At 68.9% G+C, this 56343-nt stretch carries 52 protein-coding genes (1 of these 52 only partly in view); 27 read left to right on the forward strand and 25 right to left on the reverse strand.

The window, feature by feature from the left end; all coding sequences use genetic code 11:
* On the reverse strand, positions 1 to 398 hold a 398-nt coding region (locus CA234_RS12025; RefSeq protein ID WP_164521796.1), incomplete at its 3' end, for an alpha-L-fucosidase.
* A 157-nt stretch (positions 399 to 555) separates the two neighbouring features.
* On the opposite strand from CA234_RS12025, the gene galA reads away from it, so the two are divergent.
* On the forward strand, positions 556 to 3054 hold the full coding sequence (galA, locus tag CA234_RS12030; RefSeq protein ID WP_126001797.1) for a beta-galactosidase GalA: 2499 nt from the start codon (positions 556 to 558) through the stop codon (positions 3052 to 3054).
* Positions 3055 to 3355: 301 nt separating this feature from the next.
* Here the strand turns inward: galA and CA234_RS12035 are convergent, their stop codons facing one another.
* From CA234_RS12035 to CA234_RS12045, 3 genes are read right to left on the reverse strand one after another with little or no spacing between them, the layout of a single operon-like run.
* A complete protein-coding gene (locus CA234_RS12035; protein ID WP_126001798.1) occupies positions 3356 to 3970 on the reverse strand; it encodes an isochorismatase family protein in 615 nt (204 codons plus the stop codon).
* A 20-nt stretch (positions 3971 to 3990) separates the two neighbouring features.
* A complete protein-coding gene (locus CA234_RS12040) occupies positions 3991 to 5259 on the reverse strand; it encodes a sigma-54 dependent transcriptional regulator (protein WP_126001799.1) in 1269 nt (422 codons plus the stop codon).
* Positions 5256 to 6941 carry an ATP-binding protein gene (locus tag CA234_RS12045; protein WP_342449850.1) on the reverse strand — a complete coding sequence of 562 codons (1686 nt, stop codon included), beginning with the start codon at positions 6939 to 6941 and terminating at the stop codon, positions 5256 to 5258. Before CA234_RS12045 ends, CA234_RS12040 begins: the two co-directional genes overlap by 4 nt.
* A gap of 221 nt (positions 6942 to 7162) precedes the next feature.
* On the opposite strand from CA234_RS12045, the gene CA234_RS12050 reads away from it, so the two are divergent.
* Positions 7163 to 8515 carry a dicarboxylate/amino acid:cation symporter gene (locus CA234_RS12050; protein WP_241213475.1) on the forward strand — a complete coding sequence of 451 codons (1353 nt, stop codon included), beginning with the start codon at positions 7163 to 7165 and terminating at the stop codon, positions 8513 to 8515.
* A 12-nt stretch (positions 8516 to 8527) separates the two neighbouring features.
* On the forward strand, positions 8528 to 9973 hold the full coding sequence (locus CA234_RS12055; RefSeq protein WP_126001800.1) for an alginate export family protein: 1446 nt from the start codon (positions 8528 to 8530) through the stop codon (positions 9971 to 9973).
* Here the strand turns inward: CA234_RS12055 and CA234_RS12060 are convergent.
* The 5 genes from CA234_RS12060 to CA234_RS12080 form a co-directional block, all read right to left on the reverse strand.
* Positions 9925 to 11064, reverse strand: coding sequence for an ABC transporter permease (locus CA234_RS12060; protein ID WP_125972453.1), 1140 nt, complete (start codon positions 11062 to 11064; stop codon positions 9925 to 9927). The two genes, CA234_RS12055 and CA234_RS12060, sit on opposite strands and share 49 nt — an antisense overlap.
* Positions 11061 to 12188, reverse strand: coding sequence for an ABC transporter permease (locus tag CA234_RS12065; protein WP_126001801.1), 1128 nt, complete (start codon positions 12186 to 12188; stop codon positions 11061 to 11063). Before CA234_RS12065 ends, CA234_RS12060 begins: the two co-directional genes overlap by 4 nt.
* Positions 12185 to 13189: an efflux RND transporter periplasmic adaptor subunit gene (locus CA234_RS12070; protein ID WP_126001802.1), complete on the reverse strand. Its 1005-nt coding sequence runs from the start codon at positions 13187 to 13189 to the stop codon at positions 12185 to 12187. The genes CA234_RS12065 and CA234_RS12070 overlap by 4 nt, the downstream gene beginning before the upstream one ends.
* The gene (locus CA234_RS12075; RefSeq protein ID WP_125972459.1) at positions 13186 to 14670 is read right to left on the reverse strand and encodes a TolC family protein; all 1485 of its coding nucleotides are present in this window, start codon (positions 14668 to 14670) and stop codon (positions 13186 to 13188) included. Before CA234_RS12075 ends, CA234_RS12070 begins: the two co-directional genes overlap by 4 nt.
* 162 nt (positions 14671 to 14832) lie before the next feature.
* Entirely contained in the window at positions 14833 to 16020 is a 1188-nt protein-coding gene (locus CA234_RS12080) for an alpha/beta hydrolase-fold protein (protein ID WP_206431179.1), read from the reverse strand.
* A 290-nt stretch (positions 16021 to 16310) separates the two neighbouring features.
* Here CA234_RS12080 and CA234_RS12085 point away from each other — a divergent pair, with 290 nt between their 5' ends.
* Positions 16311 to 17024, forward strand: coding sequence for an acetylxylan esterase (locus CA234_RS12085; RefSeq protein ID WP_241213476.1), 714 nt, complete (start codon positions 16311 to 16313; stop codon positions 17022 to 17024).
* 8 nt (positions 17025 to 17032) lie between these two features.
* A complete protein-coding gene (locus CA234_RS12090) occupies positions 17033 to 18478 on the forward strand; it encodes a family 43 glycosylhydrolase (RefSeq protein WP_126001803.1) in 1446 nt (481 codons plus the stop codon).
* Positions 18479 to 18485: 7 nt separating this feature from the next.
* On the opposite strand, the gene CA234_RS12095 is transcribed toward CA234_RS12090, so the two are convergent.
* Positions 18486 to 18947 carry a hypothetical protein gene (locus CA234_RS12095; RefSeq protein WP_125972464.1) on the reverse strand — a complete coding sequence of 154 codons (462 nt, stop codon included), beginning with the start codon at positions 18945 to 18947 and terminating at the stop codon, positions 18486 to 18488.
* Positions 18944 to 19888 carry a sterol desaturase family protein gene (locus CA234_RS12100; RefSeq protein ID WP_125972466.1) on the reverse strand — a complete coding sequence of 315 codons (945 nt, stop codon included), beginning with the start codon at positions 19886 to 19888 and terminating at the stop codon, positions 18944 to 18946. The genes CA234_RS12095 and CA234_RS12100 overlap by 4 nt, the downstream gene beginning before the upstream one ends.
* Before the next feature lie 136 nt (positions 19889 to 20024).
* On the opposite strand from CA234_RS12100, the gene CA234_RS12105 reads away from it, so the two are divergent.
* Positions 20025 to 20921, forward strand: a complete 897-nt coding sequence (locus CA234_RS12105; RefSeq protein WP_125972468.1) for an MBL fold metallo-hydrolase — start codon at positions 20025 to 20027, stop codon at positions 20919 to 20921.
* A gap of 122 nt (positions 20922 to 21043) precedes the next feature.
* Here CA234_RS12105 and atzF read toward each other — a convergent pair whose 3' ends face one another.
* From atzF to CA234_RS12145, 8 genes are read right to left on the reverse strand one after another with little or no spacing between them, the layout of a single operon-like run.
* Positions 21044 to 22798: an allophanate hydrolase gene (gene atzF / locus CA234_RS12110; protein WP_126001804.1), complete on the reverse strand. Its 1755-nt coding sequence runs from the start codon at positions 22796 to 22798 to the stop codon at positions 21044 to 21046.
* Entirely contained in the window at positions 22795 to 26394 is a 3600-nt protein-coding gene (gene uca, locus CA234_RS12115) for an urea carboxylase (RefSeq protein ID WP_126001805.1), read from the reverse strand. The genes atzF and uca overlap by 4 nt, the downstream gene beginning before the upstream one ends.
* The gene (locus CA234_RS12120; RefSeq protein WP_125972474.1) at positions 26391 to 27026 is read right to left on the reverse strand and encodes an urea amidolyase associated protein UAAP2; all 636 of its coding nucleotides are present in this window, start codon (positions 27024 to 27026) and stop codon (positions 26391 to 26393) included. Before CA234_RS12120 ends, uca begins: the two co-directional genes overlap by 4 nt.
* A complete protein-coding gene (locus tag CA234_RS12125) occupies positions 27026 to 27844 on the reverse strand; it encodes an urea amidolyase associated protein UAAP1 (RefSeq protein WP_125972476.1) in 819 nt (272 codons plus the stop codon). Before CA234_RS12125 ends, CA234_RS12120 begins: the two co-directional genes overlap by 1 nt.
* Positions 27841 to 28320: a CopG family ribbon-helix-helix protein gene (locus CA234_RS12130; protein ID WP_125972478.1), complete on the reverse strand. Its 480-nt coding sequence runs from the start codon at positions 28318 to 28320 to the stop codon at positions 27841 to 27843. The genes CA234_RS12125 and CA234_RS12130 overlap by 4 nt, the downstream gene beginning before the upstream one ends.
* Positions 28317 to 29123 carry an ATP-binding cassette domain-containing protein gene (locus CA234_RS12135; RefSeq protein WP_126001806.1) on the reverse strand — a complete coding sequence of 269 codons (807 nt, stop codon included), beginning with the start codon at positions 29121 to 29123 and terminating at the stop codon, positions 28317 to 28319. Before CA234_RS12135 ends, CA234_RS12130 begins: the two co-directional genes overlap by 4 nt.
* Complete coding sequence (locus CA234_RS12140; RefSeq protein WP_125972482.1) at positions 29120 to 29935, reverse strand: ABC transporter permease subunit; 816 nt, start codon at positions 29933 to 29935, stop codon at positions 29120 to 29122. Before CA234_RS12140 ends, CA234_RS12135 begins: the two co-directional genes overlap by 4 nt.
* A 13-nt stretch (positions 29936 to 29948) precedes the next feature.
* Positions 29949 to 31028 carry a putative urea ABC transporter substrate-binding protein gene (locus CA234_RS12145; RefSeq protein ID WP_126001807.1) on the reverse strand — a complete coding sequence of 360 codons (1080 nt, stop codon included), beginning with the start codon at positions 31026 to 31028 and terminating at the stop codon, positions 29949 to 29951.
* 223 nt (positions 31029 to 31251) lie between these two features.
* Here CA234_RS12145 and CA234_RS12150 point away from each other — a divergent pair, with 223 nt between their 5' ends.
* From CA234_RS12150 to CA234_RS12180, 7 genes are all read left to right on the forward strand, one after another.
* A complete protein-coding gene (locus CA234_RS12150) occupies positions 31252 to 32814 on the forward strand; it encodes an ATP-binding protein (RefSeq protein ID WP_125972486.1) in 1563 nt (520 codons plus the stop codon).
* Positions 32804 to 33721 (forward strand): DNA-binding response regulator, encoded by a 918-nt coding sequence (locus CA234_RS12155; protein ID WP_125972488.1) that lies wholly within the window; start codon positions 32804 to 32806, stop codon positions 33719 to 33721. Before CA234_RS12150 ends, CA234_RS12155 begins: the two co-directional genes overlap by 11 nt.
* Positions 33718 to 35262: a sulfotransferase gene (locus CA234_RS12160; protein ID WP_126001808.1), complete on the forward strand. Its 1545-nt coding sequence runs from the start codon at positions 33718 to 33720 to the stop codon at positions 35260 to 35262. Before CA234_RS12155 ends, CA234_RS12160 begins: the two co-directional genes overlap by 4 nt.
* Positions 35263 to 35322: 60 nt before the next feature.
* Positions 35323 to 35697 carry a hypothetical protein gene (locus tag CA234_RS12165; RefSeq protein ID WP_125972492.1) on the forward strand — a complete coding sequence of 125 codons (375 nt, stop codon included), beginning with the start codon at positions 35323 to 35325 and terminating at the stop codon, positions 35695 to 35697.
* 206 nt (positions 35698 to 35903) lie between these two features.
* Positions 35904 to 36236: a UrcA family protein gene (locus CA234_RS12170; RefSeq protein WP_126001809.1), complete on the forward strand. Its 333-nt coding sequence runs from the start codon at positions 35904 to 35906 to the stop codon at positions 36234 to 36236.
* A 173-nt stretch (positions 36237 to 36409) separates the two neighbouring features.
* A complete protein-coding gene (locus CA234_RS12175) occupies positions 36410 to 37294 on the forward strand; it encodes a sterol desaturase family protein (protein ID WP_126001810.1) in 885 nt (294 codons plus the stop codon).
* A gap of 18 nt (positions 37295 to 37312) precedes the next feature.
* The gene (locus CA234_RS12180; protein ID WP_241213482.1) at positions 37313 to 38233 is read left to right on the forward strand and encodes a YncE family protein; all 921 of its coding nucleotides are present in this window, start codon (positions 37313 to 37315) and stop codon (positions 38231 to 38233) included.
* Positions 38234 to 38261: 28 nt separating this feature from the next.
* On the opposite strand, the gene CA234_RS12185 is transcribed toward CA234_RS12180, so the two are convergent.
* Positions 38262 to 38744, reverse strand: coding sequence for a cupin domain-containing protein (locus tag CA234_RS12185; RefSeq protein WP_206431180.1), 483 nt, complete (start codon positions 38742 to 38744; stop codon positions 38262 to 38264).
* Between the two features lie 65 nt (positions 38745 to 38809).
* Complete coding sequence (locus CA234_RS12190) at positions 38810 to 39703, reverse strand: LysR family transcriptional regulator (RefSeq protein ID WP_125972501.1); 894 nt, start codon at positions 39701 to 39703, stop codon at positions 38810 to 38812.
* A gap of 123 nt (positions 39704 to 39826) precedes the next feature.
* Between CA234_RS12190 and CA234_RS12195 the strand changes: the two genes are divergently transcribed.
* From CA234_RS12195 to CA234_RS12210, 4 genes are all read left to right on the forward strand, one after another.
* Complete coding sequence (locus tag CA234_RS12195) at positions 39827 to 40876, forward strand: NAD(P)-dependent alcohol dehydrogenase (protein WP_125972503.1); 1050 nt, start codon at positions 39827 to 39829, stop codon at positions 40874 to 40876.
* A 72-nt stretch (positions 40877 to 40948) separates the two neighbouring features.
* The gene (gene recO, locus CA234_RS12200; protein WP_125972505.1) at positions 40949 to 41680 is read left to right on the forward strand and encodes a DNA repair protein RecO; all 732 of its coding nucleotides are present in this window, start codon (positions 40949 to 40951) and stop codon (positions 41678 to 41680) included.
* A 58-nt stretch (positions 41681 to 41738) separates the two neighbouring features.
* On the forward strand, positions 41739 to 42791 hold the full coding sequence (gene leuB, locus CA234_RS12205; protein ID WP_126001811.1) for a 3-isopropylmalate dehydrogenase: 1053 nt from the start codon (positions 41739 to 41741) through the stop codon (positions 42789 to 42791).
* On the forward strand, positions 42788 to 43888 hold the full coding sequence (locus tag CA234_RS12210; protein ID WP_125972509.1) for a glycosyltransferase family 2 protein: 1101 nt from the start codon (positions 42788 to 42790) through the stop codon (positions 43886 to 43888). Before leuB ends, CA234_RS12210 begins: the two co-directional genes overlap by 4 nt.
* Before the next feature lie 124 nt (positions 43889 to 44012).
* Here CA234_RS12210 and CA234_RS12215 read toward each other — a convergent pair whose 3' ends face one another.
* Complete coding sequence (locus tag CA234_RS12215) at positions 44013 to 45128, reverse strand: NADH:flavin oxidoreductase (protein WP_125972511.1); 1116 nt, start codon at positions 45126 to 45128, stop codon at positions 44013 to 44015.
* Positions 45129 to 45212: 84 nt separating this feature from the next.
* Positions 45213 to 46517: a phospholipid carrier-dependent glycosyltransferase gene (locus CA234_RS12220; protein ID WP_126001812.1), complete on the reverse strand. Its 1305-nt coding sequence runs from the start codon at positions 46515 to 46517 to the stop codon at positions 45213 to 45215.
* Positions 46518 to 46635: 118 nt separating this feature from the next.
* Here CA234_RS12220 and CA234_RS12225 point away from each other — a divergent pair, with 118 nt between their 5' ends.
* From CA234_RS12225 to CA234_RS12235, 3 genes are read left to right on the forward strand one after another with little or no spacing between them, the layout of a single operon-like run.
* Positions 46636 to 47844 carry an aminotransferase class I/II-fold pyridoxal phosphate-dependent enzyme gene (locus CA234_RS12225; protein WP_125972515.1) on the forward strand — a complete coding sequence of 403 codons (1209 nt, stop codon included), beginning with the start codon at positions 46636 to 46638 and terminating at the stop codon, positions 47842 to 47844.
* Complete coding sequence (apaG, locus tag CA234_RS12230) at positions 47841 to 48245, forward strand: Co2+/Mg2+ efflux protein ApaG (protein ID WP_125972517.1); 405 nt, start codon at positions 47841 to 47843, stop codon at positions 48243 to 48245. Before CA234_RS12225 ends, apaG begins: the two co-directional genes overlap by 4 nt.
* A complete protein-coding gene (locus CA234_RS12235; protein WP_125972519.1) occupies positions 48242 to 49036 on the forward strand; it encodes a LysR family transcriptional regulator in 795 nt (264 codons plus the stop codon). Before apaG ends, CA234_RS12235 begins: the two co-directional genes overlap by 4 nt.
* Here the strand turns inward: CA234_RS12235 and CA234_RS12240 are convergent.
* Entirely contained in the window at positions 49033 to 49815 is a 783-nt protein-coding gene (locus tag CA234_RS12240) for an ABC transporter ATP-binding protein (RefSeq protein ID WP_125972521.1), read from the reverse strand. The genes CA234_RS12235 and CA234_RS12240 overlap by 4 nt on opposite strands.
* A complete protein-coding gene (locus CA234_RS12245; RefSeq protein WP_125972523.1) occupies positions 49806 to 50777 on the reverse strand; it encodes an iron ABC transporter permease in 972 nt (323 codons plus the stop codon). The genes CA234_RS12240 and CA234_RS12245 overlap by 10 nt, the downstream gene beginning before the upstream one ends.
* A 255-nt stretch (positions 50778 to 51032) precedes the next feature.
* On the opposite strand from CA234_RS12245, the gene CA234_RS12250 reads away from it, so the two are divergent.
* From CA234_RS12250 to CA234_RS12280, 7 genes are all read left to right on the forward strand, one after another.
* Positions 51033 to 51593 carry an AraC family transcriptional regulator gene (locus CA234_RS12250; RefSeq protein ID WP_125972525.1) on the forward strand — a complete coding sequence of 187 codons (561 nt, stop codon included), beginning with the start codon at positions 51033 to 51035 and terminating at the stop codon, positions 51591 to 51593.
* A 113-nt stretch (positions 51594 to 51706) separates the two neighbouring features.
* Complete coding sequence (locus CA234_RS12255; RefSeq protein ID WP_241213477.1) at positions 51707 to 52288, forward strand: M17 family peptidase N-terminal domain-containing protein; 582 nt, start codon at positions 51707 to 51709, stop codon at positions 52286 to 52288.
* A gap of 68 nt (positions 52289 to 52356) precedes the next feature.
* On the forward strand, positions 52357 to 53019 hold the full coding sequence (locus CA234_RS12260; protein ID WP_126001813.1) for a response regulator transcription factor: 663 nt from the start codon (positions 52357 to 52359) through the stop codon (positions 53017 to 53019).
* Between the two features lie 245 nt (positions 53020 to 53264).
* Positions 53265 to 53921 carry a hydrolase gene (locus CA234_RS12265; protein ID WP_126001814.1) on the forward strand — a complete coding sequence of 219 codons (657 nt, stop codon included), beginning with the start codon at positions 53265 to 53267 and terminating at the stop codon, positions 53919 to 53921.
* An 88-nt stretch (positions 53922 to 54009) separates the two neighbouring features.
* On the forward strand, positions 54010 to 54849 hold the full coding sequence (locus CA234_RS12270) for an alpha/beta hydrolase (protein ID WP_125972531.1): 840 nt from the start codon (positions 54010 to 54012) through the stop codon (positions 54847 to 54849).
* A 26-nt stretch (positions 54850 to 54875) separates the two neighbouring features.
* A complete protein-coding gene (locus CA234_RS12275; RefSeq protein ID WP_125972533.1) occupies positions 54876 to 55124 on the forward strand; it encodes a XapX domain-containing protein in 249 nt (82 codons plus the stop codon).
* Positions 55125 to 55213: 89 nt separating this feature from the next.
* Positions 55214 to 56343, forward strand: the 5' portion of a protein-coding gene (locus tag CA234_RS12280) for an amidohydrolase (RefSeq protein ID WP_125972574.1). Its footprint extends 724 nt past the window's final position; the window shows 1130 of its 1854 coding nt (coding positions 1-1130); its start codon is at positions 55214 to 55216; the stop codon falls past the right edge of the window.

Below are 56343 nucleotides of genomic sequence, written 5' to 3' on the forward strand. Positions count from 1 at the left end.
ATCGTCTCTTTATGGACATCGAGACCGACAAACTTGCTGATCGACATTGTCCTTCTCCTTCCTGACAAGCTGAGCTTACGCCCCACCTGCCTCGAAGCGCGAGGCGAATGACGGTCATTGGGTCTAAAGCGGGCGTACCAATCGCCCTGGCCGGCGACCGCCTGCGGGCCCCAATGCGCCCAGATGCCGAACTTGGCGTCGCGGAACCAGTCCGGCGTCTTGTAGGTGGAGAGCGAGGCGTCGGTCGGCTTGAACGGACCCGGCGCCGCGACCGGCGTGACGTCCGCGCCCGGCAGCTTCGCCGTCGCCGTCTGTTGCGCGCGGGCGGTGCCCGCCTTCACGGCCAGTGCGGTCGCGAACGATCCGGCCAGTATCTCGCGCTTGGTGAAGTTGGTCATCCGCTCCTCCTGTCGTGCCCGGGCACGTTTCGCGCGCCGCTGTTGCTGGCATATTTGCAAGCCGATTTTCATGTGGCAAGCGTCAATTTGTCGTAGTTTTTGTGCCGAAGCCGTTGTTTTGCGGCCTTGGCGGGCCGCCCGTTTGGGGGAGCTTATTATGACCGACACGCCAATCGATCCTTCGCGTCGCGCCGTGCTGGCGCTCGCCGCCGCAGCACCCCTGCTGCCCCAGGCGGTGCGCGCCGCGCCCCCCGCCGACCCGCTGCCCGCGCGCGACATAGGGCTGGGGCCGCGCGAGGTGCTGCCGTTCGATGCCGGCTGGCGGTTCAATTTCGGCCATGGCAGCGATCCGGCCAAGGATTTCGGCTTCGGCATGGGGCAGGGCGATTTCGCCAAGACCGGCGACTTCAAGCTCGCCAAGACCGACTATGACGATGCCGATTGGCGCGCGCTCGACCTGCCGCACGACTGGGCGGTGGAACTCCCCTTCGTCCGCGACGATCAGGGCGGCGATGCGAGCAACCGCGGGCATGGCTTCAAGCCGCTCGGCCGCCGCTATCCCGAGACCAGCATCGGCTGGTACCGCCGCCGCTTCGACGTGCCCGCCGGCGATCGCGGCCGCCGCATCTGGATCGAGTTCGACGGAGCGATGCGCGACGCGATCCTGTGGGTGAACGGGTGCTATATCGGCCGCCACAATGACGGCTACACCTCGTTCCGCTTCGACCTCACCGACTTCCTGCACTATGGCGGGGACAATGTGATCGTGGTGCGGGTCGACGCCTCGCTGGGCGACGGCTGGTTCTACGAAGGCGCGGGGATCTACCGCCATGTCTGGCTGACCAAGCACGACGCGCTCCACTTCGGCAAATGGGACAGCGTGGTGCGCGCGACCCCCGAGGGGGCGGGGGCGACGCTCGATCTCGCGACGGTGATCGCCAATGACGGCGACGCGGCGCAGCAGGCGGTGGTGGAATGGACCATCGCCGATGCGGCCGGGCAGGTGGTGGCGCGCGCCTCTGCGCCCGCCGTAACGGTGGACGCGGGCGGGACCGCCCAGAGCCAGACCCGCGCGACGCTGCCCCAGGCGCAGCGCTGGTCGACCGGAACGCCGGTCCTCTACACCGCCACCGCGCGGCTCGCGGCGGGCGGGGCGGTGCGCGACGCCGATCGCGTGACCTTCGGCGTCCGCAGCTTCCGCTTCGACGCCGATCGCGGCTTCTTCCTCAACGACAAGCCCATGAAGCTCCAGGGCACGTGCAACCACCAGGACCATGCCGGCGTGGGCGCGGCGCTGCCCGATGCGCTCCAGCGCTACCGGTTGAACATCCTCCGCGAGATGGGCTGCAACGCGGTGCGCACCACCCACAACATGCCCACGCCCGAATGGATCGCAGAGTGCGACCGGGCAGGCGTGCTGGTGATGTGCGAGACCCGCCAGATGAGCGCCAATCCGGAGGCGATGGCGCAACTGGAGGTGATGGTGAAGCGCTTCCGCAATGCGCCCTCGGTGATCCTCTGGTCGATCGGCAACGAAGAGTGGCTGCTCCAGGACAAGATGGCCGAACAGGGCAAGCCGATCGCCGCGACGATGGTCCGCCGCTGCCACGCGCTCGACCCCACAAGGCCGGTGTCGGCCGCGGTCAACGGCGACAACGAGCAAGGGGTGAGCGACCCGCTCGACATCATCGGCTTCAACTACAAGGTCCAATATCCCGAGGGCTTCCACGCCAAGCACCCGGCGCGGCCGGTCTATGGCTCGGAAACGTCGAGCGCGATCGCCACGCGCGGCGAATATGCCAGCGTTCCGGCGCGCAACCTGGTCAACAGCTATGACGGCGTGGTGCCCTGGGGGCAGACCCCCGAGGCGTGGTGGAAGCTCTATGGCGGCAAGCCCTGGTCGGCGGGCGGCTTCGCCTGGACCGGCTTCGACTATCGCGGCGAGCCGACTCCCTATGGCTGGCCCTCGATCAGCTCGCAGTTCGGCATCGTCGACATGTGCGGCTTCCCCAAGGACAGCTATTATTACTACCGCGCCTGGTGGCGGTCCGAGCCGTCGTTGCACGTCTTCCCGCACTGGAACTGGGAAGGCCGCGAAGGCGAGATGGTGTCGGTCTGGGTCTATTCCAATTGCGACAGCGTGGAGCTGGTGGTGAACGGCCGCAGCCTAGGCAGCCAGCAGGTGCCGCCGCTGGGCCATCTCGAATGGAAGGTGCCGTATCAGTCGGGATACATCGAGGCGCGCGGGCGCAAAGGCGGGCGAGTGCTCACCGCGCGGCGCGAGACCACCGGCCCCGGTCGCACGATCCGCCTGACCGCCGACCGCACCACCATCGCCGCCGATGGTTGCGACGTGGCGATGCTCAAGGCGGAGCTGCTCGATGCGCGCGGGCGTCCGGTCCCGACCGCGATGGACAAGCTGGCGTTCGCGATCGAGGGCCCGGCTGCGATCATCGGCGTCGGCAATGGCGATCCGAATTGCCTGGAAAGCGACAAGGCGCCGCGCCGCTCGCTGTTCAATGGGCTGGCGCAGGTGATCGTCCAGTCCACGGGGCGGCCGGGAACGATCAAGGTGGCGGCCGTTGCCGACGGTTCGCGCGCCGAGCCGCTGCTGCCCGGCAGGATCGTCTTGCAGGCGGCCGGTCACCCTATCTGAGCCACGCAGCAAGACCCGCCGGGCGGGATTGCCGGGCTCTTCGCCGCGGCGCCCGTTCGACGTAAAGCGGCTCTTGGGGACGGTAACAACGGGATGGTCGCGCGGGGGTAGTATCGCTATCGCAGCGGGCAGTTCATCGATACCGTCGGCACCACGCGGCGGGCGCCCGTGCACGTCGTCGGCGCGAGCCCGGGCGCGCGCCGAACCGTTCAGGCGAGAGTGTAGAAGCAGTTCTGAGACAAGCGTATATGGGTGCCGCCATGCCGCTGGCCCAGAGCCCCGCATCCCGGGAAGGCGAGGGCTATCCGGCCTGTGCGTTGGCGGGGGCTGGTTCGGACAGCCGGACGGGCTTGCCGGCAAAATCCTCAGCCAGCACCTGCGCGATCGGGCGGGCGATGCCGCGGGTGAGCGCGGCCGGCACTTCGACCGTGAAGCCGTGCGCCACCGCGCCGTCGATCGCCCAGCGTACGCAATAGTCCGCGGCGACCCCGATCACGGTCAGTTCCGTAATCCCCTCCGCCCGCAGCGCCGCGAAGAAGGCGTCGCGCGGCTGGGCCTCGTGGCTGCCGATCGCCTCGATCACCAGATCGGGTTCGGCCCACATGTCGAACACGCCCTTTTCGATCCGATAGACCGGGATGCCCGGTGCTACCGCCGCCATGTCGAGCACATTCTCCCAGCCCGGCGAGCCGCGCTCGCAGTGGAGCGGAAATTGCTCGGCCTCCGGCGAGCCGGCGAAGCGTTCGGCGGCGTGGGTGTCGAAGGTGAACAGCACGCCCGCGGTCTCCGCCGGATCGAGATCGGCGAGCCAGGCCCGCAGCGGCCCGATCAACGCCTCGGCGCCTGCAACCGACAGCGCCCCATCGGCGTGCATGAAATCGGCCTGGGTATCCACCACGATGACGAAACGCCGCAACTTCGGTCTCCTTGCTTGCCCTATTCGACCCCGCGGGCGCGCCGCAGATCGATGCCGAGCCGTTTGACCCGGTAATAGAAGGTCTTGCGCGGCAGGCCCAGCGCCGCGATCGCCGCGTTGATCTCGCCGTCCGCCGCCGCGATCGCATCGAGGATCGCGCTGCGCTCGAAGGCCTCCAGCCGTTCGGTGAGCGGCCGCGCTTCGGCGGGCGCGCTCTCGGCGGCCGGTTCGAGCCCGAGCACGAAGCGCTCCGCCGCACGCTCCAGCTCCCGCACATTGCCCGGCCAGTCGCGCTGGGCGGCGGCATGCGCGGCCTCGGAGAGCGGCGGGGCGGGGCGGCGGTGGCGCTGCGCCGCCTGCAGCGCGAGCTGGGCGAAGAGCAACGGCACGTCCTCGCGCCGCTCGGCCAGCGGCGGCAGCCGCAGCGGCACCCCCGCCAGCCGGTGGTACAGCCCCGGCGGCAGCGCCGCCGCGCCGCCCTCGCCGATTGCGGCGATGATCCGCACGTCGACGGGATCGGGATCGCGCTGCTCGGTGGCGACGGTGCGCGCCTCGGCGAACTGGGCGAGGCGATGGTGGAGCTCGGGCGGGGCGAGATCGAGATGATCGAGGAACAGCGTGCCACGGTCGGCGCGGGCGACCAGCCCGTCGCGGGCGAACAGCTCGCGGGCACCGATCCCCGGCGGCAGCGTCGCGCAGTCCACCGCCTGGAAGCGATGCCGCGCCCGCCTGCCGGCGCGGTGGACCAGACGGGCATAGAGTTCCTTGCCGGTGCCGGTCGCGCCTTCGAGCACGAGATCGAGCGCGGCATCGGCCAGGACCGGGATCATTTCGCGCAGCCGGCGGATCGCGGGCGCCTCGCCGAGCAGCGCGGTGTCGCTCTCGCTCGTCGCGGCGCGCAGCCGCCGGTTCTCCAGCGCGAGGGTGCGCGCTGTGCCGGCCCGTTGCAGCGCGGCCGCCAGTGCGTCGCCGGGGAAGGGCTTGGTGAGGAAGTCCCAGGCGCCCCCCTTGATGGCATCCACCGCCATGGTGACGTCGCCATGGCCGGTCATCAGGATCACCGGCAGCTCGGGGTCGACGGCGCGCAGCCGGTGGAAGAAGTCGATGCCCGACATCCCCGGCATCCGCACGTCGGTGACGACCACGCCGGGAAAGTCCCGGTCGATCGCCGCCAGCGCGCTCGGCGCATCGACGAAGGGGCGGACGTCGTGCCCTGCCAGTGTCAGCAGCTGGATCAGCGCCGTGCGAAAATCGACGTCGTCGTCGACCAGGGCGACGGCCACGCTCATGCCCGGCAGAGCTCCAGCTCAAAGCACGCGCCGCCTTCCTCGGGCAGCCAGCGCAGGCTGCCGCCCAGCTCGGTCATGATGTCGCTCGCGATCACCAGCCCGAGACCCAGCCCGTTGCTGCGGCTGGTGGCGAAGGGGGTGAACAGCCGCGCGGCGATGTCGGGCGCGATGCCGGGGCCATTGTCCTGGATGCGGACCCAGACCAGCCCATCGCCCAGCGTCACACGGATCGTGATCGTCGGGTCGGGGCGGCCGGCGAGGGCTTCGCTCGCGTTCTGCAGCAGGTTGACGAACACCTGCTCCAGCCGCACCCGCCCGCCCATCACCAGCAGGTGCGCACCGATCGTCGGCCGCTCCAGCCGCACGGCGCGCAACTGCTCCTTGAGGATCAGCAGCGCGCCGTCGAGCACCTCGGCCAGCGGCAGCGGGCGGACCTCGCCCGGCTGGCGGCGCGAGAAGCCGCGCAGCTGCGCCGTGACTGCGCCGATCCGGTCGCTCAGGCGTCGGATCGTCTCCAGATTGTCGCGCACCATGTCGGTCGCGCCTTGCGCGAGCAGCTGCACGCTGGTCTCGGCATAGGTGCGGATCGCGGCAACGGGCTGCGCGGTTTCATGCGCGACGCTGGCGGTGACCTGCCCGAGCGTGGCGAGGCGATTGGCCTGGCGCAGACCCTCGCGCAGATCGGCGGCGCGGGCCTCGAGTGCGGCGCGTTCCTCGATCTCGCGACGGAGCTCGGCGGTGCGCTCGGCAACCGCGACTTCGAGCTCGGAGGTGCGGCGCTGGCGCTGGGTCGCACGCTGGCGCAGGCCCCAGAGCAGCAGTGCCAGCGCCAGCACCGCCATCAGCGCGCCAAGCCCGGCGGTGCGCTGGGCGGTCGCGACCGCGGGGCCGACAGCACGGCGCAGCGCCAGCGTCCAGCCCGGCTGGCTGGTCGGCACGCGCGCCTCGATCAGGTCGCCGCGGGCGGGGGGGAGCAGTACCGGCGCGGAGCCTTCGGGCAGCGCCGCCTCGCGCCGCAGCGCTGCCAGCACCGCCGGCAGGATCGGCCGGGCAACCGCGAAGCGCAGGCCAGGATCGCTGGCGACGAGCACGAGCCCGGCGGGGTTCTCGACATAGGTGTCGCCACCCGCTTGTCGCCATGCCGCTTCGATCGCATCGAACTCCAGCTTGACGACGATCACGCCGTTTGCCGGCGTGCGGCGGGCGAGATAGAGTCCCGAATGACGGCTGACCGTGCCCAGCGCGAACTGGCTGGCCTCGCCGCGGCTGCTCGCCTCGCGGAAATAGCGGCGGAAGCGATAGTCGGAGCCGACGAAGCTCTGCGGCGTCCGCCAGTTGCTCGCCGCGCGGGTGCGGCCGTCCGCGCCGATCACATAGATGGCGGCGGCGCCAGTGGTGCGGGCAAGGCGTTCAAGCTTTGCGTTGAGCGCGCGCGGCGGCGCACCGGCAAGCGTGGCGGCGACGTCGCGGTCGTCGCCCAGCGCGAGGGGGAGGAGGCGGAAGCGGGCGATCTCGCTGTCGAGCAGGCTGGCGCGGAGCTGGGCGTTGGTGCGGGCGCCGGCGACCAGCGAGTCCTGCGTGCGGTTCCCCGCGATCCAGCCGGCGGCGAGCGCCACCGCCGCTCCAAGCAGCGCGGCGACCATCCAATAGCGCCAGCCGGAAAGCGATTCGCGATGCGTCACTCGGCCGCTATCCGCCAGCGCGCGACAATGTGCAAGTTTTTGCACTTCGCCTGGTCGGCATGTGTCGATTTTTGCGCATCGGCGGCGCCGAATGTGAGTTAGTGTGCTGATAAAGAGAGATATTATGGAGAAGCGCTTTTCGCTTTCTCCGCACGTTGCCGCCATCGAGTATCGCCCGATCGAGTCCTACCGGCACAACGGAGGCCGAAGGAGAGGAAGTGATGGTTCGTATCCCCGCCGATTTCCACGATGGCGCACATGCAGCGGCGCCGGCCAAGGCACTGCCCTGGTACCGGCACCTCTATGCGCAGGTGCTGGTCGCGATCGTTGCGGGCGTGCTGATCGGCCATTATGCCCCCGCCACCGGCGAGGCGCTCAAGCCGATCGGCGACGGGTTCATCAAGTTGGTGAAGATGATCATCGCACCGGTGATCTTCCTCACCATCGTCACGGGCATCGCCGGCATGCGCGATCTCAAGGCGGTGGGCCGGGTCGCGGCCAAGGCGTTCGGCTATTTCCTGTTCTTCTCGACGCTGGCGCTGGTCGTCGGCATGGTCGTCGCCAATGTCGTGCGGCCGGGCGAGGGGCTCAACATCGATCCGGCCTCGCTCGATGCGGGCAAGGTCGCCGACTATGCCGCCAAGGCGCATGACAGCACGCTGACCGGTTTCCTGCTCGGCATCATCCCCGATACCTTCCTCTCCGCGATCACCGGGGGCAACATCCTGCAGACGCTGTTCGTCGCGATCCTGTTCGGCATCGGCCTGGCGCTGGTCGGCGACCGCGGCGAGCGGATCACCCAGGCGCTGGAAGACATTTCGCTGGCGATGTTCAAGGTCGTCGCGATCCTGATGAAGGCGGCGCCCGTCGGCGCGTTCGGCGCGATGGCGTTCACCGTCGGCAAATACGGCGTCGGCACGCTCGCCAACCTGGCGATGCTGGTCGGCACCTTCTACTTCACCTCGGCGCTGTTCGTGATCGTCGTGCTCGGTGCGGTCTCGTGGATGGCGGGCTTCTCCATCTTCCGGCTGATCGCCTATCTCAAAGCCGAGCTGCTGCTGGTGCTCGGCACCTCCTCGTCGGAAAGCGCGCTGCCCTCGCTGATCGAGAAGATGGAGCGTGCCGGCTGCCCCAAGACGATCGTCGGCCTGGTCGTGCCGACCGGCTATTCGTTCAACCTCGACGGCACCAACATCTACATGACGCTGGCGGCGCTGTTCATCGCCCAGGCGACCAATGTCCACCTCTCGATCGAGCAGCAGCTGCTGCTTCTTGCCGTGGCGATGCTGTCGTCCAAGGGCGCGGCGGGGGTGACCGGCGCGGGGTTCATCACGCTGGCGGCGACGCTGTCGATCGTGCCCAGCGTGCCGGTGGCGGGCATGGCGCTGATCCTCGGCGTCGACCGGTTCATGTCCGAGTGCCGCAGCCTGACCAACTTTATCGGCAATGCGGTGGCGACCGTGGTCGTCTCGCGATGGGAAGGGCGGCTCGATCACGATGCGCTCGACGCCGCGCTGCACGGCCGCGCGCCGCGCGTCGACCAGTTGCCCGCCGACGCCGTCCCCGCCGAGTAAAGGGAGTCTCCGATGCGTAGCGTAACCCGCGTCTTGGGCGCCACCCCGGCGCTCGCCCTGGGCATGCCTGCCGAAGCGCAGGTCGTCGAAACCGCCGGCTACCCGGCCGCTGCCGCCGGCGACGGTGCCACCACCGGCGGCTACAACCTCTCCCGCTGGGCCGAGGACTGGCGCAAGCTGTGTGATCCCACCAGGCGCGACGATCCGATCGATGCGCTGAAATGCATCAAGCTCACCCCCAGCGGCGACGTGTACGTCACCCTCTCCGGCGAGGCGCGTCTGCGGATGAACCACACCACCAACCCCAATCTGCGCAACAGCCGCGCGCAGCGGCAGGACATCGTGCGGCTGGTCGGCGGTGCGGACGTGCACATCGGCGAGCATCTCCGCGTCTATGGCGAGATCGCGCATGGCGGCATCAGCGGCGTCGAACTCGGCGCGCCGGCCGCGACGCTGCGCAATGCCGTGACGGTGCAGCAGCTGTTCGTCGAGGCCAAGGGCGAGGTGGCGGGCATCGATCTCGGCGCGCGCTATGGCCGGCAGGAATTCACCGACGGGCCCAATCTGTTGGTCTCGCAGCGCGACAACAACACCATCCGCTACACCCTCAACGGTTTTCGCGGCTGGGCGCGGGGCAAAACGGTGCGGGTGGACGTGTTCGACCTCAAGCCCACGCAATATGGCGATCTCGGCACCGACGACGACGTGGTCGATCCCGCGCGGCGATTCTCGGGCGTGAGCCTTGGCTTCGTCGTGCCCAAGGCGTGGGTGGGTGGCGCCAAGCTCTATTTCGATCCCTTCTTCTGGCGTCGCCGCAACAATGTGGGCACCTGGGGCGGCCGCATCGGCCCGGGTACGCGCTTCTATCTCGGCACGCACCTTTGGGGCGAGGCGGGGCCGGTGACGATCGACTGGTCGATCAATCACCAATGGGGCTATTGGCGCGATCAGCAGATCGATGCCTGGCAGGGCTTCTTCGCGCAGAACGTCCGGCTCGGTTCGGGCAAGCGCGCGCCGCGGATCGGCTTCCATGCCGACTATGCCAGCGGCGGGGGCGGCTATGGCGACGGCAAGCTGCGCAACGCCTATGCGCCCTTCGGCAACAACATCTATTACAGCTACGGCCTGTTCCTGACGCCCAGCAATCTGGTTGCGCTGGCACCGACGCTCAACCTGTCGCCTACCGCGAAGCTGCGCCTGAACTTCGAGTATCAGCGGGCGTGGCGGGCCAATGTGTACGATGCCGTCTATCGCGCCAACGGCCAGCCTTTCCCCGGCACGCAGAACATCCGCGACTCCCGGACCGCCGATGTCGCGCGGGTGCAGGCGGTGTGGGCGATCACCCCGCGGCTGTCGCTCACCGGGCGCTACGAGCATCTCGCCGCCGGGCCGGCACTCACCAAGGCGGGCTATGCGAGCTCGGACTTCGTCGCCGGCTGGCTCAGCTTCCGCTTCTGACCGGACCCGGCGATCCGCCACCAGCCGAGCCCGCCATAGAGCAGCGCGAGCGCCAGCAGCGTGAGTACCCCGGGCGCCACGTCGCCGAGGCTGGCGTGCATCTGGTTGAGCGGGACGAACACATGCACGCCGCTGGTCGAGGGGATGAGCTGCGCCAGCGCGCGGACGAAGCCGGGCATCTGGTCGAGCGGCCAGGCGGTGCCCGAGAGGAAGAAGAAAGGTGCGGAGGTGGGCGCGAGGATCACCATCGCCCGCTCGGAGCGGTCGAAATAGCTGCCGAGCCAAAGGCCCAGCCCGGCGACTGCAGCGGCGAGCAACGGTGCGGCGAACAGCATCCCCGCGACATTCTCGTCGCGCGGGATGCCCTGCACCCAGAAGATGAAGCCGAACAGGAACAGGCAGGTCAGCAGCCCCACCGAGGTGAACGCCGCCCAGGTGCCGGCATATTCGCCATGCCCCATTCGCCACCGCCCCTCGCGCCGCCGCCCGCCGACGAAGGTCGCGACGCCGAACAACAAGGTCTGCTGGATGATGACGATCGCCACGGCGGGGAAGACATAGCCCTTGTAGCCTGCGGTCGGGTTGAACATCGGCTCGCGCACGATGGTCACCGGCGGCCCGGCGCGCACCGCCTGGCCCAGCATGTCGAGCTTTTCGACGGCGAGATCGCGCAGCACCTCCGTCACCGTCTCACCGATCGTGCTCGCCCGGAGCAGATACGAAGCGTTGACCCACACCGCGATCCCCGCTCCCGGCGCACCGGTGCGCAGCTGGCGCTGGAGACCGCGCGCGATCAGCACCACGCCGTCGGCCTTGCCCGCGTGGAGCCGCGCCTGCGCCTCGGCAACGCTCGGTGCATGATCGACGACGATCACCGCGCGCGTTGCTTCGAGGTCGCGGACGAGCTGGCGGCTGAGCGCGCTGGCATCCTCGTCGACCAGCACCACCGGCAGTTGCTGCGCGACTTCCTGGCTGTACGGCGCGGGATAGTAGAAGGCGTAGAGCACCACCGCGAGCAGCATCGTGCTGAGCAGGGTGCGCGAGCTCAGCACCGTCGCCCAGGTGGCGCGGAAGGCGGCGACGAAACTCATTGCGCCTGCCGCCGGATCAACACCCAGGCGAGCGTGCCCGGCACCAGGACATAGGCGAGCAGCGCCAGCATCGGCGGCAGAATGGTGGCGAGATCCTGTCCGCCCAGCTGCCCGGTCTGGAGCGCGAGATAATGGGTGAGGGGGAGCACCTCGCTCCAGAAGCGCGCAAAGCCGCTGCCGCCGTTGAGCGGCAGGGTGGCGCCCGCATAGGCCAGCGCCGAACCGGCATAGACCGCGCAGACCGACAGCGCCGTGGCGGTCTCGCGCGTCGCCGCCACCAGCAGCGCGGAGATCGCGGCGGTGCCGAGATAGAAGAGCGTCTGCGCCGCGACAATCGCCGCAATGCTGCCTTCGACCCGCCAGCCGCGCGCCAGCGTGACGAACAGCAGCCAGGCGATGCCCCACAGGCTCGCCGCCGCGACATAGGGCAGCAGCTTGCCGAACAGCGCGGGCACGATCGCGCCGCTGCGCGCTGCCCAGTCGCCGAGCGACCGGGCCTCCAGCTCGCGCCCCAGCGCCATGGCGGCGGTGACGGCCGTAACCAGATGCAGTACCGCCGGATAGATCAGCGTGCTGAGGAACCATTCGAAGCTGGACGCCGCGTTGTTGAGCGGCACCGCCTCCACCGCGAAGCGTCGCGTCGGATTGGGCGGCAGGGCATGGCCGGAAAGCTGGTCCACGACCAGCGACGCGGCGGCGGCCTGCACCGCGCTCGCCGCGCCGCTCGCTGCCTGCGAGCCCGAGGAGAGAAAGCTGGCATTGTAGAGGATGCGGATCACCGGCGTGCGGTGTCGGGCCAGCCCCGCGCCGAGATCCTTGGGCAGATGGACGAAGCCATTGGCATGGCCGCGCCGCACTTCCTCCACCGCTTGCTCCTCGGTGGCGCGCGTCGCGACGATGTGCACCAGCGGCGCTGCATCGATCGCGCGGAGGATGGCGCGGCTCGCCGAGCTGCGATCGTCGTCGACCACCACGATCGGCAGCCGTCGCATCGATCCCTGCCAGAACATCGCGCCGATCAGGAACAGCAGCAGCGCGGGGATCAGCGTCAGCCCGGCCAGGTCCCAGCGGTCGCGCGCCAGATGGCGCAGCTCCGCCCGCAAGGCGCGGCCGAACGCGCTCATTGCGGCCAGTCGAACAGCACGCTCATGCCGGGGCGCAGGCCGGGGATCGCCGCGGCCGGGCGCAGCTTCACCTCGAAGGCGCGGACGTCATAGCCCGAGGCTTGCCGCGTCGCGCGCCACGTCGCGAAGTCGCCGCGCGGGGCGATCTGGTAGACCGCGAAATCGCCGTCGCGGCCGAGCGCGGGGATATGGCCGCGCAGCCGCTTGCCCATCGCGATCCCCTTGAAGCGATCCTCGCGCACCGTGAGCGCCACCCAGGCATGGTCGATGTCGAGCACCTGATAGGCGGGGATTACCGGGCTGACGACTTCGCCGGGCTGCACCAGCTTGCGCGACACCTCGCCGTCGATCGGCGAGACGAGCTGCGTCTCGCGGCCGAGTGCGGTGGCGGTCTGCAGCGCCGCCTCGGCGATGCGCACCTGCGCATTGGCCGCCTGCTTGTTCTGCGGGCGGGCACCGGCGAGCGCCTTGAGATACTGCTGGCGGGCGGCTTCGGCCTGCTTGGCGCTGGTCTCGCGCGCCGCCGCCGCCTCGTCGCGCCGCTGCGCCGCGACGACACCCTGCGCGTAGAGGTTGGCGGTGCGTCGGCTGGTCACCGCGGCGAGATCGGCCGCCGCCTGCGCCGCCTGCCAGGTCGAGCGCAGCGAGGCGATGTCTTCCTGCCGCGCGCCTTCGTTAGTTTCCGAGGCGATCGCGCGGGCGGCGTCCACCGCGCCCTGCGCCTGCGCCTTGCCGCCGGCGATCTCCGGGCTCGACAGCGTAGCGAGCAGCGTGCCGGCGCGGACCCGCTGGCCCTCCTCGGCCACCAGCGTCTCGACGCGGGCGAGTGCCTTGGTGGCCACGTTCACCTCATCGGCATCGACCATGCCCTGCAGCTGCTCCGGCGCAGGACGGTTGGCGAGCCACAGTCCGCCGACGATCAGCACCACCAACGCAATGCCCAGCACGATCGCAAGAATGGGCGGCTTGCGGCGCGGCGGGGCTGTGGTCTCGTCGGTCATTGCTGGTCCTCCACGTGCCGGTCGGCACGCGCCATCAAGGTGCTGTATTCATCGACGCGGTGGCTGGCGGCGAGCAGCGCCATCAGCCCCAGGTCATATTCATAGGCGGCGACGAGCCGTTGGGTGCGTACCGTGGCAAGCGCCGCCTCGGCATCGATCAGCGCCGACGACGCGACCTCGCCCTCGCGGAAGGAGAGCTGCTGCACGCGCAGATTCTCCTGCGCGGCGGCGAGGTTGGCGTCGAGCAGCAGGAAGGAGCGGCGCGCCGCCTCTGCGATGTTCCAGGCGCGGACGATCTCGCCGGCCACGTCGCGGCGTGCTTGCGCGGCGGCATCGGCGGCGGCGGCGTGGTTCTCGCGCGCGGCCGAGAGCGCCTTCTGCCGATCGAAATTGGAGAGCAACGTCATGCGCAGCGAGATGCCGGCGATCCAGTCGGGCTCGGTCGGCAGCGCGTTGTTGCGGTTGGCGTTGTAGCTGCCGAAGGCAAAGGCCTGGGGGCGGTAGCGCGAGCGTGCGAGATCCACCCCGGCCTGCGCTGCGCTCTTCGCGGCATCGGCGCCCTGCGCGCGCGGAGACTGGTCGATGCCGTCGAGGAAGCGCTGGAGCGGCGGCAGCGGCTCCGAATGGACGAACAGCGGGGTCGAGGCGGTGACGCCCATGGGCTGGTCGAGCAGTCGCGCCAGCATATCGGTGGCGATCGCCTCCTCGCTGCGGGCATGCTCATGGGCGCGCTGGGCGGTGTTGCGCGCGACCTCCACCTCCAGCACCCGGGCATGGGCGAGCACGCCTTGCGCCTCCAGCTTGCGCGCGTCGGAGAGGTGACGATCGAAGGCTTCGAGCTGTTCGCGGGTGGAGACGGTCAGCTGGCTCGCGACCTTCTGGCCGAAATAGGCGCGCACCAGATTGACCCGCGACAGGTCCTGCCCGCCGGCCTGCTTGGCGCGGGCGATGCCTACGGCTGCATCGGCACCCTTCTGCACTGCGGGAATCGCGCCGCCGGTGTAGAGCGGCATCGCCGCGGTGATCGCCGGGCGGAACACGGTGTCGCGGGTCTGGAACTCCAGCGTGTTGGGGATCGCACCGAACAGCCGGGGCAGGGCCGCGCCGATCCGCTGGGTCACCTGCGCCACGATCTGGGCGCTTTCGCCCGAGAACTGGCCGCCGATCTGGTCGAGGAAGCCGTTGGCGGCATTGAGCGCGTCGGTCTTGGGTTCGGACAGGTCGACCGAGAGCGTCTTCTGATACTCGATCACGCTCGCCGAGGTGGTGACCACCGGGCGGCGCAGCGTGCGGGTGGCAGCGGCGATGTCCTCGCTGGCGCGGACGGCATGGTCCTCGCCGCTGAGCGCCGGCGAGGCCTTGTCGAGCCGGGCGAGCGCCGCCTGGAAGCTGAGCGAGGGCGGGGGCGCCTCCTGCGCGACGGCGGCGCCGGTCGAGGCAAGCAGCAGGGCGAGCGCGGCCGGGCCGCTCCGACGGCGCACGACATGTAGATCCTGCCGCTTCGCGCTGCGCACCCTGCTTCGCCCCTGTCTTGCCCGGCGCGCCGCCGCGATTTGCCCCCGCGACGGCACTGTCTGCGATTGCGCATATTTGCAGCGAAATGCGCGCGCAATCGAATTTCTCGAGGGCCCGGGCGGAAATGGTCAGTCGCGGAACAGCAGCGGCGCCATCTCGTGCAGGCTGCGCCGCCAGGTCTGGAACTCATGGCCCGTGCCCGGCGAGACATAGAAGGCGCTGGGGATGCCTGCCGCCTTGATCGCCTCGGCATTCGCACGCGGATCGACCTTGGGGCCACCCGGCGGACCCGAGCGACCGCCTTCCAGCTCGCGGCTGCCGAAGCTGACGAAGGTGAGCTTCACCTTGTCTCGATAGCCCGGCGTGGCGTTGACGTCCTCCAGCGAGATGGTGCCGCCGCTCAGCAGGCCGATATAGGCGAAGCGGTCGAGATTCTTGAGCGCGATCAGCTTGGTCTCGAACCCGCCCATCGACAGGCCGGCCATTGCCCGGTGCTTCTGGTCGGCCAGCGTGCGGTAGTGCGCGTCGACATAGGGGACCAACTCGTTCAACAGCACCGTCTGGAACGGCTTGATGTCGAAGCTGGCGAGACCGCCGGGCTGGCCCGGCCGCACGTCGTTGGTCATGCCATAGGTCATGACGATCAGGAATGGCCGCGTCTTGCCCGCGGCGAGCAGGTTGTCGAGGATGAGGTTGGCGTGGCCCTGGTTGCTCCACGCCGTCTCGTCCTCGCCCCAGCCATGCTGGAGGTAGAGCACGGGATAGCGGGTGCTGGCGTTCTTCTCGTAGCCGGGGGGCGTGTAGACAAAGGCGCGGCGCTGGGTGCCGGTGCTGGGGGAGGGGAACAGGATCTGCTCGACCCGGCCATGCGGCACGTCCTTGAGCGCATAGAAATCGGCGTCGTGCGCGGGGATCTCGATGCCGCTTTCCCAACGGGTGGAGCCGTAGAAGTTGCGCGTGCCGGGGTCGTTGAAGGTGCCGCCGTCGATCGTGAGGTGATAGTAGTGGAAGCCTTCGTCGAGCGGGCCTTCGGTGGTCCCGGTCCAACTGCCGTCCGCCGCCTTGGCGAGCGTGGTGCCGCCGCGTCCGCCCAGGCCGAGGCTGACCTTTACCGCGGTGGCGTCGGGAGCCATGACGCGGAAGCGGACATAGCCCTGCGAGTTGACCTGCGGAAATTGCTGCCCCGGCTGGTTGAGCGTCGAGGGCTTGAAGTCCTCCACAATGGCGGTCTGTGCAGCGGCGGTCGGCGCGGTCTGCGCCTGGGCGGGGTGCACGGCGAGCATGGCCGCGGCCATGGCGGCATAAGCGATCTTCACGGCGGTTCCTCCCCTAAGTGCTGCCGGCGTCATGAGCCGAAAGCCTCGGATGTTAGCGCGCACATTAGGACAGTTTAGCCGGAGAAAATCAAGCGGGTCCGACGCGATATCGGTCTCTTGCAGGACATCGCTATAGCATTGGAAAGACGAGTGTAAGTCGTTCGGCGGCGGGTGCGGCAGGCGAGGCAATCGTTTCGCCAGTTGACGGCGCAGTGTGCCGCCGCCTAGCCATGCTGTTACCGATAACAAAGGCGGCCGCTTCGAGTCGCCGGGGAGAGGAGACAATGGCGATGGGCAGGCCCCGTTCGGCTGCGCGGTGGTGCGCGCTGGCATTGGCGTTGACCGCACCGGCAGCTCTGCACGCGCAGACCGCCGGCATGGTGGAAGAAAAGCTGCCGCCGCCCACCGGGCTCGCGCCCTATTTCACGCCGGCCTCTGCCGATCCGATCGCGCCCGATGCCGATGGCTTCCTTCGCCGCTGGCTGCTGCTCGAGCCGGTGGTGAAGCCCAACCGCACCAACACCGGCTTCACCCCCACCTATGTCCGCGCGGCGATCGCGCCTGCCACCTATCCCGGCACGTTCGACGGCGTGCCGCGCGACGGCGACAGCGCGCCCGGTGCCTTGCGCTGGCACGCGCTCGATTCCAGCCTGTTCGACGTGAAGCTCTTCTACCTCGCGCAGGGGCTCGGCAAGCCGACCTATGGCGTGATCTTCTGGGCGGTAACGGTGGTGAACGCCCCGCGCGAGATGCGCGGCGTGCGGCTGGCGATGGGCTCCAACTCGGCGTCTCGCTGGTGGCTGAACGGCAGCGAGGTGGCCGGGCTCTATGGCGACCGGCGGATGGTGATGGACGACGTGGTGTCGCGGCCGATCACGCTGCGCAAGGGCCGCAACGTGCTGCGGGGCGCGGTGATCAACGGCCCCGGCCTCAGCGATTTCTGCGCCCGCTTCGTCGACGAGGCCGGCAAGCCGATCCGCGACATCACCATCGACGTGCAGTGAGGAACGCCATGAAGTTCGCAAGCCCTTCGCTCGCCGCGCTGTTCTTGCTCGCGCAGCCCCAGGCCGCCTCCGCCCAGCTGGCGGGCGAGCCGTTCATCCACGATCCTTCCACGATCACGTACTCGGACGGCCGCTGGTGGACCTTCGGCACGCGCGGCGGCGGGCTTGTCTCCGAGGATGGCTGGACTTGGGCGAGCGGCGGCGAGCGGCCCGGCGGCGGCGTCGCGCCCGACGTGATCAAGATCGACGACCGCTTCTACGTCGCCTATGCGGTCGGCGGCGGCGGCATGAACGGCGGCCATGCCAGCAACGTCAAGGTGATGTGGACCAAGTCGCTCGACCCCAAGTCGCCCGACTTCGGCTATCACGATGTCGGCATCGTCGCCTCGACCAACGGGCTGGAGCCGGCCGATGCGATCGACCCCGCCTTCCTCTTCGCCGAGGGGCGGCTGTGGCTAAGCTACGGCACCTATTTCGGCTATATCCGGATGCTCGAACTCGATCCCAAGACCGGGGACAAGATGCCGGGCAGCCAGCCGGTCGACGTCGCGATCGACATGGAGGCCACCGCGCTACTGCACCGCGACGGCTGGTACTATCTGCTCGGCACCCATGGCACCTGTTGCGACGGGCCGAACTCCTCGTACAACATCCGCGTCGGCCGGTCGCGCAGCCCGACCGGGCCGTTCGTCGACAATATGGGCGTGCCGCTGCTCCAGGGCGGCGGCAAGCTGGTCGTGGCGGGGCGCGCGCGGCAATATGGCCCGGGGCATTTCGGGCTGCTCGACCTGGGCGACGGGGTCGAGAAATTCTCGATGCACTATGAATCCGATCTGGATCGCGGCGGGCGCAGCGTGCTCGGCATCCTGCCGCTGCTGTGGAAGGACGGCTGGCCGGTGGCGGGCGAGAACCTGCCCGCCGGCACCTACGAGATCCAGTCCGAACGCGGCGGCGGGGCGCTGGAGCTCGCGGTCGATTTCGTGCGCATGCCGTTCGACGTGCGCCGCAGCTTCTTCGCCAAGCCCGGCGACCCGACCGGTCCTATCCAGAACCAGACGCTCGCCGAGAACCGCGTCAGCTGGCCCGAAGGCGCGATCGAGGTGGACCTGGGCGATTACATGATGCGCGCGCACCAGCTCTGGACGATCGCGCCAGCGGAAGGGGCGGGCGGGGCGTTCGGCGCGCCCTATTACAAGATCCTCATCGCCGGCACCGAGCGTGCGCTGGCGGTGGGCCCTGAGGGCAGCGTGCAAGCGGTACCTGCCTTCACCGGCGCGGCCGAGCAGCTGTGGCGGATCGACCAGCTGACCGACGGCAGCTACCGTATCCAGCCCAAGGCACAGGCGGATGCCAAGCACCCCAGGGCGTTGGTCGCGATCGGGCGAAGCACGCCCGCGCTGATGCCGTTCGATGGTGCAAGCGATATCGGCCGCTGGACGTTCCAGCGGCCTTGAGGGCGCGTCAGGCCGGCACCGCCTCGGCGGTGTCGGTTCCGAGCAGCCGCTCGCGGAACAGCTTGTGGGCGTTGCGCTGCTCGATGACGCGACCGGCGAGATACAGCGCCGCGAAGATGCCGGCGAAGATATAGCCGGGAGTGCGCATCGGCTGTGCGGCATAGGCCAGCGCGGCGAAGGGCGCGGGGGCGATGAAGCACCAGAGCAGCGGATGGCTGGTCAGGTCGTAGCGAAGCGCCGGGCCCTTCTCCGTCGCGACGAACTGCAGCGTGCCGTGCTCAAACGAGGCGAGCTTGTCCTGCGAGTCCGGATTGTCCTTGTGGAACGCGAGTGTGTCGGGGCCACGCTCCACCGTGGTGCCGCGCTCCTCGAACACGGGCTCCAACGCGTTGAAGGAGGTGGGGCGAGCGGGCAGCGCCAGCGTACCGCGGACGTGCCAGATCCAGTCGATCGCGCGCAGCCAGCTCATTCGGCGGCCACCGCTTCGGGCAGGCGCGGTGCGCGCAACTGCTTGACCCAACGGGCGACCGGCCGGAACGGGTAGAGCATCTGCTCCTTGATCCCCAGCCGACGGCAATCGTCGAGCCCGACATGCGCGGCCTCGGAGTCACGGCAGGTGCCGAAGATCCGGTCGATGAAGATGAAGGTGTTGGCGTAGTTGGTCCGGCTGCTGTCGTAATCGGGCGAGTGGTGCAGGCTGTGATGCTCGACCGTGTTGAACAGGAAGGACCACCAGCGCGGCGTGTTGAAGCGGATGTTCGCATGGGTATAGGCGCCGATCGCCATGCCGATGCCCCCGGCGAGCAGGGCTGCGCGCGGCAGGAAGTCGAAGAAGCCGCCCAGGCTGAGGCCGATCAGGAACAGCTCGATCGGGTTGCCGACGGAGCCCTTCAGCGCGTTGAGCTGGGTGATGTGGTGATGCGGCGCATGGGTGAGCCACAGCGGCCCCCAGTTGTGCATGCCGCGATGCATCCAATACTGGCCGAAATCGAAGATCAGCAGGATCGCGAGCGCCTGGAACAGGATCGGGATCTGCCCGGCCCAGGCGGTCTTGAGGTGGAAATACTGCTTGATCGCGTCGATGATCGCGTCGTCCCCGAACTGCTTGCCGGCATATTTGATCAGCGTGTAGCTCATGCCCACGTAGAAGAGGTCGCTGGCGAGCTCCTTCCAGGTCAGCCGCCAGTGGCGGTGGCGCTCGCTGATCCGCTCCATGCCGAGCAGGCAGAGCTTGAAGACGATGCCGATCCCGACCGCGACGGACGCCTTGGCGATCGAGTCCGGCGCCAGCGTCCAGAACAGGATCATCGCCAGCAGCACCGCCGGCTGGAACCAGGTGAAGATGAAGCGCTTGACCGGGCCGCCCTGCACGCCGGTCGGTTCGAAGTTGGTCGGTACAGCTGCATCCATAGTCGCGCCCGGTCCTCGCCCGTGTTTCCGATGATGGGAAGATGACCGAAACGGGGGCTGCACGCCGTAAGTCGTTTGACGTAGCGGGGGATTTGGCGGCTTGTCCGGGGGCGATGCGTGGCCCAGCATGGGGCATATGACCCACCTTCGACGCCGCTTTTCGCTTGGCCTGGGCGCCTTTCTGCTGCTCGGCGCGGCGGACCCGAAGCCGCTGGCGTTCGCGCCCTGGATCAACGGAGCGGCGGCGCGTGAGCCCGCAACGCAGGTACAGGCGATCGATCGCGACACCTTCGTGATCCGCCAATCGGTGAAGACCAATTTCGAGGCGCCGTTCCTGTACCTGCTCTTCGGCCGCGATCGGGCGCTGCTGCTCGATACCGGCGCGGGCGGGCTCAAGATCCGGCCGACGGTGGATCGGCTCATCGCCGGCTGGCGGGCCAGGCACGGCGGGCGCCCAATCCGGCTGGTCGTCGCGCATTCGCACGGCCATGGCGACCATCATGCCGGCGATGACGAGTTTCGCGATCGGCCGGACACGGACGTCGTGGGGCTCAAGCCCGCGGAGGTGGCGGCATTCTTCCACTTCACCGACTGGCCGCGCGATGTGGCCCGCTATGACCTGGGCGGGCGGGTGCTCGACGTGCTGGCGACGCCGGGGCACCAGCCGGCGCACATCATGGTCTATGATGCGCGGACGCGGCTGCTGTTCTCGGGCGACATGCTCTATCCGGGGCGGCTGTACGTGCCGCTGAACCATTTCGATGATTTCCGCGCGAGTGCCGAGCGGCTGGCGGCGTTCGCCAGGACGCACCCGATCCGGGCGCTGCTCGGGGCGCATATCGAGATGACGACCACGCCGGGGAAGGACTATGGGATGCAGGCGCCGACCCATCCCGACGAGCATCCGCTCCCGCTGGCACCCTCGGCGATCGAGGAGCTCCGCGCGGCGGCGGAGAAGGCCGGGCCGGTGCCGGTGGTGGACCGGCACGCGGACTTCATCGTGTATCCGGTGCCCGCGCGGCCGAACGACTGACTCTTCCCATCTGTCATTCCGGCGAAAGCCGGAATCCATTCGCTTCTCGGTCGCAGCTCCTGCCAATACGGAGCGCCAATGGATCCCGGCTTCCGTCGGGATGACAGCTTTGAGGCACAGGCTCAGCCCCGTGCGATATAGGCCCGCCAGCCACCCAGCGACGTGATGTCCTCGGCGCCGGTCATCGCGCGTGGCTCGGCGACGAAGCCCTTGACCATGCTGCCATCGGCCAGCGTCACGGTACCGATCGCCAGCGGTGGCGGCACTTCGGCGACGAAGCTGCCGAACGCGGCCATGTCGAGCTCGTACACTTCCAGCGCGATCGCGGCGCCGTCTTCGCTATGGACCAGCGCGGGCTTGGGCGGCACGCTCTCGGCCATGGCGTAGAGCTTGTAGGTCGGCGCCGTCGTGGTGGCGGTGACGAACTTCGCTTCGCGCGAGGTGAGCTGCCAGTGCAGCGGCATGTCTTCGAGATGGGCGCCTACGACCGCGAGCTTCACCGTTTCCATCCGTCCCTCCAGGTCCAGCGGCGGCGGGGATGCCGGCGCGGGGAAAAATGCGTTCGCCGCGTCGATCAGCGCGCGATCGGTGCCCGCCGGGCCCATCAGCGTCACGCCGAAGCCGACGCCGCTGGCATAGCTGCCGGCCGGCACGGCAATCGCCGCCATGTCGAGCAGGTTCACGAAATTGGTGTAGGCGCCGAGGCTCGCATTGAGCGCGATGGGTGCTTCGAGCATCTCCGCCACGCGGTAGCTGGTCGGCGCGGTGGGGAGGGCGAGCAGGTCGACCTGGTCCCACATCGCCGCCGTGATGCGGGCGAGGTCGGCGAGGCGATAGGCGCCGTTGAACGCATCGACCGCGTTGTAGCTGAAGCCGCCCTCGACGATCTCGCGCACCACCGGGTGGATGGCGTCGGGGTTGTCGAGCAACAGGTCCTGCAGCGCGGCGGTGCGCTCGGCGACCCACGGGCCATCGTAGAGCAGGCGGGCGGCTTCATCGAGCGGGGCGAGGTCGATCTCGACCAGCTCGGCATCGAGGCCGGCGAGCGCCTGGCGGTAGAGATATTCGGACTCGATGTCGCCGAACCAGCGGCATCGCTCGGCGCGCGGCACGCCGATGCGGCGATGCGCGCGGGGCACATCGGGCAGCGCGCGGGAGAGCGAGTCCGTCGCGTCGAAGCCGGCGGCAACCGTGTCGACCAGCGCGGCGTCCTCGGTGGTGCCGGCGAACACGGTGATGCAGTCGAGCGTGCGGCAGGCGGGAACTAGGCCGGTGCTGCTCCAGCGGCCCTTGCTCGGCTTGAGGCCGACGAGATGGTTGAACGCGGCGGGTACGCGGCCCGAACCCGCGGTGTCGGTGCCGAGCGCGAAGGCGACCAGCCCGGCGGCGACCGCAACGGCCGAGCCCGAGCTGGAGCCGCCGCTTACCCAGGTGCGGTTATAGGCGTTGCGCGGGATGCCGTACGGGCTGCGCGTGCCGTTGAGGCCGGTGGCGAACTGGTCGAGATTGGCCTTGCCCACCGGGATTGCCCCGGCCGCCACCAGCTTTGCGACCACGGTTGCCGATTGCTCCGGCTCATAGGCAAAGGCGGGGCAGGCAGCGGTGGTGGCGAGCCCCGCGAGATCGATGTTGTCCTTCACCGCGAAAGGCACGCCGGCCAGTGGCAATGTCTCGCCAGCGGCGACGCGCGCATCTACCGCAGCGGCCATCGCACGCAGCGCATCGGGCTCGAACCGTGCAATCCACACCGCCGGTTGGATCGCATCGTACGCATCGAGCCGCACCAGCACGTCCCCGATCACCGCGACCGCACTGCGCCTGCCCGCCTGCACCTCGGCGGCAATGCCTGCGACGGAGAGCCGGTCGAGCGCCGTCATGCCCGCACCAGCGCCAGCACCGGCGAGCCAGGCGTAACGGTCTGGCGTTCGGCGACATAGAGCGCGGCGACCGTGCCCGCCGCCGGGCTGGTCACCGGGAACTCCATCTTCATCGCCTCCAGCACGGCGATGGTCTCGCCCGCATCGATCGGGTCGCCGACCTCCTTGAGCAGCTTCCACACGCTGCCGCCGAACGGCGCTTCCACCAGCTCGGCGCCTTCGGGCACCGTCACCGCCTCATCGGCGCTGTCATCCGCGCTTTCGGTGAGGCTGGCGACGCGGTCGAACTCGCCCTTACGTTCCCAATCGGCGCGCTCGGCGGCGAAGGCGGCGTTGCGCTGCTTCTCGAATGCAGCGATCGAGCGCGCGTTCTCGGCGAGGAATTCGCGGTACTCGGAGAGCCGGAACTCGGTTTCCTCGATCTTGATCTCGCGGCGCCCGAGCGGGAAGTCGCGCCGCCATTCGGTCAACTCTTCATGGCTGACGGGGAAGAAGCGGATCTGGTCGAAGAAGCGCAGCAGCCAGGGCTTGCCCTCGGCAAAGGCGCCGGTCTGGCGATAGGTGTTCCACACCTGGATGGTGCGGCCGAACAGCTGGTAGCCGCCCGGGCCCTCCATGCCATAGATGCACATATAGGCGCCGCCGATGCCGACCACGTTGGGCGGCGTCCAGGTGCGGGCCGGGTTGTACTTGGTGGTGACCAGCCGGTGGCGCGGATCGATCGGGGTGGCGACCGGCGCGCCGAGATACACGTCGCCCAGGCCATAGACGAGGTAGCTCGCGTCGAAGATGATCCGGTGGACCTCCTCGGCGCTCGCCAGCCCGTTGGCGCGGCGGATGAACTCGATATTGTCCGGGCACCAGGGGGCGTCGTCGCGGACCACGCGCATGTAGCGCTGGATCGTCTCGTGGATCGCGGGATCGTTCCAGCTGAGCGGCAGGTGGACGATGCGCGAGGGGATGACGAAATCCTCGAGATCGCCGAGCGCGTCTTCGATCGCCGTCAGCCGCTCGATCAGCGCCGCCTCCTTCAGGCGGATGCCGTCGATATGCACCTGGAAGGAGCGGATGCCCGGCACGATATCGAGAATGCCCGGCAGCGCGAGTTCGGCCAGCGCGGTGGTCGCGGCATGGACGCGCAGGCGCAGCTCGAGGTCGAGCGTGATCGGGCCATATTCGACCAGCAGGTTGCGATCGCCCTGGCGGCGGAACAGCACGCGCGGGCGGCGGCCCTTGGCGGGCAGGTCGACCAGGATCGCGTCGCGCCCGCCGCCCTTGGCGGGGCTCAGCGCTGTGGCGGCGCGGCCTTCGATCCAGGCCTCTTCGGCTGCTGCGGCGGCATCGGCCTCGTCGAGGCTGACCTGCTCGAACTGGATGCGGTCGCCCGGCGCGAGCTGGCCGATCTTCCACAGGTCCGCCGCGATCACCACGAACGGGCAGACGAAGCCGCCGAGCGAGGGGCCGTCGGGGCCGAGGATGATCGGCATGTCGCCGGTGAAATCCAGCGCGCCGATCGCATAGGGGTTATCGTGGATGTTCGACGGGTGGAGCCCCGCCTCGCCGCCGTCCTTGCGCGCCCAGTGCGGCTTGGGGCCGACCAGCCGCACCCCGGTGCGGTTGCTGTTGTAATGGACCTTCCACTCGGCGGAGAGGATCGTATCGACATCCTCCGGCGCGAAGAAATCGGGCGCGCCGTGCGGGCCGTAGAGGACGCGGATCGTCCAGTCGGGGCCGAGCTGCTCCCGCGGAACCGCGCGCGGACCGGGGATCACCGCCGGCGCATGATCGGTGAGGTGCAGCGTGTCGCCGACACGAAGCACGCGCCCGCCATGGCCGCCGAACTCGCCGAGATCGAAGGTGCTGGCGCTGCCGAGATAGCTCGGCACGTCGAGCCCGCCGGCGAACAGGATATAGCCGCGCATGCCGCCGCCGGTGACGCGGCCCAGCGCCAGAATCTGGCCTTCGGCGATGGCGATCGGCTTGTTGCGCGGTACCGGGGCGTCATCGAGCGTCGCGGCGAAGTCGGCGCCAGTCAGGACGATGCGGGTCGCGGTGTTGAACTGAAGCGTCGGACCGGTGGCGGTCATCTCCAGCCCGGGCGCGGTGCTGTCGTTGCCGAGCAGCATGTTGCCGAGGCGGAAGGCGCGCGCGTCCATCGGGCCCGAAGGCGGCACGCCGATATCCCACAGCCCGACGCGGCCGGGATAATCCTGCACGCTGGTCGCGGTGCCGGCCGAGCGGACGACGATGCTCTGCGGGCGATGGACGACGGTTTCGAGCGAGCGCGTCGAGACGTCGCCGGTGACGAAGTCTTCGCTGCGGGCCACGTCGCGCAGCCAGCGGACATTGGTCTCGATGCCGGCGAAGCGGGTATGGTCGAGCGCCGCCTGCATCGCCGCGACGGCGGACTCGCGGTCCTCGCCGTGGACGATCAGCTTGGCGAGCATCGGGTCGTAGAAGGAGGAAACCGCGCTACCCGACTCCACCCAGCTCTCGACGCGGACGCCTTCCGGGAAGGCCACTTCGGTGAGCGTGCCCGAGGCGGGGCGGAAGTCGACCGCCGGGTCCTCGGCATAGAGCCGGGCCTGGATCGACCAGCCCTTGGGGGCAGGGACGGTGGTGTCGAGGAAGCTGTAGTCGCCGCCCGCACCGCGGACCATCCACTCGACCAGGTCGACCCCGGTCACTTCCTCGGTGACGCCGTGCTCGACCTGGAGGCGGGTGTTCACTTCGAGGAAGAACCAGTCCTCGCGCGCCGGATCGTAGAGGAACTCGACCGTGCCGGCGGAGCGATAATTGGCCGCCTGGCCCAGCCGCACCGCCGCCTCGATCAGGGCGGCGCGGACGCGTTCGGGAAGGTGCGGGGCGGGGGCCTCTTCCACGACCTTCTGGTTGCGGCGCTGGAGCGAGCAATCGCGCTCGCCGAGGGCGACGACGCGGCCCTGGCCGTCGCCGAAGATCTGCACCTCGACATGGCGCGCGCGCGGCACGAAGCGTTCGAGGAACAGCCCGGCATCGCCGAAATTGCCGGCGCCCAGCCGGGCGACCGCGGCATAGCCGTCGCGCACCGCCTGTTCGTCGGTGCACACGCGCATGCCGATGCCGCCGCCGCCGGCGGTCGCCTTGAGCATCACCGGATAGCCGATGCGCTCCGCCGCCTCGAGCGCGGCCTCGACGCTGTCGAGCAGCCCGGTACCGGGAGCGAGGGGGACGTTCTCCGCCTCGGCGAGCGCGCGGGCGCTGTGCTTGAGGCCGAAGGCGCGGATGCTGTCCGGGGTCGGGCCGATGAAGGCGATCCCGGCGGCTTCGCAGGCCTCGGCGAAAGCGGCGTTCTCGGAGAGGAAGCCATAGCCGGGGTGGATCGCGTCGGCGCCGGTTTCCTTGGCGGCTGCGAGGATGCGGGCGACGTCGAGATAGCTTTCCGCCGCCGGGCCCGGGCCGATCCGCACCGCGATGTCGGCGAGCGCGACGTGGCGCGAGGCCTCGTCGGCATCGGAGAAGACTGCGACCGAGCGGATGCCCATTGTCTTGAGCGTGCGGATGATCCGGCAGGCGATCGCCCCGCGATTGGCGATCAGGACGGTCTGGACGCTCATGCGGTGACGATCATGCGGACGGGGGTGGGGTTGAAGCCGTTGCAGGGATTGTTGATCTGCGGGCAATTCGAAACGACCACGGTCACATCCATTTCTGCGCGCAAGTCCACGGTCAGGCCGGGCGCCGAGATGCCGTCGACGATGCCCAGCGCACCATCGGCCTCGACCGGCACGTTCATGAAGAAATTGACGTTCGATACGATGTCGCGCTTGCCCCGGCCGTCGCGGAGATTGGCTTCGAGGAAATTGTCGACACAGGCGTGCTGCGCCTTGGTGAAATGGCCGTAGCGCAGCGTGTTGGACTCGCAGGAACAGGCGCCGCCGATCGTGTCGTGATACTCGACCGCCGTCGCGGTGATCGTCATCATCGACCGGCCCTCGTTCGAGCGCAGCACGCTGCCGGTGCGCAGGAAGATATTGGCCTGCGCCGCGATCGTGTCCTGCGCGCTGTAGCGCTCGGCATCGTCGTGCGTGGCGTAGAGGAGGAAATCGACCGCCTGGTTGCCTTCGAGGTCGACGACGCGGAGCGTTTCGCCCGCCTTCACGCGGTGCAGCCAGGGCGCGCGGGCGGGGACGATCTCGTCATGGATCACCCGGCCGTTGAGGCCGGCAAGTGCCACATCCTGTTCCATCAGCGGCGGACCCAGTCTTCGGTGTTGAGGAAGGCGCGCTGCCGCTCGGGCGTCGCGTTGCGGATCGGATCGTCCTCGCCCGTCACCGGCCCGCGCCAGGCGGTGGCGCGCAGGGGCGTGACGGTCCAGGGGCGCGGATCGAGCACGTGCGGGCAGTTGGCCAGCACGACGATCAGGTCCATTTCGGCGCGCAGCACCAGCGTGCGCCCGGGCGCGAACGGCCCGAGCTGCGGGTCGGTGGTGCCGTCGGCGGCGATGCGGACGCCCTTGAATAGGTTCACGCAAGGGTGGACGTCGCGGCGCGCAAGGCCATGCTTGGCGGCGCCGAGCAGCAGCCGGTCGCGCGCATTGGGGTAGGGGCCCGAATTGCTGCCGTCGCCATAGCGGCGTTCGTTCGACGCGGCGTTGGAGGCGCCGCAGAATGCGTCGTGCGTGCCCGCGTCATCGTGCTCGATGCTGGCGAGCACGCGGCCCATGTCCGAGAGGAACAGGCTGCCGGTGCCGAGATAGGCGTTCCACTGCACCTTCACCGTATCGGCGACGTTCAAGCGCTCGGTGGGCATCGCGGCGTTGAACAGCTGGAGCGAGGCACAGGCATCGCCCTGCAGGTCGATCAGCCGCAGCCTGCTGCCGCGCGACAGCAAGCGGCTGGCATAGCCGCCGGCGGCGATCGTCTCTTCCCAGACCAGGTCGTCGGCCGAGACGCCCGCAGGCAGGTCGTCCGCGTGTGGAGGCAGGATCGGCATCGCCTCGACGACGGTGCCGGCCATCGCCCGCGCATGGTCACGTGCGGCATTGGGGTCGGCGAGTGTGCTCATGCCGTCTTGCTCCCGGTTGGGGCCGCCGCCTCATCCTGCTCATGGAGCGGGGGCAGCAGCGCGGTGGTGGTGAAGAGGCGCAGCTGCTGCACGCCGCGCACCTTGCGCAGCGCGTCGCACAGGTCGCGCAGGCGCCGTGCGGGCCCTTGGACCAGCAGCACCTCGAGCGACTGATCGTCTTCTAAAAAGACGTGCTGCGAGGAGATGACCTCCTTCAGATACTCGGCCTGGGTCTGCGCCAGCTGGTGCCGCACCCGGCCGAGATCGGCGCGGTAGACGAGCGTGATCGTGCCCGCGAGCATCTCCTCGGGGCGCGAGGCGGCGCTCTGCTCGGCAAGTTCGTCGCGGATCAGCTCGGCGATCAGCTGCGAGCGCGAGGGGAGCCCGCGATCCTCCACCATTTCGTCGAGCTGGCGGAAGAGTTCGGCGGGCAGGCTCATGCTGAGCCGGGCGAGGGAGGAGGAGGGTTCCTTCACAGTGATTCCTCTTTCCCTGTTATTACTGATTCTGTCAATCGTAATACTTCCTGCTGCGCCTCGACGATCGCCTCGCGCCGCTTGCGGGTGAGGTGAAGGTCGTAGACGGCGGTCGCGCCGAAGCGGTGCGGGGCGTGCGGATCGACGCGACGCTTGTCGAAGGTGAGCACGCGGGTGCCGAGGTTGAACGCCTCGGAAATGTCGTGGGTGACCATCAGCACGGTGAGTGCATGCTCTTCCCACAGCTTGAGGATCAGCCGGTGCATGTCCTGCCGGATACCGGGATCGAGCGCGCCGAACGGCTCGTCGAGCAGCAGCACGCGCGGCCGGGCGATCAGCGCCTGGGCGATGGCGAGCCGCTGCTGCATGCCGCCGGAAAGCTGGGCGGGGTAGAGGTCGAGCGCATCGCCCAGACCCACCTCGGCGAGCATCGCGGCGGCCTCGTCGCGGGCCCGGCGACGGGCGGCGCCGAACAGCCGGGCGGTGAAGGGCGCGCCGACGCATTCGCGCTCGAACATCACGTTCCTGAGTGCGGTCAGATGCGGGAACACCGAATAGCGCTGGAACACCACGCCGCGATCGGGGCCGCATTCGTCGGGCAGCGGCGTGCCGTCGAGCAGGATCTTGCCGCGGGTCGGCCGTTCTTGGCCGAGCGCGAGTCGCAGGAAGCTGCTCTTGCCCGCCCCGGAGGGGCCGACGATCGAGACGAAGCTGCGCTCGGCGATGTCGAGCGCGACGCGCTCGAGCACGACCTTGTCGCCATATTCGAGCCAGACATTCTGGAAGGAGAGGAGCGCGCTCATCGGCCGGCTCCATGCGCCCAGGCAAAGGCGCGCTTGCTCAGCTGGGCCAGCGCCACGTCCATCAGGATGGCGAGGATCGAGATCCAGGCGACGTAGGGGATGATGATGTCCATCGAGAGGTAGCGCCGCACCAGGAAGATCCGATAGCCGAGCCCCACGTCCGACGCGATCGCCTCGGCCGAGATCAAGTACACCCAGGCCGGCCCGAGCGACAGGCGGATGCCGGCGATCAGCCGGGGCAGCGCCTGGGGAAGTGCCACGCGCAACGCGAGCTGCCAGCTGCTGGCGCCGAGCGTCTGCGCCTTGATCAGCTGCTCCTGCGGGATCGCGGTGATGTGATCGGCAAGGTCGCGGATCAGGAAGGGGGTGACGCCGATCACGATCAGCGCGACCTTGGCGGTGTCGCCCAGCCCGAAGACGATGAACAGCACCGGCAGCAGCGCGATCGGCGGGATCACCGCGATCGTCGTCACGAAGGCGCCGAAGGTGGCGCGGGCGGCGGGGAGCACGCCCAGCACCATGCCGACGAGCAGCGCCGAGAGCGCGCAGATGCCGAGCGCGACGCCCAGCCGCTCGAGGCTCGCCACCGTGTCCGCCCAGAAGATCAATCGCCCGCTCAACGGGTCGGCCTGGGCGAGCAGGCTGTGCATCGCCTCGACCATCGCGCCCGGCGTGGGCAGCAGCTTGTCCGAGGGATTCTCGGCGTGCCGCGCTGCCGAGGCGAAGAGGTAGACGATCGCCACCAGCAGCAGCGGCAGGCTCCCCAGCAGCCAGCCGGTGCGGCGGCGGGGTCGGATGTTCACCCAGCGCATACGGGGTCCGGCCTCAGAGCTTGCCGGCCGCGGCCAGCTCCATATAGGTCGGGTCGAAGCGCAGCTTGACGTTGTTGGCGTCGCCGATCGTCTTGCCCGGCACCGATATGCCGATCGCGTCGGCCGACTTGGCGCCCTGGCCGAACAGCCCCTTGGAGAAGCTGAAGTCGCGCACCTTGACCATGGTCGCGCCGATCGCGGGCGATTTTACTGCCGCAACCGCATCCTGCGGCGTACCGTAGAGGTGCGTGGTGGCAAGCTGTGCGTCGAACGCCTCCGGCGTCGCGCCGGCGAGCTTGGCCATTGCGGCGCGGGCGGCGGCGCCCGCGGCGTCCTTCTTCTGCATCAGCTGGATCGTCTCGTACCAGATGCCTGCCAGCGCCTTGCCGAGGTTCGGATTGGCCTTGAGCGTCGCGGTGTCCAAAGCGAGCAGATCGAGGATCTCGGCGGGCACCTGGCTCGAATCGAACAGCTTGGCAGCGCCCGGCAGCTTGGCAACTTCGGTCAGCTGCGGGTTCCAGGTGACGACGGCGGTAGCCGCCGGGTTGGCGAAGGCGCCGACGATGTCCGCGTCCGAGGTGTTGACCGTCTTCACGTCGGAAAGCTGCAGGCCCACCGTGGAGAGCCCGCGCGCGAGGAGGTAGTGCGACACCGACAGCTCGACGAGATAGACGGTGCGGCCCTTGATGTCCGCCAGGCTCTTGGCGTTCTTGAGGACGATGCCGTCATTGCCGTTCGAATAGTCGCCGAGGATGATCGCGCTGGTATCCTTGCCGCCGGCGGCGGGAATGGTGAGCGCGTCCATGTTGGTGACGGTGACGCCGTCGAGCTTGCCGGCGTTGAACTGATTCACCGACTCGACATAGTCGTTGACCTGGGTGAAGTGGATCTTCACCCCGTATTTGTCGGCCCATTTCTTCACGATGCCGGCCTGTTCGGCATAGGGCCAGGGCATCCAGCCCGCATAGATCGACCAGCCGATATTGAACTCGGTGCGCGCCTTGGGTGCAGTGCCGCTGCCGCCGCACGACGCCGTTGCCAGCATTGCCACCGCCGCCACCGCGATCCGCGCCTTCGTTATCCATTTTGCCATGATCGACCCCCATCTTCGCAGCGCGAGAAAGCGCGAATTTCAGCCGCCGGACGGTCGCACCCGATATTACGTTTGCTCAATCCAGTAATACGACTTATAGGCATGTCGCATGGCACGTGTCACCCCAAATCGTGATGCTGCAATGCGTCATTCGGGCACTGGCGAGCCCCGGTTCCGGGGCGCCGCCGCCGCGCGTCCTTGCAGGCGAAGGGGCTGAACCGGCATGGCGATGGCGCGCATTCTTGGGACGATTTGCCTGGGGCTCGCGCTCGCCGTTGCCGCGACCTTTGCCCGGCTGTTCCTGAAGGCGCGCGCGGGCCACCGCGCCGCCGAGGAGGCGAATCGCGCGCAGACGGAGCGGCTCTGCGCCGAGATCGCAGCGCACCAGGAAACCGAGGCGGCGCTGGCCAAGGCCAAGGACGCAGCCGAGGCCGCCAATGCCGCAAAGACGCGCTATCTGGTCGCGGTCAGCCACGAGATCCGCTCGCCGCTCAACGCCATCTATGGTTATGCTCAATTGCTCGAGCGCGGCGATTCGATCCCGCCGCGCGAGGCGGGCGGGGTGATCCGCCGCTCTGCCGAGCATCTCACCAACCTCGTCGAAGGCCTGCTCGACATCTCGCGCGTCGAAAGCGGCGTGCTGCAGGTGCGGCAGGAGCTGGTGCGGCTGCCGGCGTTGCTCGACCAGGTGGTGGAGATGTTCCGCGTCCAGGCCTCGGCCAAGGGGCTGTCGCTCGACTATGTCGTGGAGGGCCGGCTGCCCGCCTATGTCCGCACCGACGAGAAGCGATTGCGGCAGATCCTGATCAACCTGCTGTCCAACGCGATCAAATATACCGACAAGGGCGGCGCGACGCTCACGGTGCGCTATCGCAGCCAGAGCGCCGCAATCGAAGTCCGCGACACCGGCCCCGGTATCCCGCCCGAGGACCTGGAACGCATCTTCGAACCCTTCGAGCGGGGGCGCGAACCCGATACCATAATGCAGCCGGGCATCGGGCTGGGCCTCGCCATCACCCGCGTGCTCGCCCGAATCCTGGGCGGCGAAGTCACGGTCACGAGCGAGCTGGGCAAGGGCAGCAGCTTCCTTCTCCGCCTGCTCCTGCCCGAGCCGATCGAGGCGCCCGCGGGGGCCGCCGCCTATCGCCGCGTCACCGGCTATCAGGGGCCGCAAAAGACGATCCTGGTGATCGACGACAGCCCGGCGCAAACCACCGTGGTCAACCATCTGCTGCGCCCGCTCGGCTTCTCCGTCTTCGAGGCGAGCGGCGGCACCGCGGGGCTCGCGCTCGCCGAGCATTGTTCGCCCGATCTCGTGCTGCTCGACATCCAGATGCCCGGCACCAGCGGCTGGGGCATTGCCGAGCAGCTGCGCGCGCGCTTCGGGGCAGGGCTGCGGATCGTGATGGTCTCGGCCAATGCGCACGAGTTCCATGCCGGCCGCGACGGCCGCCGCGCGCACGATGCCTTCCTCACCAAGCCGGTCGATCTCGATGCGCTGCTCGACATGATCGCACGCCAGCTGGGGCTCGACTGGATCGTCGAGAATGCCGAGGCGGCCGCCGCGCCCCCCCGTCCACCTCTGGCACTCCCTGCGTCGGCGGCGCCCTATCTCGATGCGCTGCGCCGCTTTATGAAGCTCGGGCATGTCCGTGGAATCGAAACGACACTCGTGACTCTGGAGAGGGACGTCCCCGAAAGCGCCGATCTCGTCGCGCGGCTGCGGCCGCAGCTCGAGGCGTTCGATCTGCGCGGGCTGGCAAGGACGCTCGACGATGTCGGCTAGCGATCCCGGCGCCACGATCCTGGTGGTGGACGACACCCCCGAATCGCTCCGCTTCCTCACCGCAACGCTGGAGCAGGCGGGGATGACGGTGCTGATCGCGGTCGACGGGCTGGCGGCGCTGGAGCTGCTGGAGCATGGCACGCCGGACCTGATCCTGATGGACGCGGTGATGCCCGGGCTCGACGGGTTCAGCACCACGCGGCGCATCAAGCAGGACGGCCGCTTTCGCCAGGTGCCGGTGATCTTCATGACCGGGCTTACCGAAAGCGAGCATGTCGTGCGTGGGCTCGATGCGGGGGCGGTCGATTATGTGCACAAGCCGATCGTGGTCGACGAGCTGCTCGCCCGCGTCTCGGTGCATCTCGCCAATGCCCGGATCGCGCAGAGCAGCCAGCTGGCGCTCGACACCGCCGGGCGGCCCTCCTTCGCGGTCGATCGCGAGGGCCAGACCGGCTGGCTGACGCCGCTCGCCGCCGAGACGATCGAGCGGCTGTTCCCCGATTGGTCGCCCCGCGCGCTGGACCTGCCCGACGAGCTGGCCGTGATCGTGCGGCGGTTGCAGGATCCGGCGGTGCCGCCAGGCGCGCAGGCGACGCTGCAGATCGGCGACAGCACGCTCCAGTGCAGCTTCCTGCGCCAGACCAGCGCGCGCGAATGGCTGTTCCGCCTGACCGAAAAGCGCGAGGGCGATGCCGAGCGCATCCTCGCCGAGCGCCACGGGCTCACCTCGCGCGAGGCGGAGGTGCTGGTGTGGCTCAGCCGGGGCAAGCAGAATCGCGAGATCAGCGAGATCCTGGAAATCAGCCCGCGCACCGTGAACAAGCATCTCGAGCAGATCTTCCAGAAGATGGGGGTCGAGAATCGCGCATCGGCGACGGCGATCGCCGTGGCGACGCTGGCGGGATGAGCGCGGCCGCGGCGCGGGCGGCGCTGGAGCAGGGGGATTTCGATACCGCCAGCCGGCTGGCCTCGGCGGCGCTTCCCTCGGCCGAGGGCGCCTTCCTGCTGGGCGTGATCGCGGCGGAGCAGGGGCGGATCGGCGAGGCGATCCGGCAGATCGAGGCGGCGGTGGCGGCGGACCCGCGCGGCGAATATCGCGCGCAGCTTGCGCGGCTCTACACGCTGGTGCGGCGCGACGGCGATGCAGCGGCGCAGCTTGCCGCGGCGGAGGCGGACCCGCCCGCCGACGCGCTGTCGCGCGACACGATCGGCTGTGTCTATGCACGGCTCGGCGATCATGTAGCCGCGCTACCCCATTTCGAGGTGGCGGTGGCGGTGGCGCCCGAGAACGACCAGTTCCTCTACAACCACGCGGCGACGCTGAGCTTTCTCGGCCGGGTCGACGATGCCGAGGCGGCGCTGGAAACGCTGCTGGCGCGCAGCCCGGACGATGCTCGCGCGCACCATCTGCTTGCTGGGCTGCGCAAGCAGGGGCCGGAGCGCAACCATGTTGTGCGGCTGCAAGCGGCAAAGCAGCGCGCGCGGGGGCCGGACCGGCTGCTCACCGGCTATGCGCTCGCCAAGGAGCTGGAGGATATCGGCCGCGGCGACGACGCGCTGGCCTGCCTGCTGGAAGTGAACGCTGAACATCGCGCCGCGCTCGGCTATGCTCCGGCGCGCGACGCGGCGATCGTCGATGCCGTGGCGGGAAGCTGGCCGGCCTTCGCCGCCGCGCCGGTGACGGACGCACCCGCCGAGGCGCCGATCCTGATCATCGGCATGCCACGTACCGGCACCACCCTGGTCGACCGCATCCTCGCCGCGCATCCGGTCGTGGAGAGCGTCGGGGAACTCCAGGCCCTTCCGCTGGCGGTAAAGGCCGCCTCGGGCACCCGCAGCCGCACGGTGCTCGATCCCGAGACGCTCCATGCCGCGGCGGGCGCCGATCTCGGTGCTATCGGCCGCGACTATCTGGCGCGGGCGGCGCATCACCGGCGGCTGCCCGAGCGGCGCTTCGTCGATAAATTCCCCGGCAATTTCCACTATGCCGGCATCGCCGCGCGGGCGCTGCCGAACGCCGCGATCGTCTGCCTGCGCCGCAACCCGATGGACACGGTGCTGGCCAACTTCCGCAACCTGTTCGCGATCAGCTCGCGCTATTACGACTATAGCTACGACCTGCTCGACATCGCCGCCTATGTCGTCGGGTTCGAGCGGCTGATGGCCTTGTGGCGCACGGCGCTGCCCGGGCGAATCCTGGAGCTGCGCTACGAGGACATCGTCGCGGACCAGGAACACGCGACCCGCCGCCTGCTCGCGCATTGCGGGCTCGACTGGTCCGAACGCTGCCTCGATTTCCACGCGCAGGGTGGGGCGGTCTCCACCCCGAGCGCGGCGCAGGTCCGCCGCCCGATCTACCGCGACTCGGTCGCGCGCTGGCGCAAACACGAAGCGGTGCTGGCGCCCGTCGCCGCCTATTTCGCCGAGCGCGGCATCGCCATCGACTGAGCGCCGCGTACGTCAAACGGCGCATGGTGCGCCGCGGCGGACTTCGACAACCTCGCGTGCATGGCTAGATTCTCCTGCTTCGCTTTGGGTGCTGCGCTGCTGATCGCACCGGCGGCGCATGCCGATGCGCGTCCGAGCGCCAAGCTGGTGCGCTGTGCAGCGGGTGACTGCCTGCTGATCCGCGGTACGCGAAGCTCCGCCGCTCAGACGATCACGATCAACGACCGCATCGTCGCGGCCAGCGGCGGGCGCGGCTGGAAAGTCCGCGTACCGGTGGCGGCGGTGCGGGGCTTTGCCTCGCCCTTCGCGCGCACGCTCGACGTGGCGGTTGTCAATGCGGTGGGGCAGGTCGAGCGGCGGGAAACCGTGCGTCTGCCGGTCGGGCTGATGGGTCACACCACCGAACTCGCCTCGCTGGTAGTACGTGCGCGATGATTTGTAATAACGATGGAGTCGGTGTCCAAAGTATGAAGAACGGCTGAAGCTGTAATAAGCAATTGCTGCGTTGCAAAACTTGCCGCATCGTAGGATGCGGAAGTTACGTAGCGTATCTATAGCTTTTAAACTTGCCGTTCGTCGTTCCTGCGACTAGATGCGCCTCAGCCGCTCGGGTGAGGCGGTCTTGGTTGCAGGAGATTGCCATGAAGATGCTCGTCGCGGCCGCCGCCGCGCTTTCGATCAGTACCGCCGCCTTTGCCGGCACGAGCGACACCAGCTTCGGCAAGCACAGCGCGACGCTGACGCTCGCCGGTCTCGATCTCGCCACTGCCGACGGCCAGCAGCGCCTCGCCACCCGCGTCGACCAGGCCGCCCGCGCGGTGTGCGGCGAGAATCTCGCGACCATCCACCCCGAACTCGAAGCCCGCGCGCGCCTGTGCCGTGCCGATGTCGCCGAGCAGGTCCGCAGCCAGATCGAGGCGCGCCTCGCGCAGGCGAACAAGGCCGGCGGCGTGCAGGTCGCGGCGCTGCGCTGAGCCCGACCGCCGGAACGGCCTTTTCCCGGCCGCGCGTGTCCCGAAAGGATGCGCGCGGCCGCGTGCTTTGGGGCCGCTACGTCATTCGGCCACCTGCGCGGGCATCGTTTGCATGGCTAGCTTCGGATCGACACGGGGCGGCATCGCCCCGCTCGCGATCGGGACGACAGCGCATGACCAAAGGGCTCGTGAACCTCATACCGCCGGCGACCGTGGTGGCGGTCGTCTGCTTCTGGGCCTTCGCGCCCGCCGCCATCCTCGCCAATCCCTGGACGATCGTGATCGTCTCTTCGCTGATCACGCTCTACATCCAAGGCCTCGAGTTCGTCTTCGAGCGGCATGCGGGCTGGCGGATGCACTGGCGCGAGTTCTGGACCGACCTGTTCTACGTCGTGCTCGGCGCGACCGCGATTTCCTGGGCGTCGCGCATGCTGGCCGAAACGCCCCTGCTCGCGCTCAAGCAGTCGCTGGGGATCGCGACGCCCTGGGCCATGCACTGGCCCTTCCTGGCGCAGGTGGCGCTGGTGATCTTCCTGATCGAGTTCGGCCAGTACTGGATGCACCGGCTGATGCACAATTCGGCGCCCTTCTGGCTGACGCATGCACCGCACCACCACATCACCCAGCTCAATGCCGCCAAGGGCTTTGTCGGCAACCCGATCGAGCTGTTCCTGATCAGCCTCAGCGTCGTCACGCTGTTCGACCTGCCGTTGACCGCGATCTTCTGCGGGGTGAGCGTGCTGGGTGTCGTCTCCTGCTTCGCCCATGCCAATGTGCGGTCCGATCCGCCGATCTGGTACAGCTTCGTGTTCACCACGATCCGCCACCACAGCCTGCACCATTCGGTGCCCTATGAGGATACGCGCTGCAACTATGGCAACTCGTTGATCCTGCTCGACCGGATCTTCGGCACCTACAAGGAAGGCGAGGCCTCGGTGGTCGGCCAGGACGAGCGGCGGCGGCTGTCGATCCGCGAACAATGGCTGTTCCCGTTCCAGCCGATCCTCGCCCGGCTGAAGCAGCGTCCGGCTGCCACCACCGACGTGGCGGCGGGCTGAGCGATGGTCTGGATGCCGATGCTCGCCATGCTGCTCGCCGCCGCGCACGCAGATGCCGACCCGCAGCCGCGCGAGGAGCAGGTGCTCACCGTGCCCGGCTTCGCCGATTTCCTCGCGGTCGACGGCGACAGCGTCTGGGCGACCAACAAGGGGCGGGTCGAACGCTGGTCGCGCGGCGGCAAGCGCGCCGAAGTGGCGATGACGCACCCGTGCGGGGCGATGGCGATCGCGGCGGACTCGCTGTGGGTCGCGGATTGCAAGGACGGCACGCTCAACCGCATCGACCTCAAGACCGCCAGGCTGCTGGCGGCGATCCCCACCGGCATCGCCAACCCGGCGGGCGAGCTCAACGTCGTGGCGGGTGCGGGATCGATCTGGGTGGCAAGTGACAATGCGGGCAAGATCGCCCGCGTGGACCCGGCCGACAATCATGTCGTTGCCTCGATCGCGGTCGATCCGGGCACGCATTACCTCGCCTTCGGGTTCGATGCGCTATGGGCGGTGAGCAGCGGCCAGCAATCGCTCCAGCGGATCGACCCCACCACCAACCAGATGACCGGGCGCGCCAAGCTCGGCAAGCAGCCGGGCTTCCTTGCCGCGGGCGAGGGTGCGGTGTGGGTGCAGGAACAGGGCGACGGAACGCTCGCGCGGATCGATCCTGCCACGGTGGAAGTCTCCGGCCGAGTGAAGGTCGGCGCCGATCTGCTCTACGGCGACATCGATACCGGCGGCGGCATGGTCTGGCTGCGCACCACCGCCGACCAGACCTTCGTCACCATCGATCCCAAGACGCTCGCGATCCTCGGCCGCCTCGGCAAGCCCAGCGGCAGCGGTGCGCTGCGCTTCGCCGGGAACGGCGTATGGACCAGCGCGCACGACGTCCACACGCTGTCGTGGTGGAGCTTCACCCACGCTGCTTCGGGCGGCGCCGCGAACTAGATCGCGGCGGCGAGCAGCGCCGCGCCCGTCACTGCCCCTTGGCCAGCTTGATGCCCAGCAGCACCAGCCGCTCGCCGGTAATGCCGAACCAGTGCGGTACGCCCGCGGGCACCAGGATCACGTCGCCCGGCGCGAGCGTGCGGGTGGTGCCGCCGTCGATGCGGCTGCCTTCCACCAGCGTGGGGTTGCGGACCTCGCGATCGGGCATGGTGCCGCCCGAGACGAGCGTGCCCGCACCTTCCAGCACGATCGCATATTCCGCCTGGTCGGGGTGGACGGCGGGCTTGCCCGGCTTTTTCCAGATCTCGATCGCGGCGTTGTTGCTGCCGTCGCGGACCAGCGGCTTCCAGGCGAAGCCCTGGCCGGGCTTCATCTCGGCCAGCATCGCCTTGAGCTGTGCCTGCACCTCCTTGGCGGTGGCGAACGACGTGGGATCGGTGGCTGTCTGCGCGGCGGCGGGCAGGGCGAACAGCAATGCGGCCGTGGCAACGGCGCTGGGCAGGATCTTCACGGCCTCTCTCCCTATAGTGTGTTGAGAACGTTTGGTGCTCTTCCCGCCAACCTGCCACAGCCGGATCAGCCCCGCCAGCGCAACCGCTCGACCAGCAGCGCCAGGGCCGGCGTGGGCTGGCGGCGGCTCGGGTAGTAGAGGTGATAGCCCGCGAAGGGCGGCGAGAAGCGCGTCAGCACCGCCTCCAGCGCGCCGCTCGCCAGATGCGGCGCCAGCATCGCATCGGGCAGGCAGGCGATGCCGAATCCGTCGAGCGCCGCGCGCAGGATCGGGAAGACCGACGAGAAGGTGAGCGGGCCCTCGACCCAGACCTTGCGGTCGCGGCCGTCCTCCTCGAACTCCCAGGCATAGAGCCCGCCATAGGTGGGCAGGCGCAGGTTGATGCAGGCGTGCGCCGTCAGGTCCTCGATCGCCTCCGGCCGCCCGGCACGATCGAAATAGGCGGGGGACGCCACCGCCAGCATCCGCGCCTCGGGGCCGATCGGCACCGCCACCATGTCCTTGGCGATGATGTCGCCGAAGCGCACGCCCGCATCGAAGCGCTCGGCGACGATGTCCTTCAGCCGATAGTCGCTGTCGATCTCGACCCGGATGTCCGGGAATTCGCGCAGGATCGGCGCCAGTCGCGGCCAGAGCAGCGTGTGCAGCGAATGCTCGTCGGCGCTGATCCGCACCAGCCCGGCCGGCTTGTCGCGCAGCGCGGTCAGTGCCGCCAGCTCGGCTTCGATCTCGTCCAGCCGCGGCGCGAGCGTGGCGAACAGCCGCTCGCCCGCCTCGGTGAGGCTGACGCTGCGCGTGGTGCGATGGAGCAGCCGCACTCCCAGCCGCTCCTCCAGCCCGCGCATCGCGTGGCTGAGCGCCGAGGGCGTCACGCCGCTCTGCGCCGCCGCCCGGGTGAAGCTCTTCTGGCGCGCCACGGCGAGGAAGGCGGTCAGTTCGGAGAGCTGCTGGCGGTTCATTGCTGAACCCTATTCAGTACTGCATGCAGATACCAGCGCCTAATCGCTATTGTCGCGCGGCCCCATGTTGACGGCGAGGGTCACATGGCCCTGCAGTTTCTTACCTCCAAGGGGACCCGAACCATGGCCACCAAAGCCTATGGCGCCTATGCCGCCGACAAGCCGCTCGAACCGATCGACATCGAGCGCCGCGCGCCCGGCGATCACGACGTGCAGATCGACATCCTCTATTGCGGCGTCTGCCACTCCGACCTTCACCAGGTGAAGTCCGAATGGGACGGCACGCTGTACCCCTGCGTGCCGGGCCACGAGATCGTCGGCCGGGTGAGCGCGGTCGGCGAGCATGTCTCCAAGTTCGCGGTGGGCGACGTGGTCGGCGTCGGCTGCATGGTCGACAGCTGTCAGCATTGCGCCTCGTGCGACGAGGGGCTGGAGCAATATTGCGAGAACGGCTTCGTCGGCACCTATAACGGCCCGACGCCGGACGCCCCCGGCCATACGCTGGGCGGCTATTCGCAGCGCATCGTCGTCAGCGACAAGTTCGTGCTCAAGGTCGGGCATGGCGAGGAGGATCTTGCCGCGGTCGCGCCGCTGCTGTGCGCGGGCATCACCACCTGGTCGCCGCTCCGCCACTGGCAGGTCGGTCCGGGCAAGAAGGTCGGCATCGTCGGCATCGGCGGGCTCGGCCATATGGGCGTGAAGCTGGCGCATGCGCTGGGGGCACACGTCGTCGCCTTCACCACCTCGGAGAGCAAGCGCGCCGATGCGCTGGCGCTGGGCGCGGACGATGTCGTCGTGTCGCGCGATGCCGAGGCGATGGCGGCGCACGCGGGCAGCTTCGACTTCATCCTCAACACGGTGGCCGCCAGCCATAATCTCGACGCCTTCACCACCCTGCTCAAGCGCGACGGCACGCTGACGCTGGTGGGCGTGCCCGAGCATGCGCACCCCTCGCCCAACGTTGCGGCGCTGATCTTCAAGCGCCGCTCGATCGCCGGCTCGCTGATCGGCGGCATCGCCGAGACGCAGGAGATGCTCGATTTCTGCGCCGAGCACGGCATCGTCGCGGACATCGAGATGATCCGCGCCGACGAGATCAACACCGCCTATGCGCGCATGCTCAAGAGCGACGTGAAGTACCGCTTCGTCATCGACATCGCGTCGATGGGCTGAGGCCCGGCGGGGGCGGCATCTGCGTCGCCCCCGTGATTTCCCTTTCCGCCGCCAGCACCCTACATCGCCGCGATGCATCTTCGCGCCGAAGCCATCCTGCTCAGCGTTCGCGCCCACGGCGAACATGGCGCGATCGTGCGGGCGCTGACCGAAAACGACGGCGTCCAGCCCGGCTATGTCCGCGGCGGCCGTTCGCGGGCGCTGCGGCCGGTGCTCCAGCCGGCGAACCTCATCCAGGGCGAATGGCGCGCGCGGACCGAGGAGCAGCTCGCCGGGCTCACCGTCGAGCTCCTCCACAGCCGCGCCCCGATGTTCGGCGAGCCGCTGCCCGCCGCCGCGCTCGCCTGGGTGACCGCGCTCACCGCCGCGACGCTGCCCGAGGGGCTGCCCTATCCTCGCCTCCATGCCGCGCTGGGCGGCGTGCTCGACGCGATCGAAGCCGCACCCGCCGCGCGCGGCTGGGCGGTGGCGCTGGTGCGCTACGAGCTGCTGCTGCTCGCCGAGCTCGGCTTCGGCCTCGATCTGGAACGGTGCGCGGCGACCGGAGCGAGCGAGGACCTGGCCTATGTCAGCCCCAAGAGCGGGATCGCGGTGAGCCGGGCGGGGGCGCTGGGCTATGAGAATCGCCTGCTCGCCTTGCCCGATTTCCTCACCGCAGGCGGTGCGGCGGACTGGGAGGATATCCTGGCCGGCCTGCGCCTCACCGGCCACTTCCTCGCGCGCGACCTGCTGATCGGCCGCGGCGCCGATCTGATGGCGGCGCGCGCCCGGCTGGTCGACCGATTGTTGCGGGCGGTTGCATGAAGACCCCCAGGGCGGCTAAGCGCGCCTCTCAGGACATGCTGCTAGCGTGGGGATCGGAATGCCGTTGATTGCTGTACTGCCGGGTGACGGGATCGGCCCCGAGGTCACGCGCGAGGCGCGCCGGGTGCTCGAGGCGCTGGATCTCGGCCTCAGCTTCGAGGAAGCGCCGGTCGGCGGCGCCGGCTATCTCGCCGCTGGACACCCGCTCCCGGACGACACGCTGGCGCTCGCCAAGCGCGCCGATGCCGTACTGTTCGGCGCGATCGGCGATCCCCGCTTCGAGAAGCTGGAGCGCCACCTGCGCCCGGAAGCCGCGCTGCTCGGTATCCGCAAGGCGCTGGGCCTGTTCGCCAATCTCCGCCCGGCCACCCTGTTCCCCGGCCTGGAAGATGCTTCGCCGCTCAAGCCCGAGGTGGTGAACGGGCTCGACATCGTCATCGTCCGCGAGCTGATCGGCGACATCTATTTCGGCGAGAAGGGCCATCGCACCACGCCCGACGGCCTGCGCCAGGGCTATGACGTGATGAGCTATGACGAGGCGGAAGTGACGCGGATCGCCCGCGTCGGCTTCGAAATGGCCAAGCGCCGCCGCAGGAAGCTCTGCTCGGTCGACAAGGCCAACGTGCTCGAAACCTCGCAGCTGTGGCGCGACGTCGTCACCGCGATGGCGGCCGAATATCCCGAGGTCGAGCTGACGCACATGTATGTCGACAATGCCGCGATGCAGCTGGTGCGCGCGCCGGCAGCATTCGACGTGATCGTCACCGGCAATCTGTTCGGCGACATCCTCAGCGATCAGGCGAGCATGTGCGCCGGTTCGATCGGCATGCTGCCCTCGGCGTCGCTCGCCGCCTGGTCCGGCGCGAACGGCATGTACGAGCCGATCCACGGCAGCGCGCCGGACATCGCCGGGCAGGGCAAGGCTAATCCTTGCGCGGCCATCCTGTCCGCGGCCATGCTGCTGCGGCACTCGCTGAGCGACGAAGCCTCGGCGCAACGAATCGAAAAAGCGGTTGCCGCAGCGCTCGCCAAGGGCGCCCGGACGGCCGATCTCGGGGGCAATCTTTCAACGTCCGCGATGGGGGACGCGGTGCTGCTGGAGCTTCAGTGAGCGATACTCTGCTCGAACTTGCGGTCGTTATCCCCACCTTTAACGAACGCGCCAATGTTCCCCTCCTGATCGCCAAGCTGGACGCGGCCCTTGCCGGCCGCGCCTGGGAAGCGATCTTCGTCGACGACGACAGCCCCGACGGGACCGCCGATGCCGCGCGCGCCATCGGCCGGGAGGATCCGCGCGTGCGCGTGATCCAGCGGATCGGGCGGCGCGGCCTCTCCTCGGCGTGTATCGAAGGCATGTGCGCTACGGCGGCGCCCTGCGTGGCGGTGATCGACGGCGACCTGCAGCATGACGAGACGCTGCTGCCCAAGATGCTCGACGCGCTGCAGGCCGATGCGAGCCTCGACGTGGTGATCGGCTCGCGCTTCTGCGAGGGCGGCTGCACCGGCGAGTGGGACAGCGAGCGCGTCGCCAAATCGGCGTTCGCGACCAAGCTGTCGCGCCAGGTGCTGAAGGCGGACCTGACCGATCCGATGAGCGGCTTCTTCATGATCCGCAGCGAGATCGCGCGCGGGCTGGTGCCGGTGCTGTCCGGCATCGGCTTCAAGATCCTGCTCGACATCATGACCGCGAGTCCAAGGCCGCTGCGTTTCCGCGAGTTGCCCTACACCTTCCGGGTCCGCACCGAGGGCGAGAGCAAGCTCGATTACGTCGTGGCGATGGAATATCTGATCGCACTGTACGACCGGATGTTCGGCAAGGTCGTGCCGGTGCGCTTCGCGATGTTCTCGGCGATCGGCGCGATCGGCGCGGCGGTGCATCTCGCGGTGCTGTTCCTGCTGTTCCGGATGGGCGGGCTGCCCTTCGTCACCGGCACCATCGTCGCGACGATCGTGGCGATGACCTTCAACTATCTGCTCAACAACGCGCTGACCTATCGCGAACGGCGGCTGAAGGGCGCGGCGCTGCTGGGCGGCTGGGTGAGCTTCTGCCTGGTCTGCGCGGTGGGGGCGGCGGCCAATGTCGGGCTCGCGGCCTTCCTCCACAATGTCCAGCATGGCGACTGGCGGCTGTCCGCGCTGGCCGGGATCGCGGTGGCGGCGGTGTGGAATTTCGCGCTGTCGTCGCGGTTTGTTTGGGGGCGGTATTGAGTCCGGACTAGCTACTAGCCCCCCTCCTTGGAGGAGGGGTTGGGGGTGGAGGGATTCCAGAACGTTGGGTGGTCTATGTGAAACACAGCCCCTCCCCTGAAGGGGAGGGGCTCAAGTTCGTGTATTACACCAGCTCGGCCAGCGCTGCCGGGCTGAAGCCCTTCAGTTCCTGGCCCGCGCCCGCCCGGACTTTCTTCGCCCAGTCCGGATTGCTGATCAGCGCGCGGCCGACCGCGATCAGGTCGAATTCGTCGCGCTCCATCCGCTCGACCAGCTTGTCGAGGTCGCTGTGCTGCGAGGTTTCGCCGCCGAACGCCGCGATGAATTCGCCCGACAGGCCGACCGAGCCGACGCTGATCGTCGCGGCACCGGTGAGCTTCTTCGCCCAGCCGGCGAAGTTGAGGCCGTTCTCGCCGTCGATCTCGGGGAACTCGGGCTCCCAGAAGCGGCGCTGCGAGCAGTGCAGCACGTCCGCGCCGGCATCGACCAGCGGCTGCAGCCAGGCGGCCATCTCGTCCGGGGTGGTGGCGAGACGGGCGCTATAGTCCTGCTGCTTCCACTGGCTGAGGCGCAGGATCACGGGCATGTCTGGGCCCACCGCCGCGCGCACCGCCTTGACCACCTCCACCGCGAAGCGCGAACGCTCGGGCAGGGTTGCGCCGCCATAGCCGTCCTCGCGGGTGTTGGTGCCGGCCCAGAAGAACTGGTCGATCAGATAGCCATGCGCGCCGTGGATCTCGACCGTGTCGAAGCCGAGCCGCTTGGCATCGGCCGCGGCCTTGGCGAAGGCGGCGATCGTCGCCTCGATGTCCTGCTCGGTCATCGCCACGCCCCGCGGCTTGCCCGGCGCGACGACGCCCGAGGGGCTTTCGACGTCGACCGCGGGCACCCAGTCGGTCTGGGCCCTGGTCGAGCCGGTGTGCCAGATCTGTGGCGCCATCTTGCCGCCCGCGGCATGGACCGCCTCGATCACCGTCTTCCAGCCGGCAAGGGCTGCATCGCCATGGAAGAAGGGGATGCCCGGATGGTTGCGGGAGGCCGGACGGTCGATCACCGTGCCTTCAGAAAGGATCAGGCCGACATCGCCCTCGGCACGGCGGCGGTAATAGGCGGCGTTGGCCGCACCGGGGATGCCCTCGGGCGCGAAGGTTCGCGTCATCGGCGCCATCACGATCCGGTTGGGCAGATCGAGCGACTTGATGCGGAACGGACGGAAGAGGACGTCGGTCGACGCGGTCATGGGGGCTCCGTTGCGGTTTGAAACTGATGTGAAGCTAGCGACTGCCGCGCACCGTTCAAGATGGCCGTGCGGCCGCGCAACAATTTACCGCCAGCTCGGGAGCCACATCCAGTAGGTGTAACTCTGGGTGTCATGGAGCGGCGCGGCAGAGAGGATCGGGTAGAAATAGCCGAAGCAGACCAGCGCCAGTGCCAGATACCATTCCTCCCAGCCCTTGGCGCGCAGCCGGTCGAACTGGTGGAAGGTCACCGGCAGCAGCATGCACAGGAAGAGTGCCGAAAGGTGGTAGTAATAATAGAAGCCCAGCGACTTGGGGATGATCGCGAAGATCGCTACCGAAAAGGTCCAGAGCAGCGCGAGCGCCAGGGGGCGCCACGCCTTGGTGCGAAACCACAGGACATAGCTGGCGAGCACCGCGATCAGGCCGCCCCACATGATCACCGGGTTGCCGATCAGCAGTACGCCGCGCTGGGCGCCGTGATCCCATTCGTAGAAGAACCAGATCGGCCGCAGCATCAGCGGCCAACTCCACCATTCGGACTGGTAATTGTGGTGGGGAAGCACCTGAGTCTGCGCCGCGTACATCTCGCGCTGGAGGTGGAGCAGCCCGCGCAGGCCGTCGGTCGCGCCGGTCAGGTAGAAGAAGGTGGGTGCGAAGGTGGCGAAATAGACGGGGATGCTGATCGCGCCGAGCAGGACGAGCGCCGCCAGCGTCGACAGCCCCTGCCAGTGCGGCTGGTCGCCCGAGAAGAACGCGGCGGCGATCGGGCGGCGGGCGCGGCGGGTGTCGCGCAACCGGACGGCGATTAGCGCCAGTCCGAACACGGCGATGTAGGGCGCCGCCGCCCATTTGACGGCGGTGGCGAGGCCCAGCAGCGCGGCGCCGACGCACCAGCGCCAACGCACCTGCCCGCGGGTGCCGTGCATTGCCCAGAGCAGGAACACCATGCCCCATAGCAGGAAGGCGCCGAGGAACACGTCGAGCATCGCGGTGCGCGCCTGGACAAACAGGCTCTGGTCGAGCATCGCCAGCACCGCGCCGGTCACCGCCACGCGCATCCGCCCGCGCATCAGGATCCAGAGGAAGGCGAAGATGCCGAGCACCGTGGCGGTGCCCGCCAGCGTCGGCATCAGCCGCCAGCCGAACGGATTGTCGCCGAGCAGGTCCATCCCTGCGCCGATCAGTTCCTTGCCGAGCAGCGGATGCTCGGTGTTGCGCGGACTCGAGAGCTCGATCAGCGACTTGGCGGCGGGGACATAATGGACCTCGTCGAACATGATCTGACCCGGCTGGTCGATGTGCAGCGTGAACAGCAGCTGCGCGGCAAGGCCGAGGAGGAGGGCGACGAGCCCGGGACGGGTGGCGAGAGCCGATGGGCGGAGACGCATGGGGCAGGCCTAGCCGAGGCGCGCGCCGAGCGGAATAGGGCAGGTCCTCCCCGTCCCGGAGAAGGATCTTGGTGCTAAAGGTTGACGCGCCGCCCCCAAGCGCCGCAAAGCAGCGCCCATGAAGCGTCGTACCGGACAGGATCCCAGCGTCACCCGCAATTGGAAGCCCGCGACTCAGGCGGTGCGCGGCGGCACCGCGCGCTCCGAGTTCGGCGAGACCAGCGAGGCGCTGTTCCTCACCTCGGGCTATGCCTATGATTGCGCAGGCGATGCCGCCGCGCGCTTCGCCGGCGAACAGGCGGGCATGACCTATTCGCGCCTGCAGAACCCGACGGTGGAGATGCTCGAGCAGCGCATCGCCCTGCTCGAAGGCGCGGAGGCGTGCCGCACCATGGCGACCGGCATGGCGGCGATGACCGCGGCGCTCCTCTGTCAGGTGAGCCAGGGCGACCATATCGTCCAGGGCCGCGCCGCCTTCGGCTCGTGCCGCTGGCTGACCGACAGCCTGCTGCCGCGTTTCGGCGTGACCACCACGACGATCGACGCGCGCGATCCGCAGCAGTTCGAGGACGCGATCCGTCCGAACACCAAGCTCTTCTTCTTCGAGACGCCCGCCAACCCGACCATGGACGTGGTGGACCTCGAAGCCGTCTGCGCGATCGCCCGCAAGCACGGCATCGTCACCGTCGTCGACAATGCCTTCGCGACGCCCGCGCTCCAGCGGCCGATCGACTTCGGCGCCGACGTGGTCGCCTATTCCGCCACCAAGATGATGGACGGGCAGGGCCGCGTGCTCGCCGGCGCGGTCTGCGGGTCCGAGGACTTCATCATCAACACGCTGCTGCCCTTCACCCGCAACACCGGGCCGACGCTGAGCGCGTTCAACGCCTGGGTGGTGCTGAAGGGGCTGGAGACGCTGGACCTGCGCATCCGCCGCCAGAGCGAGAATGCGGTGAAGGTCGGCACCTTCCTCGAGCAGCGCGTGCCCCGCGTGAACTTCCCGGCGCTCCCCAGCCATCCGCAGCACGCGCTGTTCATGCGCCAGATGGCGGCGGCCGGCCCGATCTTCAGCTTCGAAGTCGATGGCGGCCGCGCCCAGGCGCACGCGCTGCTCGACGGGCTGGAGCTGATCGACATCTCCAACAATATCGGCGACTCGCGCTCGCTGATGACGCATCCGTCCTCGACCACCCATTCGGGCCTCGCCGAGGAAAAGCGGCTGGAGATGGGCATCACCGAAGGCATGATCCGCATCAATGTCGGTCTCGAAGACGCCGATGACCTGATCGCCGATCTCGACCAGGCGCTGCGAGGCGCCGGACTGTGAAGGCGCTCTTCACCGACGTGGCGACGACGCGCGGCGTGGTCGTCCGCGTTTCGGTGTCGTATCTGCCCGAACAATCCGAGCCGCGTCGCGGCCGCTGGTTCTGGGCCTATCACATCCGGATCGAGAATGAGGGCCCGGTGGCGGTGCAACTGCTCACCCGTCACTGGATCATCACCGACGGGCGCGGCTTGCGCCACACGGTGGAGGGCGAGGGCGTGATCGGCGAACAGCCGATGATCGCGCCCGGCGGCAGCTTCGACTATGTTTCGGGGTGCCCGCTCTCGACGCCGACGGGGTCGATGCAGGGCAGCTACCACATGATCGACGAGGACGGCGACGCGTTCGACGTGACCATCCCGCGTTTCGCGCTGGTCGCACCGGCGGTGGCGGGCGAACAGTGAAGCGTACCCATCTTCCCCTGAACGGCATGCGCGTGCTCGACGCCGCCGCGCGCCATCTGTCCTTCACCCGCGCCGCGGACGAGCTGGCGGTGACCCCCGCCGCCGTCGGCCAGCAGATTCGCGCGCTGGAGGATACCCTCGGCGTCGTGCTGTTCCGTCGCACCACTAAAGGTCTGGAACTCACCCCCGAGGCGGAAAGCGGGCTTACCGCGCTGCGCAACGGCTTCCTCCAGTTCGAGGAAGCGGTGCGCGCGATGCAGGCGGGGCAATCCTCCAAGTCGCTGACCATCGCCGCGCCGCGCGACCTGACCGCCAAATGGCTGATGCCGCGGCTCTCTGACATCGCCCGCGCCGATCCCGACCTGCGCTTCGTGCTGGTCCCGGCCGACGACGCGCTCGACTTCACCGAGGCCAATCTCGACCTGGCGATCCGCTGGGGCGAGGGGCCCGGCGAGCATGAGGGTGAGGCGCTGGAAAGCGACGGGATGGTCACGGTCGAGCGGCCCGGCGGCGGCAGCATCGACGTGCGGATTTCCTGGCCCGGCTGCATGGCCGAGGATGCCGGCTCGTTGGTCCGCGTTGCCGATGCCGGCCTCGCGATCGACGCGGCGGCGCAGGGGCTGGGCCGGGCGACCGTGCCCGAGCTACTGGCGCGCGCCGATATCGAGGGCGGCCGCGTCGCCGTCGTCGGCGAGCCCAAGGCGTCGCGGCTCGGTTATTGGCTGGTCGCGCCGCTGCCCCAATGGCGGCAGAAGAAGGTGCAGACGCTGGTCGAGGTGCTGGGCGGCTAGGCGGTTTTGGTCCGCCCGATCGGCACCGGCAGCAGCCGGCCCTGATCGTCGCCGATCACCATCACTTCCACCCCGAAGGCGTCGCGCAGCGGCTGATGGGCGAGCGCGGTCTCGGCTGGCCCGAACGCCACCGTACGGCCGTCGCGGAGCAACAGCACGTCGTCCGCCGCGCGGGCAGCCTGGACCAGATCGTGGAGCACGATCACCACGCCCATGCCGGTGGCGGCCAGCCCGCGCAGGCGATCGAGCAGGTCCAGCTGGTGGACCGGGTCGAGGCTCGCCAGCGGCTCGTCGGCGAGCAACCATTGCGGCTGCCCCGCCAGCACCCGCGCGAGCAGCACGCGGGCGCGCTCTCCGCCGGAAAGTTGGGTGACCAGCCGATCGGCGAGCGGACCGATCGCGGTGGTCTCGATCGCCGTATCGATCGCCGCGAGATCCTCGGCGGAAAGGCCGGCGAAGGGGGCGCGGTGCGGCAGCCGACCGAGCGCGACCAGATCGGCGACGCGCAGATCCCAGTGCACCGTCGCTTCCTGCGGCAGATAGCCGATCCGGCGGGCACGCTCGCGTGGTTCCAGCCGGGCGAGCAGCTTGCCACCGAGCTTTACCTGCCCGGTATCGGGATCGAGCAGCCCGGCGAGCGTGCGCACCAGCGTCGACTTGCCCGAGCCGTTGGGGCCGAGGATCGCGGTGACCCTGCCGGGCCGCAGCACCGCGTCGATCCCGTGCAGCACCCGCCGCTTGCCGAGGCTGACCGCAAGATCGGAAACGCTCAGTTCCATGTCGACCGCCGGAGCTTGAGGAGCAGCACGAAGAAGAAGGGGGTGCCGAGCAGCGCCATCGCGACGCCCAGGCGCACTTCGCTGGGGCCGGGGGAGAGCCGCACCAGGCTGTCCGCCGCCAGCAGCAGCGCCGCGCCGCCGAGCGCGCTGGGCAGCAGCAGCGCCGAGGGCCGGGCGCCGGTGAGCGGGCGGAGCAGATGGGGCACGATCAGTCCGACAAAGCCGACGATGCCGGTCACCGCCACGCTCGCGCCCACTGCCAGCCCGGTGCCGAGCACGACGAGCAGCTGCGTCCGCTCCAACCGTAGGCCCATCGAGCGTGCGGCCGCTTCGCCCAGCGTCAGCGCGTCGAGTGCACGGCCGGTGAGGAACAGCAGCCCGCAGCCGATCGCGATGAACGGCAGGGCGAGTTGCACCTCGGCATAGCTGCGGTCGGTCAGCGCGCCCATGATCCAGTCGAGGATTTCGGCGGTGGCATAGGGATTGGGCGCGATCGATATCAGGAAGCTGGTCAGCGCCGCGCCCAGGCTGGCGAGCACCGTGCCGGCGAGGATGAAGGCGACCGCACTCTCCGCCCGCCAGGCGAGCCCGGCGAGCAGCAGCATCGATCCGCACGCCGCCGCCATCGCGCAGCCGAACAGGACGAGCGGCGCGCTGCTCCCTAGCAGCACGATCGCGGCAACCGCGCCCAGCGCCGCACTGGAGGAGACGCCGACCACCGCCGGATCGGCAAGCGGATTGCGCAGAAAGCCCTGCAACACCGCGCCCGAGAGCCCCAGCGCCGCGCCGATCGCCAGGCCCAGGATCGCACGGGGCAGGCGCAGCTCGGCGATGATCCACCAGCGCGGATCGGGGCTGAACCAGGCGCTGGGCGGCACCCAGAATTTGCCCGCCATCAGTGATCCGGCGAACAGCAGCGCGACCAGCAGCGCCAGCCCGCCATTGAGCGCGATCCGGCTCATGACGCGAAGCTCGCTCTTTGGCACGGGCGCGCTGCAGCAGAATGGGCGTGGGCGATCGGCATGGATGCGCCCATAGCATTTCGGTCGCGCGCGCCTATCGAAACCTTGCGGGACGCGTGCGCCTGCGACGGGGCGGTGTGACCCCAAACCTTGGTATAGTCACCCCAAATCAAAGCGATGTCCTGCCGTGCGGACGTTCGATTCCGTCATGCTTCGGGCTGCGCGACAGTCCACCCGGCAAGACGGGATGGAACCATGTACCACCAGGCGTTGATCGATGTTGCTGCTCCGGCCCAGACGGGCGGAGCCCCCGAACTCACCGCGCTGCTGGCGGGTGCGATGCGGTCGCTCGACGAGGACCCGCCGCTCGCCCGGCGCTATCTGGAGCGGCTGTCGAGCCTGCTCGTCACGCCCGATGCCGATGCGGCCGCGGACCTGTTGCCTGACGGGCTGATGCGGGCCGACGGCGTCGCCAAGGGCGGCCTTGCCGGCTGGCAGCTTCGCCGCGTCGCCGCGCATGTCGACGCCTATCTCCAGGGACCGATCCTCACCTCCACGCTGGCGGAAGTGGCGCAGCTGAGCACCGGCCATTTCTGCCGTGCCTTCAAGATCAGCACGGGCGAGACGCCCCACGCCTATATCATCCGCCAGCGCATCCGCCGCGCCCAGTTGCTGATGCGCGATACCCGCGACACGCTGTCGCAGATCGCCTTTTCCTGCGGGCTGAGCGATCAGGCGCACCTCACCCGGCTGTTCCGCCGGCTGGTCGGCACCACGCCGCTCGTCTGGCGCCGCGCCTGGCAGCAGGGTGGCTGAAGGCAGCAGATTTCTTCAAGACAAGGGTGGCCCGGGCAGGGCAGCCGGGCTGTACGGCGTGCAGCACGGCGCCGTTTCGGAGGGGCTTTCGGGGCAGGGAGCGCAGCGGCGGGATGGAGAACAGGCAATCGCTGGCGATCGGCGCCTGGCGGGGCGTGTCGTTCGCCGTGGCGCAGATCGACGCCCTGGCAGCCGAGGATGACCTGCTTGTCGTCGGCATGCTCGAAAAGGACCTGGCCGGCGCGCACCGTGGTGGTGCCGAGGCGGTCGATCACGCGCTGCACGGCACGCTGTCCCGGTTGCGCGAGGGCGGGATCTTCACCGGCGGCTTCGGCGAGACGCTGATGCTCACCCGGCCGGCGGCGCCCATCCATGCGGCGACGCTGATGCTGATCGGTATGGGCACCTCGCTGCGTGCCAAGCCGGAGGCCGTTGGCAATCTCACCGGCCTGGCGATGCGTTCGGCGTTGCGGATCGGGGCTGCATCGGTCGGCTGCCTGCTCGGCTGGTCCGAACTCGATCTGCCCGAAGCGCTGGTCGCGCCCAGTGCTGCTGCGATGATGCGCGGCGCGCTCGCCGCCATCGATGCGCATGACGCGGAGGCGTTCCCGATGCGGTGGACCTTCGACATTCGCAACGGCGCTGCCGCCCAAACCACCGCCGCGCTTCGCGAAACCCTGATGGTCTGGCGCTGAGCCATGGGTGCGCCGCGCCACCAAAGCTGCTATGCTGCGCGCTCTGTCCGGGAGTTGGTGCGTTCACGATGTTAACCAGGGTTTCCAGCGGGCGTGCGCCGACACGCGGCACCGCGCCGATCCGCATCCTGCTGGTCGACGATCACATGCTGCTGCGCGAGGGCGTGCGCGCGGTCGTTTCCACCCAGCCTGACATGGAGATTGCCGGCGAGGCGAGCAGCGGGGCCGAGGCGATCGAGGCCTTTGCCCGGCTCCAGCCCGACCTGGTGCTGATGGACCTGCAGATGGCCGACATGTCCGGCCTGGAGGCGATCACCGCGATCCGCGCCGCGTCGCCGCACGCGCGGATCCTTGTGCTGACCACCTATTCGGGCGATGGTCGTGCGATCAAGGCGCTGCGCGCCGGCGCGATGGGCTATCTGCTCAAGGCCAGCCTGCGCAACCAGCTGCTCGAGGCGATCCGCTCGGTCCATCACGGCGGCAAGCATCTCGATGCCAGCGTGGCGACTGCGATCGCGCTGCACGTGCTGGACGAGGATCTCACCGAGCGCGAAGTGTCGGTGCTGACGCTGGCTGCCTGGGGCAATTCGAACAAGCAGATTGCCGCCCGGCTCGCGCTCTCCGAAGAGACGGTGAAGGGCCATATGAAGGCCCTGTTTGCCAAGCTCGGCGCCAATGACCGCACCCATGCGGTGACGATCGCGGCCAAGCGCGGGCTGATCGAGCTCTGAGTCAATCGGGGCGCGCGAGGCTGCCCCCGATCGCATCAAACCCGTGCAATACCTGCGTGACCGCGACCGCCTAGGGCTGCGGGCGGCGGTCTGCTGCCGCACGTGCCTGTGCCGCGCGATACGAGACCGCCGACTGTTCGAAAGAATGGAACGGTAGAAGCAAGTTTATCCGAGTTTTCGGAAAGCAAGCGCCGGCTATTCTGCACCCATCCCCGCCGGACCCCGGCAGCAACAGGAGCCGCACCATGACCCTCACCGCCACCGCTACGCCGGGCAAGTCGCTGATCACGCCGACCAACCACGCGCTCGTGCTGATCGACTTCCAGTCGCAGATGGCCTTCGCCACCAAGTCGATTGACGCGACGATCCTGCGCAACAATGCCGCACTGATCAGCCGCGGCGCCAAGTCCTTCGGCGTGCCGACGATCCTCACCACCGTCGCCGAGAAGAGCTTCTCGGGCCCGATGTTCAGCGAAGTGACCGATGCGTTCCCGGGCCAGAAGCTGCTCGACCGCACCTCGATGAACACCTGGGAAGACGCGGCGGTGATCGAGGAAGTCAACCGTATCGCCAAGCCGCGCATCGTGTTCGCGGGGCTCTGGACCAGCGTCTGCATCGTCGGTCCGGTCGCTTCGGCGATCGACCAGGGTTTCGAGGCCTATGTGATCACCGATGCCTGCGGCGACATCTCCACCGAAGCGCATGAGCGTGCGGTCGAGCGGATGATCCAGCTGGGCGCCGTGCCGATGACCTCGCTCCAGTATCTGCTCGAGCTGCAGCGCGATTGGGCGCGCGCCGAGACCTACGACTCGACCACCGGCATCGCGAAGCAGTGGGGTGGCGCCTACGGCCTCGGCGTCACCTACGCCAAGACGATGTTCGGCGCCTCCGAAGGCCATTGAGTTGCCCCCGGGCCCGGTGGCGCGCGCCCTCTCCAGCGTCGCCGGGCCCACCCCCTTTTCCTGCCCCCAACGACCAAGGAATGCTCCCATGACCTCCACCGTGACCACCAAGGACGGCGTCTCGATCTTCTTCAAGGATTGGGGCCCCAAGGATGCCCAGCCGATCATGTTCCACCATGGCTGGCCGCTCTCGTCGGACGATTGGGATGCGCAGCTGCTGTTCTTCCTCCAGCACGGCTTCCGCGTCGTCGCGCATGACCGCCGCGGCCATGGCCGCTCGCAGCAGGTGAGCGACGGCCACGACATGGATCATTATGCCGCCGACGCCGCTGCCGTCGCCGAGCACCTCAACCTGCGGGGCGCCGTGCACATCGGCCACTCGACCGGCGGCGGCGAAGTCGCGCGCTATGTCGCCAAGTACGGCATCCCGCAGGGCCGCGTCGCCAAGGCGGTGCTGGTCGCGGCCGTGCCGCCGATCATGGCGAAGACCGAAGCGTATCCCAACGGCCTGCCGATCAGCGTGTTCGACGGCTTCCGCAAGGGCACCGCGGACAACCGCGCGCAGTTCTTCCGCGATGTCGCCGCCGGCCCGTTCTACGGCTTCAACCGCGAGGGCGCCAAGGTCTATCCGGGCGTGATCGACAATTGGTGGCGCCAGGGCATGATGGGCAGCGCCAAGGCCCATTATGAAGGCATCAAGGCCTTCTCCGAAACCGACCAGACCGCCGACCTGAAGGCGATGACGGTGCCGACGCTGGTGCTCGCCGGCGACGACGACCAGGTGGTGCCGTACCACCAGGGCGCCGAACTGCAGGCCAAGCTGCTGCCGAACCCGACGCTGAAGATCTACCCGGGCTTCCCGCACGGAATGCTGACCACCCATGCCGACGTCATCAACCCCGACCTGCTCGCCTTCGTGCGCGGCTGATCGACCGCGCCGGGGAGGATCTGCAGATGAAGCCCTATCTTATCTCGCTTGCCGTCGGCCTGCTGGTCGGGGTGATCTACAGCCTCCTCGGCGTCCGCTCGCCGGCCCCCCCCACGATCGCGCTGATCGGCCTGCTCGGCATGCTCGTCGGCGAGCAGGTGGTGCCGGTGGTGAAGCGATTGTTCGCCGACCGCGACGTCGTCGCGTACATCCGCACCGATTGCGCCGAGCAGATCCTCGGCGTGCCGGTCAAGAAGCCCGACGACCAGGCATGAGCCTCACCCGACGCCAGACCCTTGCAGCCGCCGGCGCCACCGCCGCCGGTGCGCTGCTGCCTGCCCCGATCTTCGCAAGGAATGCCCGCATGCCCGCTACCGACCTGATCCTCGTCAACGCCCAGGTGACGACGCTCGACCGGGAGAACCCGGTGGCCGAGGCGATCGCGATCCGCGACGGCAAGTTCCTCGCGGTGGGCAGCGAAGCGGAGGTCCGCGCCGCCGCCGCACCGGGCGCGCAGGTGATCGACGCGCATCGCCGCCGGGTGATCCCGGGGCTGATCGACAGCCACATGCACATCATTCGCGGCGGCCTGAACTATAACATGGAACTGCGCTGGGACGGCGTGCCCAGCCTCGCCGACGCGATGGCGATGCTCAAGCGCCAGGTCGACAACACGCCTGCGCCGCAATGGGTGCGCGTGGTCGGCGGCTTCACCGAGCACCAGTTCGCCGAGAAGCGGCTGCCGACGATCGACGAGCTCAACGCCGTCGCGCCCGATACGCCCGTGTTCATCCTCCACCTCTATGATCGCGCGCTGCTCAATGCGGCGGCGCTGCGCGTGGTGGGCTATACCAAGGACACGCCGAACCCGCCGGGCGGCGAGATCGTCCGCGATGCCGCGGGCAACCCCACCGGCCTGCTGCTCGCCCAGCCCAACGCGACGATCCTCTATTCGACGCTCGCCAAGGGGCCCAAGCTTCCGCAAGACTATCAGCTCAATTCCACCCGCCATTTCATGCGCGAAGTGAACGGCCTGGGCGTCACCGGCGTGATCGACGCAGGGGGCGGCTTCCAGAACTATCCCGACGACTACAAGATCATCGAGAAGCTCCACGCCGACGGCCAGCTGACCGTGCGGATCAGCTACAACCTGTTCACCCAGAAGCCCAAGGAAGAGCTGGCCGACTTCGCCGGCTGGGTGAAGCAGGTGACGCCGGGGCAGGGCGACGACAGCTATCGCCACAATGGCGCGGGCGAGATGCTCGTCTACTCCGCCGCCGACTTCGAGGATTTCCGCGTCGCCCGCCCGGACATGCCGCCGACCATGGAAGGCGATCTCGAGCCGGTGATCCGCCTGCTCGCCGAGCATCGCTGGCCGTGGCGCCTCCATGCCACCTATGACGAGACGATCGGTCGCGCGCTCGACGTCTACGAGAAGGTCCACCGCGACATTCCGCTGACCGGTATCCACTGGTTCTTCGACCATGCCGAGAC

Source organism: Sphingomonas sp. ABOLE (assembly GCF_003950455.1).
GTDB classification, from domain to species: domain Bacteria; phylum Pseudomonadota; class Alphaproteobacteria; order Sphingomonadales; family Sphingomonadaceae; genus Sphingomonas; species Sphingomonas trueperi.

What these genes read in the sequence shown, in the direction of transcription:
- CA234_RS12180 (WP_241213482.1), top strand. Translation starts at nt 37,313, where the DNA reads ATGCTCGCCATGCTGCTCGCCGCCGCGCACGCAGATGCCGACCCGCAG.
- CA234_RS12265 (WP_126001814.1), top strand. Translation starts at nt 53,265, where the DNA reads ATGACCCTCACCGCCACCGCTACGCCGGGCAAGTCGCTGATCACGCCG.
- CA234_RS12275 (WP_125972533.1), top strand. Translation starts at nt 54,876, where the DNA reads ATGAAGCCCTATCTTATCTCGCTTGCCGTCGGCCTGCTGGTCGGGGTG.
- CA234_RS12140 (WP_125972482.1), bottom strand. Translation starts at nt 29,935, where the DNA reads ATGCGCTGGGTGAACATCCGACCCCGCCGCCGCACCGGCTGGCTGCTG.
- CA234_RS12245 (WP_125972523.1), bottom strand. Translation starts at nt 50,777, where the DNA reads ATGAGCCGGATCGCGCTCAATGGCGGGCTGGCGCTGCTGGTCGCGCTG.
- CA234_RS12120 (WP_125972474.1), bottom strand. Translation starts at nt 27,026, where the DNA reads ATGGAACAGGATGTGGCACTTGCCGGCCTCAACGGCCGGGTGATCCAT.
- CA234_RS12260 (WP_126001813.1), top strand. Translation starts at nt 52,357, where the DNA reads ATGTTAACCAGGGTTTCCAGCGGGCGTGCGCCGACACGCGGCACCGCG.
- CA234_RS12105 (WP_125972468.1), top strand. Translation starts at nt 20,025, where the DNA reads ATGACCCACCTTCGACGCCGCTTTTCGCTTGGCCTGGGCGCCTTTCTG.
- CA234_RS12240 (WP_125972521.1), bottom strand. Translation starts at nt 49,815, where the DNA reads ATGGAACTGAGCGTTTCCGATCTTGCGGTCAGCCTCGGCAAGCGGCGG.
- CA234_RS12175 (WP_126001810.1), top strand. Translation starts at nt 36,410, where the DNA reads ATGACCAAAGGGCTCGTGAACCTCATACCGCCGGCGACCGTGGTGGCG.
- CA234_RS12070 (WP_126001802.1), bottom strand. Translation starts at nt 13,189, where the DNA reads ATGACCGACGAGACCACAGCCCCGCCGCGCCGCAAGCCGCCCATTCTT.
- CA234_RS12145 (WP_126001807.1), bottom strand. Translation starts at nt 31,028, where the DNA reads ATGGCAAAATGGATAACGAAGGCGCGGATCGCGGTGGCGGCGGTGGCA.
- CA234_RS12155 (WP_125972488.1), top strand. Translation starts at nt 32,804, where the DNA reads ATGTCGGCTAGCGATCCCGGCGCCACGATCCTGGTGGTGGACGACACC.
- CA234_RS12195 (WP_125972503.1), top strand. Translation starts at nt 39,827, where the DNA reads ATGGCCACCAAAGCCTATGGCGCCTATGCCGCCGACAAGCCGCTCGAA.
- CA234_RS12165 (WP_125972492.1), top strand. Translation starts at nt 35,323, where the DNA reads ATGGCTAGATTCTCCTGCTTCGCTTTGGGTGCTGCGCTGCTGATCGCA.
- CA234_RS12220 (WP_126001812.1), bottom strand. Translation starts at nt 46,517, where the DNA reads ATGCGTCTCCGCCCATCGGCTCTCGCCACCCGTCCCGGGCTCGTCGCC.
- CA234_RS12060 (WP_125972453.1), bottom strand. Translation starts at nt 11,064, where the DNA reads ATGAGTTTCGTCGCCGCCTTCCGCGCCACCTGGGCGACGGTGCTGAGC.
- CA234_RS12250 (WP_125972525.1), top strand. Translation starts at nt 51,033, where the DNA reads ATGTACCACCAGGCGTTGATCGATGTTGCTGCTCCGGCCCAGACGGGC.
- galA (WP_126001797.1), top strand. Translation starts at nt 556, where the DNA reads ATGACCGACACGCCAATCGATCCTTCGCGTCGCGCCGTGCTGGCGCTC.
- CA234_RS12050 (WP_241213475.1), top strand. Translation starts at nt 7,163, where the DNA reads ATGGTTCGTATCCCCGCCGATTTCCACGATGGCGCACATGCAGCGGCG.
- recO (WP_125972505.1), top strand. Translation starts at nt 40,949, where the DNA reads ATGCATCTTCGCGCCGAAGCCATCCTGCTCAGCGTTCGCGCCCACGGC.
- CA234_RS12125 (WP_125972476.1), bottom strand. Translation starts at nt 27,844, where the DNA reads ATGAGCACACTCGCCGACCCCAATGCCGCACGTGACCATGCGCGGGCG.
- CA234_RS12255 (WP_241213477.1), top strand. Translation starts at nt 51,707, where the DNA reads ATGGAGAACAGGCAATCGCTGGCGATCGGCGCCTGGCGGGGCGTGTCG.
- CA234_RS12085 (WP_241213476.1), top strand. Translation starts at nt 16,311, where the DNA reads ATGGGCAGGCCCCGTTCGGCTGCGCGGTGGTGCGCGCTGGCATTGGCG.
- CA234_RS12190 (WP_125972501.1), bottom strand. Translation starts at nt 39,703, where the DNA reads ATGAACCGCCAGCAGCTCTCCGAACTGACCGCCTTCCTCGCCGTGGCG.
- leuB (WP_126001811.1), top strand. Translation starts at nt 41,739, where the DNA reads ATGCCGTTGATTGCTGTACTGCCGGGTGACGGGATCGGCCCCGAGGTC.
- CA234_RS12135 (WP_126001806.1), bottom strand. Translation starts at nt 29,123, where the DNA reads ATGAGCGCGCTCCTCTCCTTCCAGAATGTCTGGCTCGAATATGGCGAC.
- CA234_RS12095 (WP_125972464.1), bottom strand. Translation starts at nt 18,947, where the DNA reads ATGAGCTGGCTGCGCGCGATCGACTGGATCTGGCACGTCCGCGGTACG.
- CA234_RS12150 (WP_125972486.1), top strand. Translation starts at nt 31,252, where the DNA reads ATGGCGATGGCGCGCATTCTTGGGACGATTTGCCTGGGGCTCGCGCTC.
- CA234_RS12170 (WP_126001809.1), top strand. Translation starts at nt 35,904, where the DNA reads ATGAAGATGCTCGTCGCGGCCGCCGCCGCGCTTTCGATCAGTACCGCC.
- CA234_RS12100 (WP_125972466.1), bottom strand. Translation starts at nt 19,888, where the DNA reads ATGGATGCAGCTGTACCGACCAACTTCGAACCGACCGGCGTGCAGGGC.
- CA234_RS12055 (WP_126001800.1), top strand. Translation starts at nt 8,528, where the DNA reads ATGCGTAGCGTAACCCGCGTCTTGGGCGCCACCCCGGCGCTCGCCCTG.
- CA234_RS12215 (WP_125972511.1), bottom strand. Translation starts at nt 45,128, where the DNA reads ATGACCGCGTCGACCGACGTCCTCTTCCGTCCGTTCCGCATCAAGTCG.
- CA234_RS12040 (WP_126001799.1), bottom strand. Translation starts at nt 5,259, where the DNA reads ATGAGCGTGGCCGTCGCCCTGGTCGACGACGACGTCGATTTTCGCACG.
- CA234_RS12160 (WP_126001808.1), top strand. Translation starts at nt 33,718, where the DNA reads ATGAGCGCGGCCGCGGCGCGGGCGGCGCTGGAGCAGGGGGATTTCGAT.
- atzF (WP_126001804.1), bottom strand. Translation starts at nt 22,798, where the DNA reads ATGACGGCGCTCGACCGGCTCTCCGTCGCAGGCATTGCCGCCGAGGTG.
- uca (WP_126001805.1), bottom strand. Translation starts at nt 26,394, where the DNA reads ATGAGCGTCCAGACCGTCCTGATCGCCAATCGCGGGGCGATCGCCTGC.
- CA234_RS12065 (WP_126001801.1), bottom strand. Translation starts at nt 12,188, where the DNA reads ATGAGCGCGTTCGGCCGCGCCTTGCGGGCGGAGCTGCGCCATCTGGCG.
- CA234_RS12225 (WP_125972515.1), top strand. Translation starts at nt 46,636, where the DNA reads ATGAAGCGTCGTACCGGACAGGATCCCAGCGTCACCCGCAATTGGAAG.
- CA234_RS12270 (WP_125972531.1), top strand. Translation starts at nt 54,010, where the DNA reads ATGACCTCCACCGTGACCACCAAGGACGGCGTCTCGATCTTCTTCAAG.
- CA234_RS12090 (WP_126001803.1), top strand. Translation starts at nt 17,033, where the DNA reads ATGAAGTTCGCAAGCCCTTCGCTCGCCGCGCTGTTCTTGCTCGCGCAG.